Consider the following 54,842-nt stretch of genomic DNA (forward strand, 5'->3'; position numbering starts at 1 on the left):
AGCGCATCGGGGTGGAGAGGATGCGGTCGACGAAGATCGCGCCGCTTTCCTTGTCCACTTCGTACTTGACCGGCTCGGAGTCCTTCGGGATCTCGATGACGACGTTGATTTCGTCGGGCGGATTGCGCCCGGAATTGACCTGGTCGAGACCCATCTGCTGCTCCGTGATCAAGGGTGGAAATAGGGCGGTCNTTTTACGCTCTTGCCTGTTGCGCCGCACAAACCCCCTGGGTGTTCCCCCGAAACGCGCGAAGCCCCGGCCCTGCCGGGGCTTCTTTCCATGCGAAATCAGTGACTTGGCCCGTGCCGGCGACGGGCGCCCGCCGCCGGCAGGGACACCGGGCCTACAGCAGCGGCACCAGCAGCAGGGCCACGATGTTGATGATCTTGATCAACGGGTTGATGGCCGGGCCGGCGGTGTCCTTGTAGGGATCGCCGACGGTGTCGCCGGTGACCGCGGCCTTGTGCGCCTCCGAACCCTTGCCGCCGAAGTTGCCGTCCTCGATGTACTTCTTGGCGTTGTCCCAGGCGCCGCCGCCGGTGGTCATCGAGATGGCCACGAACAGGCCGGTGACGATCGTGCCGATCAGCAGGCCGCCCAGCGCCTTCGGCCCCAGCAGCAGGCCGACCACCACCGGCACCACCACCGGCAGCAGCGAGGGCAGGATCATTTCCTTGATCGCCGACTTCGTCAGCATGTCCACCGCGCGGTCGTACTGCGGCTTGCCGGTGCCCTGCATGATCCCGGCGATCTCGCGGAACTGGCGGCGCACTTCCTCCACCACCGAGCCGGCTGCGCGGCCCACCGCCGCCATCGCCATCGCGCCGAACAGGTAGGGGATCAGGCCGCCGATCAGCAGGCCGATGATCACGTAGTGGTCGGACAGGTCGAAGGCGAAGGTCTGGCCCGGGTTGCTGGCCTGCAGGTTGTGGGTGTAGTCGGCGAACAGGACCAGCGCGGCCAGCGCGGCCGAACCGATCGCGTAGCCCTTGGTCACCGCCTTGGTGGTGTTGCCGACCGCGTCCAGCGGGTCGGTGACGTTGCGCACCTCCGGCGGCAGTTCGCTCATCTCGGCGATGCCGCCGGCGTTGTCGGTGATCGGGCCGTAGGCATCCAGGGCCACGATCATGCCGGCCATCGACAGCATCGCGGTGGCGGCGATGGCGATGCCGTACAGGCCGGCCAGCGCGTGGGCGCCCCAGATCGCCGCGCAGACCGCGACCACCGGCAGCGCGGTCGACTTCATCGACACGCCGAGGCCGGCGATGATGTTGGTGCCGTGGCCGGTGGTGGACGCCTGCGCGACGTGGCGCACCGGGCCGTATTCGGTGCCGGTGTAGTACTCGGTGATCCACACGATCAGGCCGGTGAGCACCAGGCCGATCAGGGCACAGCCGTACAGCGCCGAGGCGCCGACCGGCGAGCTGCCCATCAGCGCGGTGGTGACCGGCCAGAACGCGATCGCCGCCAGCACGCCGGACACGATCACGCCCTTGTACAGGGCGCCCATGATCGAACCGCCTTCCTTCGTGCGCACGAAGAACGCGCCGATGATCGAGGCGACGATCGACACGCCGCCCAGCACCAGCGGATACAGCACCGCGTTGGCGCCCACCTGCTCGAGCATCAGCCCGCCCAGCAGCATGGTCGCGATCACCGTGACCGCGTAGGTCTCGAACAGGTCGGCGGCCATGCCGGCGCAGTCGCCGACGTTGTCGCCGACGTTGTCGGCGATCACCGCCGGGTTGCGCGGATCGTCCTCGGGGATGCCGGCCTCGACCTTGCCCACCAGGTCGGCGCCGACGTCGGCGCCCTTGGTGAAGATGCCGCCGCCCAGGCGCGCGAAGATCGAGATCAGCGAGGAGCCAAAGGCCAGGCCGACCAGCGCGTGCAGGTTGTCGGCCTGCTCCAGGCCCAGTTCCTGCAGCAGCCAGTAGTAGCCGGCCACGCCCAGCAGGCCCAGGCCGACCACCAGCATGCCGGTGATCGCGCCGCCGCGGAATGCCACGTCCATCGCCGGGCGCAGGCCACGGCGCGCGGCCTCGGCGGTGCGGACGTTGGCACGCACCGACACGTTCATGCCGATGTAACCGGCAACGCCGGACAGGATCGCGCCGATGGCGAAGCCGATCGCCGTGTACCAGTTGAGGAACACGCCGACCAGCACGAACAGCACCACGCCGGCGATGGCGATGGTCAGGTACTGGCGGTTGAGGTAGGCGCGCGCGCCTTCCTGGATGGCGGCGGCGATCTGCTGCATGCGTACGTTGCCCGCGGGCTGCGCGAGGATCCAGCGTGCGGACACGATGCCGTAGAGGATGGCGAGAACAGCGCAGAGCAGAGCCAGCGCCAGGCCGTATTGTTCCAGCATGAACCCCTCCCAAGGTTGGTGGATGCCGTCCAGCGAGGACGAACATGGGGCAACGCCGGGCGAGTCGTGAAGCACTGGAACGGACTCGAAACCGAGGCGCGTTACACCGTGTTCAACATCCCTGGATGTGGGGTCGAGTATGACCACGGCAGGGCGCCAAGGCCACATGCCGTTCATGCGGGGGGTGACAGGCTTTGCACTCCACCGGCCATCCACCGACCCGATGACCCCCGATCGGACCCTGTCCCGCCGTGCTCCACGCGCCGCCGCCCGCCCCGCGTCGCGCCCGGGCAACCGTGAACTGTTCCGCCAGGCCCTGCTGCTGGTGGTGCTCGCCACCGTCGCCGCGATCGCCTTCCCGCTGCGCGCGGCCGAGCCGCAGCCCCGCCGCGGCGAGCGCCCGCCAGGCACGCCGCAGGCGGTGGGCGCGCTGCATACCGTACGCAACATCCCCGAGGCCTGCACCCGCCTGGAAGGCGTGTTCACCGGCGACGCGTCAGCGCCGTACCGGCTGCAGCCGGTGCCGGTGGGCGGCACCTGCCAGGCGCGCGCACGCTGGGTCGAGCCGGCGCAGGCGCGGCCGGCCGAGGCGGCGGGCTGGGTATTCGAGGACCGGATCCGGGTCCCGGCCGCCGGCTGTCCTGCGCAGGAAGCGGTGGTCGAGGTCTGGCACAAGCCGGTCGAGCAGCCGCTGGCGCGCGATGGCCAGGGCCAGGTGCGGATCTACCTGCAGGATGCGCAGAAGCAGGCGGCCGCGGGGAAGATGCAGCCGTTGCCGGAGTTCACCGCGCGGATGGCGCTGGCCGGCAAGCCTTGCCGCTGACACGTGGCGCTGCCGGTAAACACGAGGGCCGCCGCCGGTTCCGGCGACGGCCCCTGCCATATCCAGCTGCTCAGCCTTCCCAGGCCGGCAGCTTCTTCTTCACCGCCACGTTCCTCAGGGTGACGTACTTCGGCAGGCCGTCGCGGCCCCAGGCCAGCGGCGCCTCGCCGCGCACCAGCGGTTCCAGGTAATCGCGCGCCTTGGCGGTGATGCCGAAGCCGTCCTTGCGGATGAAGTTGGCCGGCATGGTTTTCTCGTGGTTGGCGACCTTGTGCAGCGGCGCCGGCTCGATCTTCCAGCGGTACGGCGAGGACGAGGTGCGCACGATCACCGGCATCACCGCGTTCATGCCCTTGAGCGCGTACTGCACGGCGGCCTTGCCCACCGCCTGCGCCTGCTCCCAGTCGGTCTTGCTGGCGACGTGGCGGGCCGAGCGCTGCAGGTAGTCGGGCAGGGTCCAGTGGACCTTGTAGCCCAGCGCGTCCTTGACCTTGCCGGCCAGGTACGAGGACACGCCACCCAGCTGGGTGTGGCCGAAGGCGTCCTTGCCGCCGCCGGCGTCGGCGACGAACTTGCCGTCCTTGTCGCGGATGCCTTCGCTGGCCACGACCACGCACCAGCCGACCTTCTTCACCACCTTGTCGACCTGGGCCAGGAACGCGGCCTCGTCGTAGGCGCGCTCGGGGAACAGGATGACCTGCGGGGCGTCGTCCGGGCCCTGCCCGGCCAGGCCGGCGGCCGCGGCCAGCCAGCCGGCGTGGCGGCCCATGGCCTCGTAGACGAAGACCTTGGTCGAGGTCTCGGCCATCGCGGCCACGTCCAGCGCGGCCTCGCGCACGGACACGGCGGTGTACTTGGCGGCCGAGCCGAAGCCCGGGCAGGTGTCGGTCACGGCCAGGTCGTTGTCGATGGTCTTGGGCACGCCGATGCAGGTCAGCGGGTAGCCGAACTCCCTGGCCAGCTGCGAGACCTTCCAGGCGGTGTCGGCCGAGTCGTTGCCGCCGTTGTAGAGGAAGTACCACACGTCGTGGGCCTGCAGCACCTGCAGCAGGCGCTCGTACTTGGCGCGGTCGGCTTCCAGCGACTTGAGCTTGTAGCGGCACGAGCCGAAGGCGCCGCCCGGGGTCTGGGCGAGGGCGGCGATGGCCGCGGCGGATTCCTTCGAGGTGTCGACCAGTTCCTCGCGCAGGGCGCCGAGGATGCCGTTGCGGGCGGCCAGCACCTTCACGCCGCGGGCCCGGGCCTCGGTGATGACACCGCTGGCGGTGGCGTTGATGACAGCGGTGACTCCGCCGGACTGGGCATACAGGAGGGTGCCTTGCTGCTTGGCTCGAGCCATGGTTGGGAATCCTCGGGATGGGGCGGTTTCTTGGGACTGCGGTGCCGGATGCGGTAAGCTGCGCCGCGATGGTGCGGTGCAATGCGGTGCGCGCGGGCTGCAAAGTCTAGCGCCCCGGGCCGCCTCGGAACATTTCTCCAGGGAGCAATCGATGCGACTGGTACTACTCGGCCCGCCCGGTTCGGGCAAGGGAACGCAGGCGGCGCGCCTCAAGGAAATCCTTGGTGTCCCCCATATTTCGACCGGCGACCTGCTGCGTGCCGAAGTGGCGGCGGGCACTCCGCTGGGCCTGCAGGCCAAGGAAGTCATGGCGCGCGGCGACCTGGTGTCCGATGAGATCCTGCTGGGCATGCTCGAGTCGCGGCTGGGCCGCGAGGACGTGGGCGGCGGCTTCATCCTCGATGGCTATCCGCGCAACCTGGCCCAGGCCGATGCGCTGGACGGGCTGCTGGCCAAGATCGGCCAGCCGCTGGACGCGGTGGTGCAGCTGGACGTGGGCACCGACCTGCTGGTCGAGCGCATCGCCGGCCGCGCGCAGGCCGAAGGCCGCGCCGACGACAACCCGGAATCGGTGCGCAAGCGCCTGCAGGTCTACAACGATTCGACCGCGCCGGTGATCGGGTTCTACGAGAACCGCGGCACGCTGACCCGCATCGATGGCGTCGGCACCATGGACGAGATCACCGCCCGGATCCTGGCCGCGCTCAAGAAGGCCTGATCCAGCATCGAGCGCAAACGAAGCGCGCGCCGCCGCAAGGTGGCGCGCGCTTTTTCGTGGGCGCGGTGGAAGCGGTTGCAGGAGGGCTGACAACGGAAACGGCAACGGTAACGGTAATAGCCACAGCCACAGGCACAGGCACAGCAAAGGCAACGGCATCGGGGGGGGCGAGCTCCGGATGGGGCCGCCGCCCCAAGGGGGTATGGCGCATCGCGCGGTTCCGCGTCCTGCTCCAACGCGCGAACGCGGCACATCCATGTGCCGCTTGCGCCATACCCCCTTGGGACGACGTCCTCGGGTGCGTTGGGGCCATGGCTTCTATCGGCGTCGCGGAAAGCCCGTCATCCCGCAAGTCGCGCCGCCCGTAGAGTCGGGCTTGCCCGACTCCCCCGCCCTGATGTCCCAGCACACGCGAAAGGCAGCGGGGCAAGCCCCGCTCTACAGGGGCGTCCCCTTCCGGGACGGGAAGGAAACAGCGAACGAAGCCACGACCCGAAAGCGCCGAAAGACGCGGTAGCGCGGGGGTATGGGGCAAGCAGGCCATGGATGGCCTGCGTTCGCGCGTTGGAGCCAGGAACGGCGGAACCGCGCGATGCGCCATACCCCCGCGCTGCCGCGGCTCCGTCCGGAGCGCGCGAACCCACGCTGTTGCCGCTGCTCGACCGCCAGCACGCGACAGGTCACGACGCCCCCAAATCCCCACGCCCATGGGCGACAATCGGCGCATGAGCACCATCCATATCCTCGGTATCGCCGGCACCTTCATGGGGGGCGTGGCCGCGCTGGCACGCGAACTGGGTTACACCGTCGAAGGCAGCGACCAGGCGGTGTATCCGCCGATGTCCACCCAGCTGGAACGGCTGGGCATCCAGCTGCGGCAGGGCTACCTGCCGGAGCACATTTCCGCCGATGCGGAGGAAATCGTCGTCGGCAACGCCCTCTCGCGCGGCAATCCCGCGGTGGAGCAGGTGCTCGACGACGGCCGCCGCTACACCTCCGGCGCACAGTGGCTCGCCGAGAAGGTGCTGCCCGGGCGCACCACGCTCGCGGTGGCCGGCACCCACGGCAAGACCACCACCACCACGATCCTGGCGTTCCTGCTGGAGGCGGCCGGGCGCGACCCGGGCTTCCTGGTTGGCGGCGTCGCCGAGGATTTCGGTGCCTCGGCGCGGCTCGGTACAGGCCGCGAATTCGTCGTCGAGGCGGACGAATACGACACCGCCTTCTTCGACAAGCGCAGCAAGTTCGTCCACTACCGGCCGACGGTCGCCATCCTCAACAACCTCGAATACGACCACGCCGACATCTTCCCGGACCTGGCCGCGATCCAGCGCCAGTTCCACCATCTCGTGCGCACCGTGCCGCGCGCCGGCCGCCTGGTGGTGAATGGCGAGGACGCGCACCTGGCCGAAGTGCTGGCGATGGGCTGCTGGACGCCGGTGGAAACCTTCGGCCTGGACGATGGCGCTGCAGCGCTCCCGCGCGCCGATGGCGGCGCCGGTTTCGACTGGAGCGCGCGCCTGGTCGAGGCCGACGGCAGCGCCTTCGTGGTCCTGCATCGCGGCGAGGAAGCCGGCACCGTGCGCTGGCCGCTGGTCGGTCGCCACAACGTGATGAACGCGCTGGCCGCGCTGGCGGCGGCGCATGCGGTGGGCGTGGCCCCGTCGCAGGTCGCCGCGGCGCTGTCGCGCTTCCACAGCGTCAAGCGGCGCCTGGAAGTGCTCGGCAACGCCCGCGGCATCACCGTCTACGACGATTTCGCCCACCATCCCACGGCGATCCGGACCACGCTCGAAGGCCTGCGCGCGAAGGTCGGGACGGCGCGGATCGTGGTGGCGATGGAGCCGCGCAGCAATTCGATGCGGCTGGGCGCGCATGCCGACGCGCTGGCGCCGTCGCTCGACCCGGCCGACGCGGTGGTGTTCCTGCATCGTCCGGAACTGGCCTGGGATGCCGGCAAGGTGGTCGCGGCGGTGCGCGGCGAAGCGCGTACCGCGCCGGATACCGCGGCGCTGCTGGCCGCGCTGGGCGAGCTCGCGCGCGCCGGCGACCACGTGGTGTTCATGTCCAACGGCGGCTTCGACGGCGCGCCGCGCCGCTTCCTGGCGCAGCTGGCCGATGAAGGCTGATTGACGCAGGACTGAGTGGCGCGGGGTTACCCTGCGGCCACTGGTCCTGCCGGGTTGCCTGCGTGCCGTCCAACGAATCCCTGCTGCTGTTCCCGCTGCACACCGTGCTCCTGCCCGGCGCTCCGCTGGGCCTGCGCGTGTTCGAACGCCGCTACCTGGACCTGGTCGCCGAATGCGGCCGTGCCAGCAAGGGCTTCGGCATCTGCCTGATCCTCGAAGGCGAGGAAGTCGGCGCCCCGGCCAGGCCGGCCGCCTACGGCGTCGAGGCGGTGATCGAGGATTTCGGCAGCGACCGCAATGGCCTGCTGACCCTGCAGGTGCGTGGCCAGCGCCGTTTCCGCGTCTCCCGCACGCGCATCCGCGACAACGGCCTGCTGGTCGGCGACGTGGCCTGGTGCGACGACGCGGGCGAGACGCCGCTGCAGCCGCAGCACGCGGCGATGGCGACCCTGCTGCGCGAGCTGCTGGAGCGCGTCGGCGGCGCCCATCCCGACCTCGGGCATGCCGGCGCCAACCTGCGCCAGCTCGAGGACGCGTCCTGGGTCGGCTGGCGCCTGGCCGAGCTGTTGCCGCTCAGCGACGAACAGCGCCTGGCCCTGCTGCAGGAGGACGATCCGCACCGGCGCCTGGACCTGCTGCTGGGCTGGATGGACGAGGAAGAGCCGGACGACGCCTAGCGGGCGACGCCGTCGGTGCGCAGGCGCAGCACCGGCAGCTGCGATCCCGGGTGCGGGGCAACCGCATGCGGCAGGTCCTGCAGCGGCGCCAGCACCTGTTCGAACGCCGGATCCGTGCCCGGCTGCGGGCGCCAGGTCACGATCAGGCCCAGGTCGCGGCGGAAGTTCAGGGTCTGCGCCGTGCCCACCCACAGCGGCACGTCGCCGGGCTGCAGGCGCACCGCGCTGGGCCACAGCCGCAGTACGTGGCGCACGGTGGGATCCGGATCGTCGCGGACCATCAGCAGCGCTTCGGTATGCGCCTCGAGGGTGGCCGGGAGCACCGGCACTTCCGCGGGGTTGGCATCGGTGTCGAGCAGGCTGATCGCCTGTTCCCAGCGCGCCTGCGGCTGCACCCGCCAGCCGGCCGCCTCGAGGCGCGCCTGCAGCGGCGGCAGCGGACCGGCGACCTGCACGTCCAGCGGCCAGCGCAGTTCATCGTCGAACTCGTTGCGCCGCGCCGGTTGCAGCATCCACTCGTGGCTCCACCAGTCCTCCAGGTCCTGCACCACCGGCAGCGCCGGCGGCGGCTCGAACTTGGCCAGCTTGACCTCGATGTTGCGCGGCGCGTACCACAGCGCCGCCACCGCGAACACGCCGTAGAACACCGCCGCCACCGGTTTGACCCAGAACGAGCGGTTGAAGCGGCGGCGGTAGGCGATGCCCAGCACCAGCAGCCAGACGATGCCCAGCAGCATCCCGCCGACCACGTCGCTGAGCCAGTGCGCGCCCAGGTACAGGCGGGCGAAGCCGATCACGGTGACGGTGACGCCGGACACCAGGTACGGCCACACCCGGTCGCGGCCGGGCAGCTCGCGCGCGATCAGCACCGCGAAGAAGCCGAAGGCGATCGTCGACATGGTCACCGCGATCGACGGGAAGCCGAAGCCGCTGCTCGCGCCCGGCGGGCGCACCACGTCGACGGTGTTGCCCAGCAGCCAGGTCAGGGCCAGGCCGAAGGCCAGCGCCGCCAGCCAGTGCGCGGCGGCCATCCACAGCCGGCGCCAGGCGAAGTAGCCCAGCACCGCCGCGCAGGCCGGCAGCAGCACCGGCCAGTCGCCAAGCGAGGCCAGCGCCGCCATCGGGTAGTCGGCCAGCGGATTGCGCAGCGCCAGCATCGCCTCGTGCACGAACAGGTCCAGCGCCAGCGGCTCGCCGTGGCCGATCACCACCACCAGCAGGGCGAACCAGGCCCAGCCGATCGCCAGCAGCAGCACGGCCAGCAGCGCCAGCGAGGTCGATTCGCGGTGCGAGGGATCGAACACCGCGGCCGAGTGCCGTCCGATCACCGGGTGGCGGTGGGTCCAGTCCAGCGCGCGCTGCAGCAGCGAATCGGCGTGGCCGGCGAACCAGCGGTAGGTGTACAGCACCCAGGCCCAGGCCAGGCCCAGCACCGCGGCCAGCAGGCCGAGCACGATCACCAGGTGGCCGGCGACCGCGGCCACCGCGTCGTAGGCGCGGCCGAGGATCCAGCCCGGCGCCAGGAACAGCAGGCCCCACGACAGGCAGGCCACGCCGCTGGCGAAGGCGTAGCGGCGCAGCGGCATGCGCGCGATGCCGGCGATCGCCGGCACGAACGGCCGCACCGCGCCGACGTAGCGCGCGGCGAGGATCGCCTTGAACGCGTTGCGCCGGAACAGCACCTCGCCGCGGTCCAGCAGCTGCGGATAGCGCCGGAACGGCCATACCCCGTACAGCCGCCGGCCCCAGCGCCGGCCGATCCAGAAGCTCAGGCCGTCGCCGAGGAAGGCGCCCAGGGTCACGCAGGCCACCGCATACGGTCCGGAGATCTCGCCCATGCCGATCAGCACGCCCACCGCGATCAGCAGGGGCAGGGCGGGCACGATCGCGCCGAGCACGATCAGCGCATCGCAGAACGCGATCGCGAACACCACCAGCCCGGCCAGGACGGGGTGGCTCCCGATCCAGGCCAGTACGGCGTCCATCGAGGAGGAATTCATGGCGCGGGATTATAGGTGGCGGTACCCCGCGCCAGCCTTAAGGGGGTGGCGCCGGGCGCCGGGGGTGGCGGCTGGGCCGACCGGCGGCATCCGCGCGACAATGCCGGCCTCCCCTCGTCCGGAAGACCCGTTCCATGACCACCCTCGCCGGCAAAACCCTGTTCATCACCGGCGCCTCGCGCGGCATCGGCCTGGCCATCGCCCTGCGCGCGGCGCGCGACGGCGCCAACGTCGCCATCGCGGCCAAGTCCTCGGTGCCCAACCCGAAGCTGCCCGGCACCATCCACAGCGCCGCCGAGGCGGTGAACGCGGCCGGCGGCCAGGGCCTGGCGCTGAAGTGCGACATCCGCGAGGAGGAGCAGGTACAGGCGGCCGTGGCCGCCACCGTCGACGCCTTCGGCGGCATCGACATCCTGGTCAACAACGCCAGCGCGATCTGGCTGCGCGGCACCCTCGACACGCCGATGAAGCGCTTCGACCTGATGCAGCAGGTCAATGCGCGCGGCAGCTTCCTCTGCGCCCAGGCCTGCCTGCCGCACCTGCTGCAGGCGCCGAACCCGCACATCCTCACCCTGGCGCCGCCGCCGTCGCTGGATCCGAAGTGGTGGGGCCCGCACACCGGTTACACCCTGGCCAAGATGGGCATGAGTTTCGTCACCCTCGGCCTGGCCGCCGAGTTCGGTCCGCAGGGCGTGGCGGTGAACGCGCTGTGGCCGCGCACGCTGATCGCCACTGATGCGCTGAACATGATCCCCGGCGTCAGTGCCGCCAATGGCCGCCGCCCGGAGATCATGGCCGACGCCGCCCACGCCATCCTGGTACGCCGGGCCGCCGGCTTCAGCGGCCGCTTCCTGATCGACGACGAGGTGCTGGCCGAGGCTGGCGTCAGCGATTTCTCCGCCTACGCCGTCGATTCCACGCAGCCGCTGCTGCCCGACCTGTTCCTCTGAGCCACGACGGCCCGCGGCACGCCCGACGCGTGCCGCAGGCGGAGCCGGCTACTACAATGGCCGCCCCCACGCTGGAAAGATCCTGATGAAGTACCTGCACGCCATGCTCCGCGTCCACGACCTGGACGCCACCAGCCGCTTCTTCACCGAAGGCCTCGGCCTGAAGCAGACCCGCCGCAGTGACCACCCGGCCGGCCGTTTCACCCTGGTCTACTTCGGCGCCCCGGAAAACCCCGAGGCCGAGATCGAGCTGACGTACAACTGGCCGCCGGAAGACGGCTCGGCGCCGGAGAACTACGGCAGCGCCCGCAACTTCGGCCACCTGGCCTTCGAAGTGGACGACATCTACGCCACCTGCGCCCACCTGCAGTCGATGGGCATCACCATCAACCGTCCACCGCGCGACGGCTGGATGGCCTTCGTCCGCACCCCGGACCTGATCTCGATCGAACTGCTGCAGAAGGGCAAGCCCCTGCCGCCGCAGGAGCCGTGGGCATCGATGCCCAACACCGGCACCTGGTAAGACCCCCCAAGGTCCGGCGGGCAGGACGCGGGCTTCGCGCGCGGTTGCCGGCATAAGGCCGCCGGCCATCGTGAAGCGTCACGGTCGCGGCCCGCCGACGCGGAGTAGAGGAGGAGGCTCCGGCCACGGGCCGGAGCCGGGGCACGAGTGGCTGCCGCCTGCGCGCGGTGACGCCCTGGCGCACGTCCCGGCCCCGGCGCTCCGGCTTTGCTTGCGATGAAGCGCCACACGCCTGGGGCGTGCAGGCTTCAACCCGCCAGCGCCTGCTCCAGGTCCGCGACCAGGTCGTCCGCGTGCTCCAGCCCCACCGACAGCCGCAGCAGCCCGCCCGGCGTCGTCGACAGCGGTCCCTCGATCGAGGCCCGATGCTCCACCAGCGACTCCGTCGAGCCCAGCGACGTCGCATTGGTGAACAACCGCAGCCGCCCGGCCACCGCCAGCGCCGCCGCGCCGCCGCCGGCCACCTCCACCGACAGCATCCCGCCGAAGTCGCGCATCTGCCGCGCCGCCACCGCGTGCTGCGGATGGCTTTCCAGCCCCGGGTAATGCACCTTCTCCACCCGCTGGTGCCCGGCCAGGAACCGCGCCACCTGCATCGCGTTGCGGCAGTGCCAGGCCATCCGCGCCGGCAGCGTGCGCACCCCGCGCAGGATCATCCACGCCGCGAACGGCGACGCCGTCGAACCCGCCAGCAGCCGCAACCGGTGGCAGGCCGCCGCATGCTCGCCGTCGTCGGCGAAGCACAGCACCCCGCCCATCACGTCGCCGTGCCCACCCAGGTACTTGGTCGCCGAATGCAGCACGATGTCCGCGCCCAGTGCCAGCGGCTGCTGCAGCACCGGCGAGGCGAAGGTGCCGTCCACCAGCAGCCGCGCACCGGCCGCGTGGGCGATGTCCGCCAGCGCCGCGATGTCGGAGACCTTCAGCAGCGGATTGGACGGCGTCTCCGCCCACAGCAGCGCCGTCTCCGGGCGCAGCGCCGCGCGCACCGCGTCCAGGTCGGTGAAGTCCACGATTGTGCAGGTGAGGCCCCAGCGCCGGAACTGCTCCACCGCCAGGGTGCGGAACGAGAAATAGCTGTCGTCGCACAGCAGCACGTGGCTGCCCGGCGGCAGCGCCTGCAGCGCGGTGGCGCCGGCGGCCATGCCGGTGGGGAACAGCAGCGCCCGCGCCGCGCCGTCCAGCACGGCGAGCGCCCGTTCGGTGTCCTGCTGGGTCGGGTTGTCGTAGCGCTGGTACAGGAACCCCTGCGGCAGCCGGCCATCCGGGGAGTGCTCGAAGGTCGTCGCCAGCTGGATCGGCGGCGACAGCGCACCGCTGGACGGGTCGGGGGCGCTGCCGGCGCGGGCGGCGAGGGTCTCGATGCGGGGCATGGGGAATCCGGGAGAGGCGGAGGAAGGCGATGTTAGCGCCGCCACCGCGGCGCCCGGTGCCTGGCTTGGTGGTGCCGGCCATGGCGGGGGAGGGGATGCGGGCGGATAATGCCCGGGCCGGCAGCCGCCGGCGTCTTTCCCTGGATTCCACTGCTGACATGAACGCTTCCACGCTGCCCGCCGGCGAAACCGCCGCGCTGCTCGACCTCGGCCGCCAGTACTACCTGCCCGTCTACCGCCCGCGCGAGCTGGTGCTGGAGCGGGGCCAGGGCTCGCGACTGTGGGACAGCGAGGGCCGCGAGTACGTCGACTTCGCCGCCGGCATCGCCGTGTGCGGCCTGGGCCACAACGACCCGGACCTGCACGCCGCGCTGGTCGAGCAGGCCGGCAAGCTGTGGCACACCAGCAACGTCTTCTACAGCGAACCGCCGCTGCGCCTGGCCGAGGAACTGGTCTCCGCCAGCCGCTTCGCCAGGCGCGTGTTCCTGTGCAATTCCGGCGCCGAGGCCAACGAGGTGGCGATCAAGCTGGTGCGCAAGTGGGCCGCCTCGCAGGGCCGGCCGCCGGCGCAGCGGGTGATCGTCACCTTCCGCGGCAGTTTCCACGGCCGCACCCTGGCCGCGGTCACCGCCACCGCCCAGCCCAAGTACCAGGAAGGCTACGAGCCGCTGCCCGGCGGCTTCCGCTACGTCGATTTCAACGACATCGTGCAGCTGGAGACCGCCATGGCCGCCGGCGACGTGGCCGCGGTGATGCTCGAGCCGATCCAGGGCGAGGGCGGGGTGATGCCGGCCGCCTCCGGCTTCCTTCAGCAGGTGCGCGCGCTGTGCGACCGCCACAACGCACTGCTGGTGCTGGACGAGATCCAGGCCGGCATGGGCCGCAGCGGTACCCTGTTCGCGCACTGGCAGGACGGCGTGGCCCCGGACATCGTCACCCTGGCCAAGGCGCTGGGCGGCGGCTTCCCGATCGGCGCGATGCTGGCCGGCCCGAAGGTGGCCGAGGTCATGCAGTTCGGCGCCCACGGCACCACCTTCGGCGGCAACCCGCTGGCCGCGGCGGTGGCGCGGGTGGCGCTGCGCAAGCTGGCCTCGCCGCAGATCGCGGCCAACGTCAGCCGCCAGTCGCAGGCGCTGCGCGATGGGCTGATGGCGATCGGCAGCGAGACCGGCCTGTTCGCCCAGGTCCGCGGCCGCGGCCTGATGCTCGGCGCGGTGCTGGCGCCGCAGTACGCCGGCCGCGCCGGCGAAATCCTCGACTTCGCCGCGCGCGAGGGCCTGATGGTGCTGCAGGCCGGCCCGGACGTGCTGCGCCTGGTGCCGGCGCTGAACATCACCGACGCCGACGTGGCCGAGGGCCTGGCGCGCCTGCGCCGCGCCGTCGACGCCTTCCTCGCCCCGCGCTGAGCGGCGATGGCTTGCGTCTTCTGCCAGATCCTGGCCGGCGCATCGCCGGCCAGCCTGGTCTGGGAGGATGCGCAGGTGGGGGCGCTGATGGACCTGCGCCAGCAGGTGCCAGGGCACGTGCTGGTGATCCCGCGCCAGCACGCGGAAACCCTCTACGACCTTGGCGAGGACACCGCCGCGCATGCGATGCGGGTGGCCCACCGCGTCGCCCGCGCGATCCGCGACGCGCTGCAGCCGGCCGGGCTCAACCTGTGGCAGTCCAACGGCGTGGCCGCTGGCCAGGGAGTCCGGCATTTCCACCTGCACGTGCACCCGCGCCGGCATGGCGACGGGCTGGTGCGCTTCTATCCGCGCGGGCTGCCTGCGCCGCTGGCCTGCGGCCGGCTGGATGCGCTGGCGGAACAGCTGCGCGGGCATCTCGCGCGCGGCTGAGCGCCCGCGCCGCAGGTGCGCCGCGGCACCCGGCACCGCGCTTCAGAGCAGGCCGTAACGCTTGAAGACCTTGCGCAGGGTCTGCGCATCCCGCGCGGTTTCGGCGTGCAGTCCCGCTGCACGCGCGCCGCGGACATTGACGAACAGGTCGTCGACGAACAGCGCGTGCCGCGCCTCGGTGCCGCAATGCGCCAGCGCGGCGGCGAAGATTCCCGGATGCGGCTTGCGGGCCTGCAGCGCCGCGCTGCACAGCACCCGTCCGTGCAACCGCGGATGCAGCGTCGGCAGCACCTGGCGCACGACTTCCGGCAGCAGGCCGCCGTTGTTGCTGAGGATGCCCACGGCGACCTGGCCGTCGAGCTGGCGCACCAGTTCGACCACCTGCGGCTGCACCCGGCACGAGGCGACCCGCGCCTGGATCCACGGCGCTTCATCCAGCCGGCTGCCGAGCGCTTCGCCGATCCGGCGCAGGTAGCTGGCGGTATCGAGGCTGCCGGAGTCGTGCGCGGCTTCCAGGCCGGAAGCGAACACCGCCTCGGCCACCTGCGCCGCCTCGACGCCGCAGCTGCGCGCCAGGTGCAGCAGACGCGCGCCGTGCGAGTAGTGGACCAGCAGCCCGTCGAAGTCGAGCAGCAGCAGGCGGGGTCGCGGATGGTGCATGGGCCTACGCTAGCAGCCGCAGGCCGCGTTCGCGGCGCGCGCGGCGGACCGGGAAGCGTCGCCTTGCCGCGGGGCGGGCGCCTCATCGCCGGTGCCGCCCGCGCGGACGGCACCTGGCCTGGCTCAGCCGCGCGCGGCCTTGAACGCCTCGCGGGCGGCGGCGAGGGTGGCGTCGATCACCGCCCCGTCGTGGGCGCTGGAGACGAAGCCGGCCTCGTAGGCGCTCGGCGCCAGGAACACGCCGCGCTCGAGCATGGCGTGGAAGAAACGGTTGAACGCCGGGATGTCGCAGGCGGTGGCCTGGGCGTAGGTCTCGACCTTCTCGCTGGTGAAGAACAGGCCGAACATTGCGCCGACGCGGTTGGTGGTCACCGCCACGCCGGCCTCGCGCGCGGCCGCTTCCAGGCCTTCGCACAGGCGCGCGGTGGCGGCGCCCAGGCGTTCGTGGAAGCCCGGTTCCTGGATCAGCTGCAGCATGGCCAGGCCGGCGGCCATCGCTACCGGATTGCCGGACAGCGTGCCGGCCTGGTAGATCGGGCCGGCCGGGGCGATCTGCGCCATCAGCTCGCGGCGGCCACCATAGGCGCCCACCGGCATGCCGCCGCCGATGATCTTGCCGAAGGTGGTCAGGTCCGGGGTGATGCCGTAATGCGCCTGGGCGCCGCCCAAGGCGACGCGGAAGCCGGTCATCACCTCGTCGAAGATCAGCAGCGCGCCGTGCTTCGTACAAAGGTCGCGCAGGTGCTGCAGGTAGCCCTCGCGCGGCGGGATGCAATTCGCATTACCGACCACCGGCTCGATGATCACCGCGGCGATCTCGCCGCCGATCTCCTCGAACAGCTTCGTCGCGCCTTCGAAGTCGTTGTAGCTGAGGGTGGCGGTCAGCTCGCTCAGCCCGGCCGGCACGCCCGGCGAGGTCGGCACGCCCAGGGTCAGCATGCCGCTGCCGGCCTTGACCAGGAACGAGTCGCCGTGGCCGTGGTAGCAGCCCTCGAACTTGACGATGCGCTGGCGGCCGGTGGCGCCGCGCGCCAGGCGGATCGCCGACAGGGTGGCCTCGGTGCCGGAGTTGACCATGCGCACCATCTCGCAGGACGGCACCAGGCGGGTGATGGTCTCGGCAATGGCCACCTCAGCCTCGCACGGGGCGCCGTAGGACAGACCGTTGCCGATCGCCTGCTGCACCGCCTCGCGCACCGCCGGGTGGTTGTGGCCGACGATCATCGGGCCCCAGGAGCCGACGTAGTCGATGTAGCAGTTGCCGTCGACGTCGTACAGGTACGGGCCGTCGGCGCGCTGGACGAAGAACGGCTCGCCGCCGACCGACTTGAACGCGCGCACGGGCGAGTTCACGCCTCCGGGCAGCAGCTGCTGCGCGCGGGAGAACAGGGCGTGGGAGCGTTCGTGGTTCATCGGGGCAGGTCCTGCGTTTGCGGAAGCATGCCATTGTAGGAGCGGGGGCCGGCCGGGGCACGGGTGGCGCCCGGGACAGGTTGTCCGGGCCCGGCGCAGCCGCGGCCAGGCGCCTGCTTCAGTCGAAGCAGCGCTGGTAGGCGCGGACCGCGGCCAGCGGGTCGGGCGCCTCGAACACGCCGCCGATCACCGCCAGCAGGTCGGCGCCGGCTTCGACCAGGGCGCGGCCGTTGTCCGGGGTGATGCCGCCGATCGCCACGCGCGGCGCGCCCAGGGCGGCGGAATCGCGCAGCAGCCCAGGGGTGGCACGGCGGGTGACGACCTTGGTGGTGGTCGGGAAGAAGGCGCCGAAGGCGACGTAGCTGGCGCCATTGGCCACGGCGTCGCGGGCCAGCTGCAGGCTGTCGTAGCAGGAGGCGCCGAGGATGGCGGCGGGGCCCAGCGCGGCCCGGGCCGCGGCCAGGGCGCCGTCGTCCTCGCCGAGATGGGCGCCGGCGGTGCCGATCTCCGCGGCCAGGGCCGCGTCGTCGTTGACCAGCAGCGGGACGCCAGCCCTGGCGCACAGGGCCTGCAAGGCCGTGGCCTGCTCGCGCCGGAGGGCGGCATTGGCGGTCTTGTTGCGGTATTGCAGCCAGGTGACGCCCGCCTCGAGCAATGGCGCGACACGTGCGAGCAGGCGCGCGGTGTCGGCTTCGTCCGGGGTGATGAGGTACAGGCCGCGCGGGATGTTCTTCGGGGCAGGGTTCATGTCGGTTCCGTTTCGCCGGCTGTGGGACAATGGCGCCCCTACCGCAGGCCTGCATTATCCGATGAGCGACACCGATACCGCCCCCTACCGCAGCTGGATGTGCGTCGTCTGCGGCTTCATCTACCACGAGGCCGAGGGGCTGCCGGAAGAGGGCATCGCGCCGGGTACGCGCTGGGAGGACATCCCGGACACCTGGACCTGCCCGGATTGCGGGGCGACCCGGGAAGACTTCGAGATGGTGCAGATCGGCTGAGCCTGGCCTGCGATACCCCTCTCCCTGCGGGGCGAGGCGGCATGTTTGCGCCGGCGCGCATGCCGTCGAACGGCTGAGTCCTCTGGAAGTCGGCCTGCAGGTTTCTGTAGAGCGGGGCTTGCCCCGCTGCTCTTTGCGGGGCGTTGGGTGTCAGGCGTGGGAGTCGGGCAAGCCCGACTCTACGGGCGGCCGCAGCCTCCGACCCTCTCCCGGAGGCGAGGGCTATCAGGGCGCGACGTTCCTGTAGAGCGGGGCTTGCCCCGCTGCTCTTTGCGGGGCGTTGGGTGTCAGGCGTGGGAGTCGGGCAAGCCCGACTCTACGGGGCGGTTGCGACCCCCGACCCCTCTCCCGGTGGGCGAGGGCCATAAGGGCGCGACGCTTCCTGTAGAGCGGGGCCTGCCCCGCTGCTTTTCGCACGGCCCGGGGCAGCAGGCGTGGGAGTCGGGCGAGCCCGACTCTACGGGCGGCTGCGGCCCTCACCGCCGACACCTCTCCTGGTGGAGGGGGGGAAACAGCGGACTGCGCTCAGTGGACCACTGCTCGGGTGCCAGCGGCCTCGACCAGGCGTTCGCGGATCTGTTCGGCGTCCGGCGCTTCCGGGGCGAGGGCGAGATAGCGCGAGAGGTCCTGGCGGGCGCCGGGGAGGTAGTCCAGCTGCAGGTAGGCCAGGCCGCGGTCGCGGATGGCTTCGGGCTGGTCGGGGGCCAGCTTGAGGATGCGGTCGACGCTGCGCGCGGCGCGGTCCCACTGGCCCTGTTCGGCGTAGACGCCGTGCAGGTTGCGCAGGATGCGCACGAGGATGGCGCGGTTCGGCGCGGGGCTGAGGATCTGCAGCAGGACGGTGTCGTCCGGCGGTTCGCCCAGGTGGGGGCGGGCGCGTTCGCGCAGTTCCTCCACCGCCAGCGGGCGGCCGCCGTTGAACGGGTCCATCACCAGCAGGCCGCCGTCCACCGGCAGGCGCACCAGGAAGTGGCCGGGGAAGGAGACGCCATCCAGGGCGATGCCCAGGCGGCGGGCGACCTCCATCTGCACCATCGCCAGCGAGATCGGGTTGCCCAGGCGGCGGTCCAGCACCTGGTTGAGGTAGCTGTTGCGCGGGTCGTAGTACTCGTCGTGGTTGCCGCTGTAGCCGACTTCCTCGAACAGGTGGTGGTTGATCACCGCCATCTTCAGCGGCGCCGGTTCGATCGCGGCGACCTGGCCGCGCAGGTGGTCGGCATGGGCCTGGACCACGGCGTCGTAGGGGCGCGGGTCCAGGTCCGGGTACTCGTCGCGGGCGATCAGCAGGGCCGCCGGCAGCAGCGGCAGCGAGTCGTCGTCCAGCGTGGCGAGCGTGTTCCAGTCCGGCAGTGGCGTGCGTTCGTTCCCCATGCCGCAGAGACTGGGGCCGCCCCTGGCGACAATCAAGCCCCGGCGGGCGGGCGCCGGGGGCGCATGCGCGGGGTTTCTAGCGGGTCGGCGCGGGGATGCCGGGGCCGAACACCAGTTCGGCGCCGTCCTCCAGGCCCAGCTTCGCGGCCTGGCCGGCGTTGAGTTCGAGCACGTAGCGGGCCGGGCGGCGGCTCGGGTAGGGCGGGCAGCGGTCGCCCGCGGAGCATGGCGGCACGTCGCGCTGCTGCGAGACCAGCCGGCGCTGTTCGTCGAAGTAGAGGATGTCCAGCGGGATGCGGGTGTTCTTCATCCAGTACGCCTGCGGTTCCTGGCGGTCGTGGATGAAGAGCATGCCCTGGCCATCCGGCAGCACGTCGCGGAACATCAGGCCGCGTGCACGCTCGGCGTCGTCGTCGGCGACCTCCACCTGGAAGCGCTGGCCGGCCAGCTCCACCCACGGCGTGCTCGCGGCCGCGCAGCTGCTGAGCAGGAGCATCAGGGGCAGGACGATCAGGCGGAAGCGCATGGCGGTACCGGGTGGCTGGGACGACGGACGTGCACGTTCGGGCAAGGGCGGGCGGCGGTCAAGCCGCCCGGTGCCTCAGAGCACCTTCGGTGGTTCGCCGCCGACGATGACGATGTCGGCCGGGCGGCGCGCGAACAGGCCGACGCTGACCACGCCGGGGATCTGGTTGAGCTCGGTTTCCATCGCCACCGGGTCGGTGATCGACAGGTTGTGCACGTCCAGGATCCAGTTGCCGTTGTCGGTGACCACGCCGTCGCGCCACACCGGCTGGCCGCCGGTCAGGGCAAGGATGCGGCGGGCGACCAGGCTGCGCGCCATCGGGATCACTTCCACCGGCAGCGGGAACTTCCCGAGCACTGGCACCTGCTTGGCCGGGTCGATGATGCAGACGAAGGTCTCGCTGGCCTCGGCGATGATCTTCTCCCGGGTCAGCGCGCCGCCGCCGCCCTTGATCAGGCGCTTGTGCGGGTCGCACTCGTCGGCGCCGTCCACGTACAGCTTCAGCGGGCCGGCGGCGTTGGCGTCCAGCACCTCGATGCCCAGCGCCTTCAGCCGCGCGGTGCTCTGCTCGGAGCTGGACACCGCTCCGGCGATGCGGTCCTTGATCCGGCCCAGCGCTTCGATGAAGTAGGCCACGGTCGAACCGGTACCAACGCCGACGACCATGCCGTCCTCGACGTAATCGATGGCCTTTTCGCCGGCCAGGCGTTTGGGGTCAGACATGGGATTGGGGATTCGGGATTGGGGATTCGGGGGGATTGGTGATTGGTGATTCGAGTGGTGGGGTGGCTGTGCTTTTTCGAATCACCAATCACGAATCACTGCTTCTCAAGCGCTAGCAGGAGCTTCCACTGCGCCGCCGTGACCGGGAACACCGACAGGCGGTTGCCGCGGGCCACCAGCGGGAAGCCTTCGCCCAGTTCCTCGGCGTGGCGCTTGATCTCCTCCAGCGGGATCGTGCGGTCGAGCTTGCGCTCGAACTTCACGTCGACCAGGAACCAGCGCGGCTGCTCGCGGGTGGCCTTGGGGTCGTGGTAGTCCGACTTCGGATCGAACTGGGTTTCGTCGGGGTAGGCGTGGCTGGCCACGCTGGCGATGCCGACGATGCCGGGGACCTGGGTGTTGGAGTGGTAGAACAGCACGCCGTCGCCGATCTTCATGCCGTCGCGCATGAAGTTGCGCGCCTGGTAGTTGCGCACGCCGTTCCAGGGTTCCACGCCCACTCGCTGCAGGTCGTCGATGGAGAAGGCGTCCGGTTCGGACTTCATCAGCCAGTAGCGTTTGCGTGCGGTCATGCGGGGTCGGTGGTGCGGGCGGGGGCGCGGAGCAGGGTGGCCTGTTCGGTGCAGATCGCGTCGGGGACGACGTCCCAGTCGGCCGCCGCCAGCGCGGGTACCTGCTGGGTGGCGAAGCCGACGCCCACCAGCCAGGGCGGTGCGGCGCGGTCGCGACGGAACGCGAAGCTGCGATCGTACCAGCCGCCTCCCATGCCCAGCCGCTGGCCGCCCGCGTCGAAGCCCACCAGCGGCATCACCGCCAGCGACAGGGCCTCCGGCGGCAGGGCGGAAGACGGTTCGACATCGGGCTCGGGGATGCCGAAGCGGTTGGTCACCAGCGGGTCGCCGGAGCGCCAGGGCGCGAAGCGCAACCGGTCGCCATCGAGCACCGGCAGGCACCAGACCAGTCCCGGCGGCAGGCCCATCTGCAGGACGTGCAGGCCGATCTCGCCGTCCATTGCCCAGTAGCCGGAGACGTAGCCTTCGCGCGGCAGGAAGGGCAGGGCGAGGATGCGCCGGGCCAGCGCCTCGGCCGCGGCGATGCGCACGGCAGCGGGCAGGGCGCGGCGGCGTTCGCGCAGTTCGCGGCGCAGCGAGGCGCGGTCCTGGATCATCGGGTCGCGGCTGGGTGGCGGGAGGAGCGGCGCGCAGTGTCGCATACCGGCCACGTGCGCGCCCCGGAAAAGACAACGCCTCCCGCGGGGGAGGCGCTGCCTGGAAGAATGGTTCTCCACCATGCCGATGCGGCGAAACGACCTTGAACCCGAGGTTCAAGTGGGAACGGTCGGAAACCTTCGGGCTTCCCGCTCATGGCGGACATGCACACCCGGCGTCGTCGCATCCCCGGTGTCGTTTTTAAGGGACAAGGCGAATGTTTTGCCAGCTGTCGAACACGGCAGAGAACGCAGGTGGATTATAGCCGCCATCCATCCGCTGCCTAGTCTTTGCCGCGTGAGCGGCGAAGGAATCGGCAATGTCCGGTTCAGCGGCGCAAGACCCCGCCTATGGGCGGGCGCATTCAGGCGGAGGTGGCGCCGAGCAGCCCGTCGAGGCGGCGGTTCAGCGTTTCCAGCGTGAGGGCCAGTTCACGCTGCTGCGCGTCGCGCTCCTGGCGCAGCTGCTGCAGTTCGTGGGCCAGGTTCAACGCCGCCAGCACGGCGACGCGGTCCAGCGCGACCATGCGGTTGTTGCCGCGCACCTCGCGCATGCGTGCGTCGAGCAGGCGCGCCGCGCCAAGCAGGCTGTCGCGTTCGTCGGCATGGACGCCGACGGTGTACTCGCGGTCGAGGATGCGGACGCTGACCGGTTCGCTGGGGTTGCTCACGTGTGCTGCTCCAGCGATTTCAGTCGCGCGATCATCGCCTCCACCCGCGAACGCGCCTGCTCGTTCTTGTTGAGCAGCTGGGCGCGCTCGGCGAACAGCTGCTCCTGCTGCTGGCGCAGGCTGCGGTTCTCGTCGGCCAGCCGCTGGCAGCGTTCGGCCAGCGCCTCGACCCGCGCGGCGAGGGCGCGGAGCTGGGCAATGGCGTCGGTGGAGGCATCCATGGCGGCCACGATAGGCAGCGCCCGGCGCACCGGTCAAGCGGGCGCGCCGGCGTCCAGCGCCGGCACCGGCGTGGCCCCGGAGAGGAAGGCCTGGCACTGGTCGCGGTCCATCGCCATGGCGATGTAGTGGCCCTGGACCTCGTCGCAGCCGTGCTCGCGCAGGAACTGCAGCTGGCCGGCCGTTTCCACGCCCTCGGCGACCACGGTCAGGTCCAGCGAGTGGCCCATGGCGATCACCGTACTGGTGATGGCCTCGTCGTCCGGGTTGTGGGTCAGGTCGCCGACGAACTCCTGGTCGATCTTCAGCGTGGTCAGCGGCAGGCGCTTGAGGTAGGCCAGCGAGGAGTAGCCGGTGCCGAAGTCGTCCACCGCCACGCCGACGCCCAGGTTGCGGCAGGCGTGCAGCACGCTGGCGCTGCGGCCGACGTTGGCCATGATCGCGCTCTCGGTCAGCTCCAGTTCCAGCTGGCCGGAAGCGACCCCGGTCTCGGCCAGGATCCGCGCCAGGGTGCCGGGCAGGTCGCCGCGCAGCAGCTGGATCGCCGAGACATTGACCGACATGGTCATCGCCGGCAGCCCGGCCTCGCGCCAGTGGCGCAGGGTGGTGCAGGCCTCGCGCAGCACCCATTCGCCGATTTCCAGGATCAGCCCGGTGTCCTCGGCCAGCGGGATGAACTGCTCCGGCGGGATCACCCCGAACTCCGGGTTGTGCCAGCGCAGCAGGGCCTCGGCGCCGACCGGGCGTTCCCCGTGCAGCGACCAGCGCGGCTGGTAGACCAGGCGCAGCTCGCCGCGCTCGACCACCCGGCGCAGCAGGCCGGCGAGGGTGGCGCGGCGGCGGGTGGCCTCGTCCATCCGCGCCGAGTACAGCTGCCAGGTGCGACGGCCGGCGGCCTTGGCCTGGTACATCGCGGTGTCGGCGTGCTTGAGCAGTTCGGTCGGCACCTGGGCGTGGTCCGGGAACAGGCTGATGCCGATCGAGGGCGAGACGGTGATCTCGTGCTGCTCGTCCAGCGCCAGCGGCAGGGCGAAGGACTCGATCACCCGCTGCGCCACCTCGCCGGCGGCATCGGGCGAGGCCAGCCCCTCCAGCACCACGGTGAACTCGTCGCCGCCGAGGCGGGCCACCGTGTGCTGCGGGCCGACCGCGTGCTGCACGCGTTCGGCCGCCGCGCGCAGGACCCGGTCGCCGACGGCGTGGCCGAGCGAGTCGTTGACGTCCTTGAAGCGGTCCAGGTCCAGGAACAGCACCGCCACGTGCCCGCCCTCGCGGCGTGCCCGCACGATCGCCCGGGCCAGACGCTCGGACAGCAGCGAGCGGTTGGGCAGGCTGGTCAGCGCGTCGTAGTTGGCCAGGTAGCGCAGCTCCTGCTCGGCGCGCTTCTGCTCGGTGATGTCGCTGAGCACGACCACGTGGAAGCCGACCTCGCCGCCGGCATCGGCGATGACGTTGTGCTTGACGTGGCAGAGGATCTCCTCGCCGTCGCGGCGGGTCATCCACACGTTGCCCTGCCAGTGGCGGCGCTCCAGGTCCTGCTGCAGGCCGCCGTAGCGGCCCTGGCCGTGGTCGCTGTCGAGCATCGAGAACGGGCGGCCGAGCGCCTCGACGTCGCTGTAGCCGGTGATCTGGCTGAAGGCCGGGTTGACCGCGACGAAGTGCTGCTCGCGGTCGAGCACCGCCACCGCCTCGCTCATGCTGCGCAGCACCTCGCTGGCGATGCGGCGCTCGGCCTCGGCGTGGCGGCTGGAGGTGATGTCCAGGGCGGTACCGGCGAGCCGGCGCGGGCGGCCGCGCGCGTCGCGCTCGACCGTGCGGCCGTGGACCCGCATCCACACCCAGTTGCCGTTGCCTTCCGGGTCGACCCGGTGCTCGGAGGTGAACAGCGGTTCGTGGCCGCGCAGGTGCGCGCGCAGGCGCCGGCGCAGGAACAGGCGGTCGTGGGCGTGGACCCGCGGCAGTGGCACCATGCGGCTGGCCAGCACCAGGTCCTCGCCGGGCGCGTCGCCGCCTTCCTCGGCCTGCAGCAGGTGCAGCTCGCGGCGTTCCAGGTCGAAGTCCCAGAACTGTTCGCCGGATCCCCACAGCGCCACGGTCAGGTGGCCGGCGCGCGCGTGCAGCGCCTCGTAGCGGGCAAGGTGGCCGCTACGCCAGCGGAAGACGAGGAGCAGCACGGCGATCATGAGCGCCGCGGCCAGCGACATCAGCGCGGCGGTCACGGATGGCCGCTCCGGCGGGGTCCTGCCTTGCGGGTGCGCGCAACGACGTCGGACGGCATGGGCAGCGGCTGGATGGGCTGTCCGGTCGAGTGTACATGCACCGGGAACGCCTACAAGCGGCGGGGCGGTACACTTGGGAGCCCGCCCCCGCCGCGATTCCGCCCATGCCCGATCTGCCCGCACCCGCCGAGGTCGCCCGAGCCAGCCAGGCGCTGGGCCTGGCCGCCACCGCCCCGGAACTGCACGGCGCCCTGTGCGGCTGGCTGGCCGGTGGCGGCGAGGACAGTCCCGCCTGGGTAGGCAAGGTCATGGCCGACGCGGCGGTCCCGCCGGCGCCGGCCGGTGGCGCCCTGGAGCAGCTGCGCCAGGCCACCGTGGCCCAGATCGACGACGGCGAGTTCTCCTTCCAGCTGCTGCTGGGCGAGGACGAGCTGCCGCTGCGCGAGCGCGCGCAGGCCCTGTTCGACTGGTGCCGCAGCTTCCTCGGCGGCTTCGGCCTGGCCGCCGGCGCGCAGCCGCCGCTGTCGGAGGAGGGCAACGAGGCACTGAACGACCTCGGCCGCCTGGCCGCCGCCAGCGTGCTGGAGATCGACGAGGACGAGGAAGAGGACGAATCCGCCCTGTCCGAGCTGGAGGAGTTCGTCCGCGTCGCCGTGCTGCTGCTGCATGGCGACTGCGTGCTGGGACCCCGCCACCGCCGCACCCTCAACTGACCGCATGCTCCGCTCGATCACCGGCATCACCAGCGCCGAGTTCGCCCGCCGCCGCCGCCAGCTGATGCGCATGGCCGGCGAGGACGCCATCCTGGTCCTGCCCGCCGCGCCGGTGCGCGTGCGCAGCCACGACACCCACTACCCGTACCGCCAGGATTCCGATTTCTGGTACCTGTGCGGCTTCCCCGAACCGGAAGCGGTGCTGGTGCTGGTGCCCGGGCGCAAGCACGGCGAGGCGCTGCTGTTCTGCCGCGAGCGCGACCCGGAACGCGAGGGCTGGGACGGCCCGCGCTTCGGCCAGGAGGGCGCCGTATCGGTGTTCGGCATGGACGACGCCTACCCCATCGACGACCTCGACGAGATCCTGCCGGGCCTGCTCGAAGGCCGCAGCCGGGTCTACTACCACTTCGGCCGCGACGCGGAGTTCGACCTCAAGCTGATCGGCTGGGTCAACCGCGTGCGCGCGCAGGTGCGGCATGGCGCGCAGCCGCCGCACGAGTTCCTCGAGCTGGGCCACCTGCTGCACGAACAGCGCCTGTTCAAGTCGCGCGACGAGCTGCGGCTGATGGAGAAGGCCGCAGCGATCAGCGTGCGCGCCCACCAGGCGGCGATGCGCGCGGTCCGCCCGGGGATCGCCGAATACGAACTGCAGGCCGAGCTGGAGCGCGTGTTCCGCGCCGCCGACGCCTGGCCGGCCTACGGCAGCATCGTCGGGGCCGGCGCCAACGGCTGCGTGCTGCACTACGTGGCCAACAACGGCAAGGTCCGCGATGGCGACCTGGTCCTGATCGACGCCGGCGCCGAGTACCGCAACTACGCCGCCGACATCACCCGCACCTTCCCGGCCAACGGCCGCTTCACGAAGGAGCAGCGCGCGCTGCACGACCTGGTCGGCGCGGCGCAGGCCGCGGCGCTGGCGCAGGTCCGCCCGGGCGTGCCTTACGAGGCGATCCACGAGGCCGCGGTGCGGACGCTGACCGAAGGGCTGCTCGGCCTGGGCCTGCTCAAGGGCAGCCTGGAGAAGAACATCGCCGAGGGCCACTACCGGCGCTACTACCGGCACAAGAGCGGCCACTGGCTGGGCCTGGACGTGCACGACGTGGGCGACTACCGCATCGATGGCCAGTCGCGCCTGCTCGAGCCGGGGATGGTCCTGACCATCGAGCCGGGCCTGTACATCCCGCCAGACGACACCACCGTGGCGGCGAAATGGCGCGGCATCGGCATCCGCACCGAGGACGACGTGCTGGTCACCGGCGACGGCCATCGCGTGCTGACCGAAGGCCTGGCCCGCTCGGCCGACGAGATCGAAGCGTTCATGGCGCAGGCCTGAGCCGCGCGCTGCGCGGCCGGCCCTGTACCGGCTGCCAGGGGAGCCACCTCTGCCGTCGCCGTGCCCGCGCGGGGCCGGGCAGGCCGGTCATGGACGGGCGGGATGACGCTGGCCGCCCGCCCCCGGCGCCCGCAAGGACGACCGTGGCCAAAGTGGCGCATATCTTCCGCTGCAGTGCAATACGCCGAAGATCGAACGTCCAACCGGGCGCGCGCTCACGGCCGCGGTCCCCCGGCCCGCTAAAATGCGCTGTTTCCCCCGACTGCAGCAGCAATGAACGACAGGATCGCCCACGCGGGGCTCGCCGCGAAGCTCATGCCCGCCGAACAGGCCGCCACGCTGATCGAACCGGGCATGTCGGTGGGGATGAGCGGGTTCACCGGCGCCGGCTACCCTAAAGCGGTGCCGCTGGCCCTGGCCCACCGCATCGCCGCCGCCCAGGATCGTGGCGAGTCCTTCGCCCTGCGCATCCTCACCGGCGCCTCCACCGCGCCGGAACTCGACGGCGCCCTCGCGCGCGCCGGCGGCATCGACTTCCGCCTGCCGTACCAGTCCGACCCGGACCTGCGCGCGCGCATCAACGGCGGCCAGATCGAGTACATGGACATCCACCTGGGCCACGTCGCCCAGTACACCTGGTTCGGCTTCCTCGGCAAGATCGACGTGGCGGTGATCGAAGTCACCGCGATCCTGCCCGACGGCCGCCTGGTGCCCTCCACCTCGGTGGGCAACAACAAGACCTGGCTGGACCTGGCCGAGAAGGTGATCATCGAGGTCAACCACCGCCAGCCGATGGGCCTGGACGGGATGCACGACATCTACTACGGCACCGCGTTGCCGCCGGCGCGCAAGCCGATCCCGCTGACCTCCCCCGGTGACCGCATCGGCGAGCCGTACCTCAAGGTCGACCTGGACAAGGTCGTGGCCGTGGTCGAGACCGACGCACCGGACCGCATCGGCCGCTTCACCCCGCCGGACGAGACCTCCAGGCGCATCGCCGGCCACCTGGTGGAGTTCTTCCGCCACGAGATCCGCGCCGGGCGCCTGGGCGAGCACCTGCTGCCGCTGCAGTCGGGCGTGGGCAACATCGCCAATGCGGTGCTGGCTGGCCTGCACGAGGGCGGCTTCCGCGGCCTGACCGCGTTCACCGAGGTGATCCAGGACGGCATGCTGGAGCTGATCGGCAACGGCACGATCGACATGGCCTCGGCGACCTCGTTCTCGCTCAGCCCGGAGGGCGTGGAGGAGTTCGTCCGCAACATCGACCTGTACCGCAGGAAGATCGTGCTGCGCCCGCAGGAAATCTCCAACCACGCCGAACTGGTGCGCCGCCTCGGCTGCATCGCCATGAACGGGATGGTCGAGGCCGACCTGTACGGCAACGTCAATTCCACCCACGTGGCCGGCACCAGCATCATCAACGGCATCGGCGGTTCGGGCGACTTCGCCCGCAACGGCTTCATGTCCTGCTTCGTCACCCCGAGCACGGCCAAGAACGGCGCGATCTCGGCCTTCGTGCCGATGGTCAGCCACGTCGACCACACCGAGCACGACGTGGCGGTGCTGGTCAGCGAACAGGGCCTGGCGGACCTGCGCGGGCTGTCGCCGAAGCAGCGCGCCAGGCAGATCATCGCCAACTGCGCGCACCCGGACTACCGGCCGATGCTGCAGGACTACTTCGATCGCGCCCTGCGCGACAGCAAGGGCCGGCACACCCCGCACCTGCTGGCCGAGGCGCTGTCCTGGCACCAGCGCTATCTCGACACCGGCACCATGCGCGCATGAAGAAAGGGGAGCGGTAACGCTCCCCCTTCCTTTGTGGGGCGGGGCTTGCCCCGCTGTTTTCTCTTCCGGGTGCCCGGCCTGGCCAGGCGGGGGAGCGGGGCGAGCCCCGCTCTACGGGGACCGCGCTCAGCCGAGCGAAGCCAGCCACTCGTCGTCCGAGCCCTCGTTGACGCCTTCGAACAGCGGTGTGGAGAAGTAGCGCTCGCCGGTATCCGGCAGCACCGCCAGCAGCACCGAGCCTTCCGGCGCGTCGGCGGCGACCTTCAGCGCCGCCGCCACGGTGGCGCCGGCGGAGATGCCGACGAAGATGCCTTCCTCGGCGGCCAGGCGGCGCGCGGTGGCGATGGCCTCGTCGTCGGTGACGCCGAGGATCTGGTCGGCGACCTCGCGGTTGAGCACGGCCGGGACGAAGTCCGGGGTCCAGCCCTGCACCTTGTGCGGCTTCCACTCGCCGCCGGCGAGCAGCGAGGCGTTGGCCGGCTCGGCCGCGGTGATCTTCACTTCCGGACGCGCCACCCGCAGCACCTCGCCGACGCCGGTCAACGTGCCGCCGGTGCCCCAGCCGCTGACGAAGTGGTCGAGGCGGCGGCCGGCGAAGTCGCGCAGGATCTCGGCGGCGGTGGTCTGGCGGTGGTAGGCCGGGTTGGCCGGGTTCTCGAACTGGCGGGCCAGGAACCAGCCGTGCTTCTTCGCCAGCTCCTCGGCCTTGCGCACCATGCCGCTGCCGCGCTCGGCGGCCGGGGTCAGGATCACCTTGCCGCCGTAGGCGCGGATCAGCTTGCGGCGCTCGACCGAGAAGGTCTCGACCATGGTCGCCACGAACTTGTAGCCGCGCGCCGCGGCCACCGCGGCCAGGGCCACGCCGGTGTTGCCCGAGGTGGCCTCGACGATGGTGTCGCCGGGCTTGAGCAGGCCCTTGGCCTCGGCGTCGAGCACGATCGCCAGGGCCAGGCGGTCCTTGACCGAACCGGCGGGGTTGAACGCCTCGACCTTGGCGTACAGCTCCACGTGCGCGGGCGCGACGCGGTGCAGCTTGACGACCGGGGTGCGGCCGATGGTGTCGAGGATGCTGTCGTAGATGGCCATGGGATGTTTCCGTGTTCCGTGGAAGTCGGGGATGTGGAAGGCAGTACGGGGGTTTCAGGCGGCCCGGGCCAACGCCGGTTCAGCGGGCGGCGGGCCCAGTGGCAGCGCGCCGAACCAGTGCAGCTGCGCTGCCAGCGCCGCCACTTCGCCGAGGACCAGCAGCGCCGGCGAGGCGACCGCGTGGGCGCGGGCGGTGCCGGGCAGGTCGGCGAGGGTGCCGGTGATGACGCGCTGCTCCGGGCGCGAGCCGTTCTCGACCAGGGCGAACGGGGTGGCCGGGTCGCGGCCGGCGGCCAGCAGGCGTTCGCGCAGCCGCTCCAGGCCGGCCACGCCCATGTAGATGGCCAGGGTCTGGCGCTCGCGGGCCAGCTCCTCCCAGTCGAGGGTGTCGATCGAGTCGCGGCAGTGCGCGGTCAGCAGGCGCACCGACTGGGCGTGGTCGCGATGGGTCAGCGGGATCCCGGCGTAGGCGGCGCAGGCCAGCGCGGCGGTGATGCCCGGCACCACCCGGAACGGGATGCCGTGGGCGCGCAGGAACTCCAGTTCCTCGCCGCCGCGGCCGAACACGAACGGGTCGCCACCCTTGAGCCGGACCACGCGGCGGCCGGCGCGGGAGTGTTCCAGCATCAGCGCGTGGATCTGCTCCTGGGCCATGCCGTGGGCGCCGGCCGACTTGCCGGTCTCCACCCGCAGCGTCCCGGCGGGGACCAGCGCCAGCACGCCGGCGCCGACCAGGCGGTCGTGCAGGACCACCTCGGCCTGTTCCAGGGCGCGCACCGCGTGCAGGGTCAGCAGGCCGGGGTCGCCCGGCCCGGCGCCGACCAGGGCGACGCCGCCCGGAGGCAGGTCGAAGTCGGAGGGAGAGGCTGCAGTCAGGCTCACGGGAGGCGACCGGCGAGGGGATGCGGCGACCGTACGACGGCCTCATAACCGGCGGAAATAACTTGCCGCACATGGTTCATGCCTTCCGGTTATAAGATCGTGAGGGCATTCCCTCTTACATTCCGCTTCTGTCGCCCGCGCGTTGCACCGGACCCCACCCGATGACGCTGACCCAGCTGCGCTACCTCGTCGCAATCGCCGATGCCGGGCTCAACATCACCCTGGCCGCCGCCCGCGTGCACGCGACCCAGCCCGGCCTGTCCAAGCAGCTCAAGCAGCTGGAGGACGAGCTGGGCTTCCTGTTGTTCGTGCGCAAGGGCCGCAGCCTGGAGGCGATCACCCCGGCCGGCGCCGAAGTGCTGGAGCGCGCGCGCGTCATCCTCGCCGAAACCGCCAACATCCGCGCCTACGCCGCCAACCAGCGCCGCGAGAGCCACGGCCAGCTGACCATCACCACCACCCACACCCAGGCGCGCTTCGTGCTGCCGCCGGCGATCGCGCGGATCAAGCGCGACTTCCCGCAGGTGAGCGTGCACCTGCAGCAGTCCGCCGAGGGCGCGGCGCTGGACCTGCTCGGCAGCGGCGAGGCCGACATGGCCGTGGTCAGCACCGCCGGCGGCGAACCGCAGGGCGGGGTGGCGGTACCGCTGTACCGCTGGCGCCGGCTGGCGCTGGTGCCGCGCGGCCACGCGCTCGATCGCGCCGGCCGCGCGCCGGACATCCAGGAGCTGTCGCAGTACCCGCTGATCAGCTACGAATCCTCGGTGCGCCCGGAATCCTCGCTGCAGCGCGCCTTCACCGGCGTCGGCCTGGAACCGAACCTGGCCCTGACCGCGCTGGACGCCGACCTGATCAAGACCTACGTCCGCGCCGGCCTGGGCGTGGGCATCCTGGCGGAGATGGCGGTCAGCACCGGCGATACCGACCTGCGCGGCTGGCCGGCGCCGAAGGAGATCAGCGAATGCGTGTGCTGGGCGGTGCTGCCGCGCGAGCGCGTGCTGCGCGACTACGCGCTGGAGCTGGTCAACGTGCTCGCCCCGCAGATCGACAAGCGCGACCTGCGCCGCGTCCTGGATGGCAACCAGGAGCCTGACTGGCCCGAGCCGCCGAGCTGGGAATCGCTGACCCAGACCATCACCAGCTGAGCGGCACGCGGGGCCCGGCGCCGCTCAGGTTCCATCCCGGGCCTCGCCGTTGCCGCTGGGAGCGTTGCCGCCGTCCTTGCGTGGGGTCAGCGCGAGCGCCATGGCGATGCCTGTCGCGATCCCGGGGCCGGTGCCGAGGTCCAGGTTGTCCAGCGCAATGCCGGCCACCGCGCCCGACGCGACGCCTGCGGCGATGCCGAGCGCCAGCGCGCGGCTACTGCCTGCCGTCCGGTGCTGCTTCATCGCCCAGCTCCGGTGCCGCCGTGCGTGGTGCGGGTGTGCCGGCGCGACGGGTGGAGGAGGCGTCGCGCCGGCGTGACGGACATGAGCGCCGGCGCGCGCTGCCAGGAGTCATCCCGCCTTCGGGCAGGTCATCGATGCCCGCGCGTCGCCGTTGAACACCAGGTCGATCTGCGGCTTGCCGCTGGACTTGACCGAGAAGCGGCCGGTGGCGTTGGCCATCGGCCCGGTGAAGCGCATCCGCCCCTGCGCATCGAAGCTGTAGGTGCCCGCACTCTTGCCCACCGAGTAGCGGTTGCCCGCCTGCACCACCACGTCGGTGTAGGTGTAGTTGAGCTGGCCGTTGTCGAAGGTGTAGCAGGTGTACTTGCCGGCCGGGACGCTGGCCGGAGCCTTCGCGGTACTGCCGGTGGCGGTGGCCGCGGTGGTGGCCGGCGACGCTTTGCCGGCGGCGGCAGCGGGCTTCGAGGAAGTGGCCGGCGCGGCGGCCGTGGCGGGCTTCTGCGGGATGGGGGCGGCGTTCGCCGCCGGGCGCATGCGCTGCGCGCTGACCCATTCGTCCCAGTTGGAGCCGTAGCCGTCGTAGGACACCAGGCAGGTGCCCATCCGGTCGGGGCCGTCGAGGACCTTCGCCGGATACCAGGTACCGGCATAGAGCACGCTCACCGCCTTGCCCTTGCTGCACAGGCCGGCATCGGCCTGGCCCTTGTCCGCGGCGCTGGCGTGGAAGCCGGCCAGCAGCAGGCCCGCCGCTGCCGGAAGCAGATACTGACGCATCGTGTTTTCCCCCTGTAGGCGCCGCCGCCCGTCGAAGGAGGGCGCGGCTGCGGCCGATTATGCCAGCCGTGCAGGCCGGTGGCAGGGGGGAAGCCCCGATGGGGCGTCCGCCATCGCGGCGCCGCAGGCGGCGGCGCGGACGCGGCCTCAGATGTCCTCGTGGATCCCGCACTCGCGCTTGAGGCCGAAGAAGCGCGTGTCCTCGTCCTTCATGCCCGGCTCCCAGCGGGTGGTGGTGTGGAAATCGCCGATGGAGACGTAGCCCTCGTGCCACAGCGGGTGGTAGGGCAGGTCGTGCTTTTTCAGGTACTGCCACACGTCGCGGTCGTTCCAGTCGGCGATCGGGCTGACCTTCAGGCGGTTGCCGCGCCACTGCAGGATCGGCGTGTCGGCGCGGCTGGCCGACTGGCTGCGGCGCAGGCCGGTGAACCAGGTGCCGGCGCCCAGCTCCTCCAGGGCGCGGCGCATCGGTTCGACCTTGCGCAGCTGGTTGTAGTTGTCCAGGCCGACCACGCCCTGTTCCCACAGGCGGCCGTGGCGCGCTTCCATCCAGGCGCGGCTGACCAGCGGCCGGTAGACCTTGAGGTTGAGCTTGAGCCGGTCGGTGAGTTCGTCGGCGAAGCGGTAGGTCTCCGGGAACAGGTAGCCGGTATCGATCAGCACCACCGGGATGTCGGGCTTCTGCGCGGTGAGCATATGCAGCGCCACCGCCGCCTGCGCGCCGAAGCTGGAGGACAGCACGTGGGTCGCGGGCCCGTGCTGCAGCGCCCAGGCCACGCGGGCCTCGGCGTCCATCGCCTCGAGCTGGCGGTTGAGGACTTCCAGGTCCAGGGCCGGCGTGGAGGCGGCCTCGCTGTTGGCGGCTTCCTGGGGGGCGGCGGTCAGGCTCATGGAAGGCTCCGGACGCAATGCGAGGACGGTCAGGCGGCGACAGGCGCGGCGGCTTCGGCCGGCCCGACCTGGACGTGGGTGGGATACGGGGGCAGGGCGACGAGCCCGGCGCGGTGCAGGAAGTCGCCGAAGCGCTCGCCCTCGCAGCGCTCGGCGGCGTAGCGCGCCAGCAGGGGTTCCAGCGCCTCGAGGATCTCGGCCTCGGTGATGTTCTCGCGGTACAGCGTGTTGAGTCGCTGGCCGCGGTGGTCGGCGCCGAGCATCAGGTTGTAGCGGCCCGGTGCCTTGCCGACCAGGGCGATCTCGCCCAGGTAGGGACGCGAGCAGCCGTTGGGGCAGCCGGAAATGCGCAGCAGGATCGGCGCCTCGGCCAGGCCGTGCTTCTCCAGCAGCGGCTGCAGCTTCGCGCCGAAGTCCGGCAGGTAGCGCTCCGCCTCGGCCATGGCCAGGGCGCAGGTGGGCAGGGCGACGCAGGCCATCGCCGTGCGCTGCAGCGCGGTCGGTGCACGGTTCTCCAGGTCCAGGCCATGGTCGCGGACCAGCGCGTCGATGCGCTTGCGCTCGCCGGCCGGCACGTCGGCGATGACCAGGTTCTGGTTGGCGGTCACCCGGAAGTGGCCGCGGTGCACGTTGGCGATCTCGCGCAGTCCGGTGAGGTGCGGCGCGCCCGGGCGGTCGGCGATGCGGCCGGAGGGAATCGACAGGGTCAGGTGCCAGCGCCCGTCCTCGCCCTCGACCCAGCCGAACCGGTCGCCGTTGTGCTCGAAGTGGAACGGCCGCGCCGGCTCCAGGTGCACGCCGGCGAGCTGTTCCATGCGCGCGACGATGGCGTCCAGGCCATGGTCGTCGATGGTGTACTTGAAGCGCGCGTGCTTGCGCTCGACCCGGTCGCCGAGGTCGCGCTGCACCAGCAGCGCCGCGCGGGCGATGTCGATCGCGTGGCCTGGCGTGACGAAACCGATCACGTTGCCCAGCCGCGGGTAGGTCTTCGGGTCGCCGTGGCTCGCGCCCATGCCGCCGCCGATGGTGACGTTGAAGCCGGCCAGGCCGCCGGCGCCGTCGTCGATCGCGACCAGGCCGAAGTCGTTGGCGAACACGTCGACGTCGTTCAGCGGCGGCACCGCCACCGCCATCTTGAACTTGCGCGGCAGGTAGGCGGTGCCGTAGACCGGGTCCTCCTCGGCGCCGCTGTCGGCCAGCTTTTCCTCGTCCAGCCAGATCTCGAAGTAGGCGCGGGTCTTGGGCAGGAATTCCAGCGAGAGGCGGCGCGCCCAGTCGTGCACCTGCGCGTGCAGGCTGGACAGCAGCGGGTTGCTGCAGCCGAGCACGTTGCGGTTGACGTCGCCGCAGGCGGAGATGGTGTCCAGCGCGGCGGCGTGGATGGCCTGCATGGTCGCCTTCAGCTCGCGCTTGATCACGCCATGGAACTGGAAGGTCTGGCGGGTGGTGATGCGCAGCGAGTGGTTGGCGAAGCTGGTGGCGATCGCATCCAGCTTCAGCCACTGCTCCGGGCTGAACACGCCGCCGGGCGCGCGGATCCGGATCATGAACTGGTGCGCCGGCTCCAGCTTCTGCCGGCGGCGCTCGTCGCGGATGTCGCGGTCGTCCTGCTGGTAGGTACCGTGGAACTTGACCAGGCGCTGGTCCTCGAACGACAGCGAGCCGGTCACCGGGTCGGCCAGCCCTTCCAGCAGCGTGCCCCGCAGGCCGCGGCTGCCGGTCTTGATGTCTTCTACGGAGGGATGGCTCATGGGGGCGGGATTCGGGATTCGGGATTCGGGATTCGGGATTCGGGATTCGGGATTCGGGATGAGCGGACGTGCCTCTGCTGAAAGCCGCGATCGCAGACCTGGGTCAGTAGACGTCGCGGGCGTAGCGGCCTTCGGCCTGCAGCGTGGTGAGGTACTCGGCGGCCGCGTCGCGGTCGCCGCCGTTGTGCGCGGCCACGATGTCCAGCAGCGCCGCGTGCACGTCCTTGCCCATGGCGATGGCGCCGCAGACGTACAGGTGCGCGCCGCCCTGCAGCCAGTCGTAGACCTCCGCGCTGCGTTCCCTCAGGCGGTCCTGCACGTAGACCTTGCGCGGCTGGTCGCGGGAGAAGGCCAGGTCGAGGCGATGCAGTTCCTTCCGCTGCAGGGCCTCCTGCCACTCGACCTGGTAGAGGAAGCCGGTGTTGAAGTGCTGGGCGCCGAAGAACAGCCAGTTGCGGCCGCTGGCGCCGGTCTCGGCGCGCTCCTGGACGAAGCCGCGGAACGGCGCCACGCCGGTGCCGGGACCGACCATGATGATGTCGCGGCTGGCATCGGCGGGGACGCGGAAGCGCTCGTTGGGCTCGATGTACACCGGCAGCTGCGCGCCTTCCTCCAGCGCCGCCAGGAACGCGCTGGCCGCGCCGGCGTGGTCGTGGCCGTGTGCCTGGTAGCGCAGCACGTCGACGGTGAGGTGCGCCTCCTCGCCCACGCGCTTGCGGCTGGAGGCGATCGAGTACAGCCGCTGGGCCTGCGGACGCAGCGCCGCGACCAGCGCCTGGTGGTCCCAATCCGCCGGCCAGCGGCGCAGCACGTCGACCAGCTGGTGGTCCGCGAGCAGCGCCGCCAGGCCGGCAGGCTGGGTGGGGTCGAGCAGCTGCGTCAGCGACGCGGCGCCGGAGCGTTCGGCATGCGCGGCCAGGAACGGACGCGACAGCCGGGTCAGCTCGCGGCGGGTGGCCAGCCACTCGAGCAGGGGCAGAGTCTCCTCGCCCAGCGTGACAGGGGCGTTACCGTCCAGGCGCGCCGCCTCCAGCACCGCATCGACCAGCGCCGGCGGGTTGCGGTGGCGGATGCCCAGTGCGTCGCCGGGTTCGTAGGCCAGCCCGGAGCCTTCCAGCGACAGCTCCAGGTGGCGCACGTCCTTGCCGTCGTCGCGGTACTGGCGGAAGCCGGTGCCGTGGAACTCGCGGCCGCTGATCCGCTGGTTGGCCAGCACCTCGGCCGGGAACGGCCGCTCGTGCGACCAGGCCGAGGTGGCCGGGCGCAGCGGGGTGACCGTGGCCAGGTGCGCTGCCGGCGCGGCCGGGGCGGCGGGCTTCAGCAGCTCGCGCGCCTGGGCCAGGGCCCGTTCGCGCCAGGGCGCGGCGACGGTGTCGATGTCCAGGTCGGCGAAGGCCGGTTCGGCCAGGCGCTGCGCGCCCAGATCGGCCAGGCGCGCGTCCAGCTTGCGGGCGATGCCGCAGAAGTCGGCGTAGCTGGTATCGCCCAGGCCGAGCACGGCGAACTTCAGTTCCGGCAGCTTCGGCGCGCGCCTGCCCAGCAGGAACTCGGTGAAGCCGACCGCGTCGTCCGGCGGGTCGCCCTCGCCCTGGGTGCTGATCACCAGGTACAGCAGGCGTTCGCCGGCCAGCTCGCGGGTGGGGTAGGCGTCGGTGCGGACCAGGCGCACGCCCAGGCCGGCGGCCTCGGCGGCCTGGGCCAGCTTCTCGGCCTCGCGGCGGGCGTTGCCGGTCTGGCTGCCGTAGAGCACGGTCAGGCGCTGGCCGGGCGCGGTGGCGGCCGGGGCGCCGCCGCCGGGCAGCACGGCCAGCTGCGGCGCGCCCAGGTTCTGCGCCAGCCCGGCGGTGTAGCCGGACAGCCACCACAGCGAGGGCGCGTCGAGGCCGTCGACCAGCCGCGCCAGCAGGACCTTGCGGTCCTCGTTGAGCGGGCTCGGCGGCAGTGCGGGAGACGCGGCGGACATGGCGGTGGCCTGGCACGACGTCGGAACGACGGATGACCGATGTTAGGAACCCGCAAAGCGCCGCTGAAACGGCTTGTGGTTATTGGCTTATGCTCTGCGCTTATTTCGCTGCCGCGGACCGCAGCCCGAATACTCGCCGTCCCGGATCCGGTGCGTCGTCCACCCTGCGGGGGCGTACGGGGTCCGCCCCGGGGAGCCGGCATGCCCCGTCCGCCCCGATCGAAGCCCCCGAATGAGCCTCGCCCACCGCCTGTCCCACCTCGACCGCCTGGAAGCGGAAAGCATCCACATCCTCCGCGAGGTGGCGGCAGAGTTCCGCAACCCGGTACTGCTGTACTCGGTGGGCAAGGACAGCTCGGTGCTGCTGCACCTGCTGCTGAAGGCCTTCGCCCCGGCGCCGCCGCCGATCCCGCTGCTGCACGTGGACACGCGCTGGAAGTTCCGCGAGATGATCGCCTTCCGCGACCGCCGCGCCGCCGAGACCGGCGTGGAGCTGCGCGTGCACGTCAATCCCGACGGCATCGCCCAGGACATCGGTCCGTTCAGCCACGGCGCCACCGTGCACACCGACGTGATGAAGACCCAGGGCCTGAAGCAGGCGCTGGACCAGTGGCAGTTCGACGCGGCCATCGGCGGCGCGCGCCGCGATGAGGAGAAGTCGCGCGCCAAGGAGCGCGTGTTCTCGTTCCGCAACGAGCACCACCGCTGGGATCCCAAGCGCCAGCGCCCGGAGCTGTGGAGCCTGTACAACGCCCGCATCCGCAAGGGCGAAAGCGTGCGCGTGTTCCCGCTGTCCAACTGGACCGAGCTGGACGTGTGGCTGTACATCTACCGCGAGGACATCCCGGTGGTGCCGCTGTACTTCGCCGCCGAAAGGCCCGTGGTCGAGCGCGACGGCGCGCTGATCATGGTCGACGACGAACGCATGCCGCTGGCCCCGGGCGAGGTGCCGCAGCTGCGCAAGGTCCGCTTCCGCACCCTCGGCTGCTACCCGCTGACCGGGGCGATCGAGTCGGAGGCCGACTCGCTGGAGAAGATCATCGCCGAGATGCTGGTGACCACCAGCTCCGAGCGCCAGGGCCGGGTGATCGACCACGATCCTTCCGCGTCGATGGAGAAGAAGAAGCTGGAAGGGTATTTTTGATGAACAGCCGGGATTCGGGATTCGTGATTGGTGATTCGAAAGAGCGGGCGCCCGCTGTTGCTTCTGCGAATCACCAATCACCAATCACCAATCACGACGCTGGTAGCGCAGTAGGCGCCTATCTGCGCCAGCACGAATCCAAGCCGCTGCTGCGCTTCATCACCTGCGGCAGCGTCGACGACGGCAAGAGCACCCTGATCGGGCGCCTGCTGTACGAGAGCAAGCGCCTGTTCGACGACCAGCTGGCCGCGCTGGAGAAGGACAGCCGCAAGCACGGCACCCAGGGCGAGCGCATCGACTACGCGCTGCTGCTCGACGGCCTGGCCGCCGAGCGCGAGCAGGGCATCACCATCGACGTGGCCTACCGCTACTTCGACACCGACCGGCGCAAGTTCATCGTCGCCGACTGCCCCGGCCACGAACAGTACACCCGCAACATGGCCACCGGCGCCTCCACCGCCGACCTGGCCGTGGTCCTGGTCGATGCGCGCAAGGGCCTGCTGCCGCAGACCCGCCGGCACAGCTACATCGTCTCGCTGCTGGGCATCCGCCACGTGGTGCTGGCGGTGAACAAGATGGACCTGGTCGGCTACGACCAGACGGTGTTCCACGGCATCGCCGAAGGCTATCGCGAACTGGCCGCGCAGCTGGGCATTCCGCACGTGCAGGCGATCCCGCTGTCGGCGCTGGAAGGCGACAACCTGCTCGGGCGCTCCGCGAACACGCCATGGTACGAGGGCCCGGCGCTGCTGCCGCACCTGGAGACGGTGGAGCTGGACGACGGCCAGGCCGCCAGCGGCCTGCGCCTGCCGGTGCAGTGGGTGAACCGCCCGCACCAGGACTTCCGCGGCTTCGCCGGCACCATCGCCGCCGGCGAGGCGAGGCCGGGCGACGCCATCGTGGTCCTGCCCTCGGCGCGGCGCTCGACCATCGCCCAGGTGCTCGGCCCGGATGGCCCGCTGGACGTGGCCGGCGCCGGCCAGGCCGTGACCCTGACCCTCAGCGACGAGATCGACGTCAGCCGCGGCGACGTGATCGCCGCCGCCGGCGACCCGCCGGCGGTGGCCGACCAGTTCGCCGCGCACCTGCTGTGGATGGGCGAGGCGCCGCTGCTGCCGGGCCGGCCGTACTGGCTGAAGATCGGCACCCGCACCGTCGCCGCCAGCGTCAGCGAGATCAAGCACCGGGTCGACGTGAACACCCAGGAGCACCTGGCCGCCAAGCGCCTGGAGCTCAACGAGGTCGGCTACTGCAACCTCAGCCTGGAGGCGCCGGTCGCCTTCGCCCCGTACGCGGAGAACCGCACGCTGGGCGGCTTCATCCTGATCGACCGGCAGAACAACGACACCGTCGCCGCCGGCACCCTCGACTTCGCCCTGCGCCGGGCCGAGAACGTGCACTGGCAGCACATCGACGTGGACAAGGCCGCGCGCGCGCGGATCAAGGGCCAGCAGCCGAAGGTGCTGTGGTTCACCGGCCTGTCCGGCGCCGGCAAGTCGACCATCGCCAACCTGGTCGACAGGCGCCTGCACGCGCTCGGCTACCACACCTTCGTGCTGGACGGCGACAACGTGCGCCACGGCCTCAACCGCGACCTGGGCTTCACCGACGAGGACCGGGTGGAGAACATCCGCCGCGTCGCCGAGGTGGCGAAGCTGATGACCGACGCCGGGCTGATCGTGCTGGTCAGCTTCATCTCGCCGTTCAGGGCCGAGCGGCGGATGGCGCGCGAGCGCTTCGAGGCGGGCGAGTTCATCGAGGTGTTCGTCGACGTGCCGCTGGAGGTGGCCGAGGCGCGCGACGTGAAGGGCCTGTACCGCAAGGCCCGCGCCGGCCTGATCCCGAACTTCACCGGCATCGACTCGCCGTACGAGGCGCCGGAACGCCCGGAAGTGCACCTGGACGCCACCGCGCCCACCGAGGCGCTGGTCGCGCAGGTGCTCGACGCGCTGGACCTGGACTGGAGCGCCGGCGGCACGTCCTGGATCTAGGGGCGGAGGCGGGCGTCGTGCCCGCATAGGCCATTGGTCATGTACGCCGGAAGGTGTACACGAACGTTGACGGCATGCCGCTAAACTCGGCCTGTTCCGCCACGGATCCACGCATGCCAATCGCCCTGCTGTTTCGCGCCCTGCTGCTCGGCGCGCTCGTCCTCGTGTTGTCCGCCTGCGGGCGTGGAGATGGCGGTGGGGGCCGCGGCCCGGCACCGGTGCCGGTGACCATCCTGGAAGTGCAGCCGGTGCGCTGGACCGACGAGCTCAAGGCGCTGGGCACGGCGCAGGCGCGCGAGTCGGTGACCATCACCGCCAGCGTCACCCAGGCCATCGCCTCGGTGGAGTTCGACAGCGGCCAGTACGTGGAGAAGGGCCAGCCGCTGGTGACCCTGGTGCAGGGCCAGCAGGCCGCCGGCGTGGCCGAAGCCGAAGCGCAGCTGCGCAACGAGGAGCAGCTGTACGAGCGCAGCCGCCAGCTCGCCGAGCGCCAGCTGGTCTCGCGGGCCGAACTGGAGACGCGCCGCGCCGCCCTGGAAGCGGCTCGCGCCCGCGTCGCCACCCAGCGTGCCAGCGTCGCCGACCGGGTGATCCGCACCCCGTTCGCCGGGGTCCTGGGCCTGCGCCTGGTCAGTGCCGGTTCGCTGGTCACGCCCGGCACGCCGATCACCACCCTCGACGACGTCTCGCTGATCAAGCTCGATTTCACCGTGCCCGAGGCGCAGCTGCCGCAGCTGCAGGTCGGGCAGCGGGTCACCGCGCGCAGCAACGCCTGGCCGGGCGAGGCCTTCACCGGGACGATCGCCTCGATCGACTCGCGGGTGGACGCGGTCTCGCGCGCGGTCACCGTGCGCGCCGAGATCCCCAACCCGGACGGCCGCCTGCGCCCGGGCATGCTGCTGGAGGTGGGCGTGGAGCGCGCCGCGCGCGCCGCGCTGGCGATCCCGGAACTGGCCGTGCAGCAGAACGGCAGCCGCTCCAGCGTGTTCGTGGTCGCCGAGGACGGCGCCAGCGTGCGCGAGGTGCCGGTGCAGCTGGGCTCGCGCCGTTTCGGCGAGGTCGAGGTCGCCTCCGGCCTCAAGGCCGGCGACCGCATCGTGGTCGAAGGCACCGTGAGGCTGCGCGACGGCGCCCGCATCCGCGAGGTCAAGCCCGGTGCGGACGGCGACGCCGCCGACCCTGCGGGCAATGCGCCCGGCAAGACGGAAGGCTGAGCCATGCTGCTGTCCGATGTCTCGATCAAGCGGCCCGTCTTCGCGACGGTGATGTCGCTGATCCTGATCGTGCTGGGCGTGGTCTCGTTCACCCGCCTGCCGCTGCGCGAGCTTCCCGACGTCGACCCGCCGGTGGTCTCGGTCGACACGACCTATACCGGCGCCTCGGCGGCGGTGGTCGAGAGCCGCATCACCCAGGTGCTGGAGGACGCGATCAGCGGCATCGAGGGCGTGGACCTGATCACCGCCAGCAGCCGCAACGGCCGCTCGGACATCAACATCGAGTTCACCCTGGCCCGCGACATCGAGGGCGCGGCCAACGACGTGCGCGACGCGATCAGCCGCGTCGCCAACCGCCTGCCGGAGGACGTCGACCCGCCGCGCGTGTCCAAGCAGGACAGCGACTCCTCGCCGATCATGTTCCTCAACCTCAGCGACGCGCGGCTCAACGCGCAGCAGCTGACCGACTACGCCGACCGCAACCTGGTCGACCAGTTCTCCTCGATCGACGGCGTGTCCTCGGTGTTCATCGGCGGCGGCCAGCGCTACGCGATCCGGGTGTGGCTGGACGCGTCCGCGCTGGCCGCGCGCGGCCTCACCGCCGAGGACGTGCGCACCGCGCTGCGCCGCGAGAACCTTGAACTGCCCGGTGGCAGCATCGAGTCACGCGACCGCGAGTTCGCCCTGCGGGTGATGCGCGGCTACCGTACGCCGGAGAGCTTCGAGTCCCTGGTCGTGGGCAAGGGCGGCGACGGCCACGTCATCACCCTCGGCGAGGTCGCCCGGGTGGAACTGGCCTCGGAGGAGCGCCGCGCCTTCTACCACGGCAACGGCGTGCCGCAGGTCGGCCTGGCCATCGTCGCCACCTCCACCGCCAACTCGCTGGAAGTCGGGCGCAACGTGCGCGCACTGGCGGAGAAGGTCTCGCAGACGCTGCCGGAGGGCATGCAGCTGACCGTGGCCTACGACTCCACCGTGTTCACCGACGCGGCGGTGGAAGAGGTCTACAAGACCCTCGTCGAGGCCATCGTGCTGGTGCTGCTGGTGGTGTTCGTGTTCCTCGGCAGCGTGCGCGCGGCGCTGATCCCGGCGGTGACCGTGCCGGTGTGCGTGACCGCCGCCTTCCTGGCGCTGTACGCGGCCGGCTTCTCGATCAACCAGCTGACCCTGCTGTCGCTGGTGCTGTCGATCGGCCTGGTGGTGGACGACGCCATCGTGGTCCTGGAGAACTGCCAGCGCCGCGTCGACCTGGGCGAACCGCCGCTGCTGGCGGCGCGCCGCGGCACCACCCAGGTCGCGTTCGCGGTGATCGCCACCACCCTGGTGCTGATCGCTGTGTTCCTGCCGATCGCCTTCATGCAAGGCAACACCGGTCGCCTGTTCCGCGAACTGGCGGTGGCGGTGGCCGGCGCGGTGGCCATCTCCGGCTTCGTCGCGCTGACCCTGACGCCGATGATGTGCTCGATCCTGCTGCGCCCGCACACCCGCCGCGCCGGCTTCAACAACTGGGTCAACGACCGCCTCGACGGGCTGACCCGCCGCTACCGCGGGCTGGTGGCGAAGGTGGTCGGGCGCGGCTGGCTGCTGGCGGCGTTGATGCTGGCGACCTTCGCCGCCAGCAGCGTGCTGTTCAAGCTGGTGCCCTCGGAGCTGGCACCGGCCGAGGACCGCGGCGACTTCAACGTCACCGTCACCGGTCCGGAAGGTGCGGGCTTCGACTACCTGGTCACGCAGATGACCGAGATCGAGAAGCGGTTGCTGGCGTATTCCGGCGAGGACGGCCCGGTCGCGCGCGTGATCATCCGCGTGCCCGGCGGGTTCGGCGGCCAGGGCGCCAACATGAACACCGGCCGCGCCACCATCTTCCTCAAGCCGTGGGACCAGCGCGACGTCACCACCCAGCAGGTCATGCAGGACGTGCTGGGCCGGCTGTCCGACATCCCTGGCGTGCGGGTGACCGCGGAGATGCGCCAGGGCCTGGTGCGCGGCTTCGGCCGGCCGGTGCAGTTCGTGCTGCGTGGCCCGACCTACGAGACCCTGGCGCAGTGGCGCGACCGCATGCTGCTGCGGATGGAAGAGAATCGCAACCTGGTCAACATCGACTCCGACTACAAGGAGACGGTGCCGCAGATCCGGGTGGAGATCGACAAGGCGCGCGCTGCCGACCTGGGCGTGCCGGTGGAGGCGATCGGCAGCACCTTGCAGACCATGCTCGGTTCGCTGCGCGCCGGCACCTGGGAGATGGACGGCGAGGAGTACTACGTGATCATGCAGGCGCCGCTGGAGAACCGGCGCAGCCTGGACGACATCGCCGGCCTGTACGTGCGCTCGACCACCAGCGGCCAGCTGGTGCCGCTGTCGAATCTTGTGACGATGACCGAGCACGCCGAGGCCAGCGCCCTGTCGCGCTTCAACCGCATGCGCGCGGTCACCCTCAGCGCCGGCCTGGCGCCGGGCTACACCGTCGGCGAGGCGCTTGAATACCTGCGTACCATCGCCGCCGAGGAGCTGCCGCCGGAGGCGCAGTTCGACTACCGCGGCGAATCGCGCGAGTTCATGCGCTCCAGCGGCGCGGTGTTCTTCACCTTCGGCATGGCCCTGCTGGTGGTGTTCCTGGTGCTGGCGGCGCAGTTCGAGAGCTTCCTGCACCCGCTGGTGATCATGCTGACCGTGCCGCTGGCGATGCTCGGTGCGCTGCTGGGCCTGGCGATCTGGGGCGTGAGCCTCAACCTGTACAGCCAGATCGGCATCGTCATGCTGGTCGGCCTGGCGGCGAAGAACGGCATCCTGATCGTGGAGTTCGCCAACCAGCTGCGCGACGAGGGCCGGGCGGTGGCCGAGGCCATCGTCGAGGCCGCGGCGGTGCGCCTGCGCCCGATCCTGATGACCTCGGTGGCGATGATCTGCGGCGCGATCCCGCTGATGCTGTCCAGCGGCGCCGGCGCGGCCAGCCGCGAATCGATCGGCGTGGTGATCGTGTTCGGCGTGGCCTTCTCGACCCTGCTGTCGCTGTTCGTGGTGCCGGCGTTCTATGCGCTGCTGGCGCCGTACACGCGTTCGCCCGAGGCGGTGGCCCAGGAGCTGGAGAAGCTCGAGGCCGAGGTGCCGCCGGTGGGGGGCCATGGCTGAGCGGCCGGCCGCGACCGGGGCGGCCGGATACCGTGCCGGCACCGGCTTCGATCCGGGGTTCCGCCTGGCGGGCGACGGTTTCGTGCTGCGGCCGTGGCGGCACGACGACCTGGAGGCGCTGCTGCGCCATGCCGACGATCCGGCGGTGGCGCGCGGGCTCAGCGACCGCTTTCCGAGCCCGTACACGCGCGCCGACGGCGAGGCCTTCCTGGCCGGCAAGGTGGTCGACTTCGCCGGACCGCTGCTGGCGATCGAGGCCGCTGGCGAGGCCTGTGGCGGGATAGGCATGCGACCAGGCCGCGATGCCCGTCCCGGCGTGGCCGAACTGGGTTACTGGCTGGGCCGCGCGCACTGGGGCCGCGGGCTCATGACCCGGGTGGTCGCGTGCTACCTCGACTGGCTGGTGCCGGCGCTGGGGTTGCACCGGGTCGAGGCGGTGGTGCTGGACTCCAACCCGGCCTCGGCGCGGGTGCTGGAGAAGAACGGCTTCCGCCAGCAGGGCGTGCGCCGCGCCGCCCTGCGGCGGGCCGAAGGCATGCACGACCTCGGGCTGTTCGTCCGCGACCGGGCGGGCTGAGCTCCCCCCCGGGCGCCTCGCGCGGCGGTTCCGTCGACGGCCGGCCGTTCCCCCGCCGGCCGGCGTGGGCCATGATGCGGCGTCCCAACGCCTCGGGGTGGTCCCATGGGGAAGGTGGAACACGCGTCGCGCATGGAGTCGCTGGATGCCCTGCGCGGGTTCGCCCTGTTCGGGATCTTCATCGTGCACATGCCCGAGCTGTTCGAGCTGTACTGGGCGAAGCCGGCCACCGATCCGCTGCAGCTGGCGGTGCACGACACCGTCTGGCTGCTGTTCGCGGGCAAGGCCTTCGCCCTGCTGGCGCTGTGCTTCGGGGTCAGCTTCTTCATCATCATGGACCGCGCGGCGCGCCGCGGCATCGACTTCACCGGCCGCTTCGTCTGGCGCCTGGCGCTGCTGGGCCTGCTGCACGGCGTCTGGTACCGCGGCGACGTGCTCGAGGTGCTGGCGGTGATGGGCCTGTTCCTGCTGCCGTTCCACCTCGTCCGTTCCAACCGGGTGCTGCTCGTGGTGGCGGCGTTCTTCCTCCTGCAGCCGCTGATGCTGGTGCGCATCGTCGCCGGCCTGCGCGGCGCGGACTGGCCAACCAGCCGCTGCAGTACTGGAGCGCGACCATCCCGGAGGTCTACCTGCACGGCGGCTTCGCGGAGACCGTGCGCATGAACCTGGCCGACGGCCATGGCTTCAAGTGGCTCTTCATGTACGAGTCCGGGCGGCTGAGCCAGATCCTCGGGCTGTCGCTGGTGGGCATGGTGCTCGGGCGGATCGGCTTCTTCGAACGGCCGGCGCGGTTCGCCACCGCGCGCTGGGTGGGCCTGGCGGTGGCGCTGGCCGTGGCGGTGGCGCTGTACTTCGGCCGCGACGCGCTGGTCGCGCGGGTGCCCGGCAGCGAGGCGATGCCGATGCCGCGGGCGATGGCCAATGCGCTGCTGGGCAGCCTGTTGGACCTGGCGGTGATGGCGGCCTCGATGCTCGCCTTCCTGATCGCCTACCACGGGGCGTCCGGGCCCGCCCTGCGCATGCTGGCCCGGCCGGGCGCATGACCCTGACTCTGTACGTGGCGCAGTCGCTGGTGTTCGTGCCGGTGTTCTACGGCTACGGCCTGGGCCTGTGGGCCAGCATGACCCAGGTCCAGGCGGTGCTGCTGGGGCTGGCCGGCTTCGCCGCGCAGCTGCTGTTCGCCCACCTGTGGTTCCGGCGCTTCTACTACGGACCGCTGGAATGGCTGTGGCGGGCAGGCACCTGGCTGACCTGGAAAGTGCCGATGGTCAGGCCGGCCACGCCGCGCGGCGCCGCCGAAGCGGGCTGAGGGCGTACCGGTCGCGCCGGGTGGCTGCGTTCGGGCGCCACTTGCGGTTATCTTGCGTGGCTACGCGCGCAGGCTCCCTGCGCGCTTCCCGTTCCTGACCCGCCTTCCGGCGACCGGAGATCCTTCATCGTGGAAGCCTTTCTCAACTGGCTCAACAGCATCATCTGGAGCAACGCGCTGATCGCGCTGTGCCTGGGCGCCGGCCTGTGGTTCACCTTCCGCACCCGCGCCATGCAGCTGCGCGGGTTCGCGGAGATGTGCCGCCTGACCGTGACCGGACAGAAGTCCGAGGCCGGCGTGTCCTCGTTCCAGGCGCTGGCCATCTCGATGGCCGGGCGCATGGGCATCGGCAACATCGCCGGCGTGGCCACAGCGATTGCCTATGGCGGCCCGGGCGCGGTGTTCTGGATGTGGGTGATGGGCTTCCTCGGCGCCTCGACCTCGTACATCGAGTGCACCCTGGCGCAGATCTACAAGGAGAAGGACGCCGAGGGGCGCTACCGCGGCGGCCCTGCGTACTACATCGAGAAGGCGATGGGCCTGAAGTGGTACGCGGTGGTCTTCGCCGTCGCCACCGTGGTCGCCACCGGCCTGCTGCTGCCGGGCGTGCAGGCCAACGCCATCGCCGACAGCGCCAGCGGCGTGCTGTGCAGCGGCGACGGCGCCCTGTGCGGCAGCCTCGGCGGCGCCGGCATGCTCAAGCTGTGGATCGGCCTGGCCGTGGCCGTGCTGCTGGGCCTGATCATCTTCGGCGGCATCAAGCGCATCGCCGCGTTCGCCGAGCTGGTGGTGCCGTTCATGGCGCTGGCCTTCATCCTGATGGCGATCACCGTGATGGCGCTCAACCTGGACAAGGTGCCGGCGATGTTCGCCGACATCTTCACCAGCGCCTTCGGCGCGCACGCCGCGTTCGGCGCGATCCTCGGCCAGGCCATCGCCTGGGGCGTCAAGCGCGGCGTCTACGCCAACGAGGCCGGCCAGGGCACCGGCCCGCATGCGGCGGCCGCGGCCGAGGTCTCGCACCCGGCCAAGCAGGGCTACGTGCAGGCCTTCGCGATCTACTTCGACACCATGCTGGTGTGCACCTCGACCGCGTTCCTGCTGCTGTCCACCGGCATGTACAACACCTTCCGGGTGATCAAGGAAGCGGGCGCGGAAAAGCTCGAGGCGGTGTTCACCGGCGTGCCCGGCGTACTGCCCTCCGAGGGCGCGCAGTTCACCCAGGCGGCGGTGGAATCGGTGCTGCCGGGCTGGGGCGCCGGCTTCGTGGCGCTGGCGCTGTTCTTCTTCGCCTTCACCACGATCATGGCCTACTACTACATGGCCGAGACCAACCTCACCTACCTGGCCGGCGTGCGCAAGACCCACCCGCTGGCCACCTTCCTGCTGCGCATCGGCATCATCGGCATGGTCGTGTTCGGCGCGTACCACAACGCGGCCACCGCCTGGACCCTGGGCGATATCGGCGTCGGCGTGATGGCATGGCTGAACATCATCGCCATCCTGATCCTGCAGAAGCCGGCGCTGCTGGCGCTGCGCGACTACGAGCGCCAGAAGAAGCTGGGCCTGGACCCGGTGTTCGATCCGGATGCCGTGGGGGTGCGCAACGCCGACTTCTGGAAGAGCCGCACCTGACATGACTGGACCCTGGGACCGTGGACCGCGTCCGCCACGCCCACCGGGCGGCGCGCCGCGGTCGCGGCCGACGCCTGCCGGCCCGCGCGCACCGCGCCGGGCCACGCCGGAACAGGCGGCCGCCGGTTCCGGCGGCCAGGCGCCGCGGCCCGCGCGTCGCGAGGAGTTGCGCCTGTACGGGCTCAACGCGGTGGAGGCGGTGTTCCGCCGCCGCCCGGAGGCGATCCGCAAGGTCTACCTGGCCGAGGCGCGCATCCCGGTGCTGAAGCCGTTGCTGGCCTGGTGCGTGAAGCACCGGGTCGGCTACAGGGTGGTCGCCGACGAGGATCTGGAAAGGCTGGCGGCCAGCGCGCACCACGAGGGCGTGGTCGCCGACGTGCAGCGCACAACGCCGCTGCCGCTGCAGGACTGGCTGGCCTCGCTGGCGCCGGGCGCGCCGGCGCTGGCGCTGTGGCTGGACGGCGTCGGCAATCCGCACAACTTCGGCGCGATCCTGCGCTCGGCCGCGCATTTCGGCGCGGCGGTGCTGCTGCCGCCGGCGTCGGAACTGGCCCTGTCCGGTGCCGCCGCGCGCGTGGCCGAAGGCGGCGCCGAAGCGGTGCCGCTGGTGCGCCTGCCGCAGACCGGCGCCGCGCTCGAGGCGCTGCGCGCCGCGGGCTTCCAGCTGGCGGCCACCGTCGTACGCGGGGGCGACAGCCTGTTCGCGGCGGAACTGCCGCCACGGCTGGTCTACGTGATGGGCGCCGAAGGCGAGGGCATGGACCCGGCGCTGGCCGCGGCCTGCGACCGGCGCCTGTCGATCCCCGGCACCGGCGCGGTGGAGAGCCTCAACGTGGCCGCCGCCACCGCGGTGTTCCTCGCCCGCTGGGCGGCGCGCGGCTGAGGCCGCACGCTCCTCGGCGAATGCCCGCGGCATCCACCGCGGCGATGCGTGGCGACGGCGGCACCAGGTGCAGCACCGCGCCGCCGCCGTTGGCCAGTTCGAGGCTGAGCCTGCGCCGGTCGGCATCGAGGCGTTCCTCCACGCGCCGTACGTCGGTCGGCAGCGCGCCGTCCAGCCACAGCGTGGCCTGCCAGTCCGCGGCGGGCAGGAAGTCCAGGTCCAGTTCCAGCGTGCGCGGCCGGTCGGTCATCGCGCCGATGTACCAGTCGCGGCCGCTGCGCCGCGCCACCACGATGTAGCGGCCGATCTCGCCGGCCAGCACCCGGGTCTCGTCCCAGCGGGCCGGCACCAGGCGCAGGAATTCCGCCCCGGGCGCGAGTCCGCCGCTGCCGTCGAGGTAGGCGTCGGGGCTGTCGGCGACCATCTGCAGGCCGCTTTCGTAGACCATGTACATCGCCAGCTGGTGGGCGCGCGTGCCCATCACCCGGGGCGCGTCGAACACCACCTGGAAGCGTTCCGGCGCCACGTTGCGGAACCCGCCCGGCGTGTAGTCCATCGGCCCCAGCAGCATGCGGGTGAACGGCAGGGTGAGGTTGTGCCCGGGGGTGATGCGCCGGCTCCACTTGTTGTACTCGGCGCCGAGCACCGCTTCGCTGGTGAGCAGGTTGGGCCAGGTGCGCTCGAGGCCGGTGGGCCGGTACATGCCGTGCAGGTCGAGCATCAGCCGGTGCTGCGCCGCGCTGCGCGCCATGCGGTGGATGAAGTCGACCATCTCCTGGTCGTCGCGTTCCATGAAGTCGACCTTGACCCCGTGCACGCCGAGTTCGCGGTAGCGCGCGAACACCGCGTCCATGCGCGGCTCCAGCGCCTTCCAGTGGTTCCACAGCCAGATGCCGACGCCGCGCTGGCGCGCGTAGACGATCACCGCCGCCAGGTCCAGCGCCGGCACCGCGCGGGTGATGTCGGCCTCCGGGTGGTAGCGGCCGTCGCCGCTGCTGCCCACGTACCAGCCGTCGTCGATGAGCATGTAGTCCAGGCCCAGCGCGGCGGCGTGGTCGATGTAGCGCCTGATCGTCGCCGTGTTCATGCCGGCGCCGGGCAGGTCGGGCGCGCGGCTGGCCGACCACCAGTCCCACGCGGCCTTGCCCGGGCGGATCCACGCGGTGTCCTGCAGCGGCGTGGGCGGGTTGAGGCTGGCGATGAGGCTGGATTCGACCAGCACGCCGGGGCTGTCGCCGATCATCAGCACGCGCCACGGCGTCAGGTGGCCGTTCGCCGCGACTTCCGCGCGCGGCAGGCGCACGGCGATGCCGGGCGCATCGAGGCGCGGCGACAGCTTCGCTTCCACGCCGAGGCGGCCGTCGCCGCGGCCGGCCAGGTACAGCGCGGCGTAGCGGTCCAGGTCGGCCTCGGCGATGGCGAAGGCGGTGCTGCCTTCGCCGCTGGCGCAGACCAGGGGCAGTTCGATGAGGTGGTGGGCGCGCAGGCGCGAGGCGTCGATGGGGTCGTACTCGCCCTCGTGGCTGGTGCCGAAGCGGCCGAGGTTGAGCGCGTGGCAGGCGTAGTCGCGCGGGAAGATGAAACCGGTGAGGTCCTGCTGCACGACCAGGTCGCCCTCGGCGGGCCGCGGCAGGCGGTAGCGCAGGGCGACGCCGTCGTCGTAGGCGCGCAGCACCAGGCCGAGGACGCGGCCCTGTCCGTCGGCCAGGTCCACCTCCAGCTGGTTGTAGTGGTCGCGCGCCTGGCGGGTCTTGCCGGCGACCAGTTCGTAGCGGGAGTCGGTCTGCGAGCGGCGCGCGGCGGTGGCCTTCGTCCCGGGGCCGGGCCGGTCGATGCCGTCCATCCGCACGCCCAGCGGCGAGGGCGCGATCAGCGCCCGGCCATCGCGCTCGACCGCCCACGCGGGGGAGCCGTCGACGTCCGTCGCCAGGATGACCACGGTGCGGCCGTCGGGCGATTCCAGCCGCAGCGGTGGCGGCGCGGACGCGGAGGCCGGCGCGCAGGCCAGGCCGAGCAGCAGGGCGACGGCGGTACGCGGCAGGCGCGGCATCGGAAGCTCCCTTCCCGGAGGAGGACAGGAGCGTACCCGCCATCGTGGACGGTGTCTGGAATAGCTCGCCGGCGCATCCGGCATAGGCTCAACGCGCAAGCGCGGGGTGCGTCGCCGCGCGGGCGACGCGTTGCGTGGAGCCGGCCGGCATGCCCGCCGGCTCCTCGGTGTCGCGGATTACTTCGCCGGTGCCGCTTCCTTCACCTGGCTGCCGAAGTCACCTTCCGCTTCCGCGGCGAGGAAGGCGAACACGGCGTAGGCGGCGACGTTCTGCGCCAGCGCCGCCGGGTCGATCTTGTCGAGGGTGTCATCGGCGGTGTGGTGCAGGTCGAAGTAGTCGCTGCCGTCCTGGGCCAGCCAGGCCCAGGTCACGCCCTTGGCCGCCAGCGGGATGATATCCGGGCCCGGGCCGCCCTTGTCCGGGGCGTACTCGATGCCCAGCGGCGCCAGCGCCTGGGCGATCTGCGCGGTGGCCGCGCGCGCGTGTTCCGGCGCGCCGGTGTTGAAGGCGTAGATGCGGCCGGCGCCGAAGTCGCTCTCGGCGGCCAGCTGGTGGAGGTTGGCCTCGGCCGCATGCGCGGCGGCGTAGGCCTTGCCGCCGTGCAGGCCCTGTTCCTCGTTGGCGTAGGCCACTACGCGGATGCTGCGCGCCGGGCGCTGCGGCAGGCCGGCGATCAGCTTCGCCGCGGCCATGGTGATGCCGATGCCGGCGGCGTCGTCGACCGCGCCGGTGCCCAGGTCCCAGGAGTCGAGGTGGCCGCTGATCAGCACCACTTCCTCCGGGCGGCGGCTGCCGGTGATCTCGCCGATCACGTTCTGCGAGGTATAGGTGCCGTCCCAGCCGGCGTCGATGGCCAGGCGCAGCTTCACCGGCCCGCGCGCGACCAGGCGCGCCAGCTGCTCGGCGTCGGGAATGCTCAGCGCCGCCGAGGGCACCGGGGTCAGGCCGTCGTCGAAGCGGGTGATGCCGGTGTGCGGCACGCGGTGGCTGTCGGTGCCGGCCGAACGCATCAGGAAGCCGGCGGCGCCCTTGCGGATCGCCAGCGACGGGCCCTTGGACCGCACCGCGCTGCCCGGGCCGTAGCCGCTGCCGTCGCGCGCGGCGGTCATGCGGTAGTCGACGAAGGCGATCTTGCCGGCCAGCGAACCTTCCGGCGCGGCCTCCAGCGCGGCCAGGTCGGCGAAGCGCACGACCTCGCCTTCGACGGTGCCGCCCGGGCTGCCGCCCAGCGCGGTGATCGCCAGCGGCTGCGCATGCTTGCCGAGCACGGTCAGGCTCTCGCTGCGGCGCTCCCACTTCGGGAAGGTCACCGGCTCGGTCCACACGCGGTCGAAGCCCAGTTCGCGGAACTTGGCCTGCGCCCAGGCCACGGCGCGCGCATCGGCCTCGCTGCCGGCCAGGCGCGGCCCGACCTCGGTGGTCAGCGATTCGGTGACCTTCCAGGCGGTGTCGTCGGCCAGCGCACGCTCGCGCAGCTGCGCGGCCTGCTGCAGGGCGTGGTCCGGGATGCGGGTTTCGGCGGCGCTGGCCACGAGTGGGACCAGCAGGGCGGCGAGCAGTGCAAGGCGCATGCGAACAGGGCTCCGGAAAGGAAGTCCCCGAGCCTAGCAGAGCCGCCTGGCGCGCTCCCGTGCGCATGGTCACGGGAGCACACCAACGGGCGTATCAGCGCGGCTGCTGCAGCGAGTCGCGGATCTGGCGCAGCAGCACCACTTCCTCGCTCGGCTCGGCCGGCGCGGCGGGCGCTTCCTCCTGCTTCTTGCGGGCCAGCCGGTTGACGCCCTTGACCAGCAGGAAGATGGCGAAGGCCACGATCAGGAACTGGATGACGGTGTTGAGGAACACGCCGTAGCCGACCACCACCGCCGGGATCTCGCTGCCGTCGGCGGCCACGCGCGCCGGCGACAGGGTCCAGGCCAAGTCGGAGAAATCCACGTTCCCGATCAGCCAGCCCAGCGGCGGCATGATGATGTTGTCCACCAGCGAAGTGACGATCTTGCCGAACGCCGCGCCGATCACCACGCCGACGGCCAGGTCGATCACGTTGCCGCGCATCGCGAATTCCTTGAACTCGCTGATCATGCCCATCTTGTCCTCCTTGTGTTCCGGCGTGCCGGCGGCACGCATGCACAGCGTAACCCGTGGCCGTGCCCGGCGATCAGCCTTCGACGTGGCCGCGCAGGGTGGCGATGCCTTCCAGTCGTGCCTCGAAACGGTCGCCCGGCTGCAGGGCGGCCACGCCGGCCGGGGTGCCCATGAACACCAGGTCGCCGGCGCGCAGGGCGTACAGCTTCGACAGCTCGTGCAGGATCTCCGGCACGTCCCAGATCAGGTCCGACAGCGGCGCGCGCTGGCGCGGCTGGCCGTTGACCTGCAGTTCCAGTACCCGCGCGCCCAGCTCGCCGGCCTCGGTGGCCGGCACCAGTTCGGCGACCGGCGCGGAATGGTCGAAACCCTTGGCCGTGTCCCAGGGCAGGCCCTTGGCCTTGGCCGCGGCCTGCAGGTCGCGGCGGGTGAGGTCCAGGCCGACGGTGTAGCCGAACACCAGCGCCTGCGCCTGCTCCACCGGCAGCACGCCGGCCGGCGCGTCGCGGCCGATCGCCACGACCAGCTCGACCTCGTGGTGCAGGTCGGCGGTGGCCGGCGGGTAGGGCACCGCCTCGCCGGTGACGACGGCGTCGGCCGGCTTCATGAAGAACACCGGGGTGCCGCGTTCGGCCTTCGAGGCCGGCGCGGTGGCGCCCATCTCGCGCGCGTGCTCGGCGAAGTTGCGGCCCACGCAGTAGATGCGGTGCACCGGGAAGCGCCCGCCGCCACGTACCGCGAGGCGCGGCACCGGCGGGGCGGGGATCACATCGTTCATGGCGGCGCCCATGTGGAAGGGGCGCACAGTCTACGCGCCGGCGGCGCGGCTTTCGCGCCTCAGCGCGGGGTCGGCAGTTGCGGCTTCCGCACCACGTGGTACTCGGCCTCGAAGGTCTGGCGCGCGGCGGCGGGCGTGCGCGGCGTGCGCCGCGCCAGCAGGCGCCAGGCCATGCCGACGGCCAGCATCGCTGCGCCGACGAACACGCCGAAGAACACCAGCACCGCCAGCAGGACCAGTCCCACCAGGCCGAACAGCACGCGCAGCAGCGGCGTGCGCGGCTTGCGGGGGGCGAACAGGGAGTTCAGCTGGAACGCGTCGAAGCGGAACGAACGGGCGTGCATCGGTACATGTGCCAGAATTGCAACCAGTGCGCAGGGTAGCCGCGCCTGCCGACAGGGTTGTGATGGGATCGTTAAACGCTGAACCACTGCTCAGTTTCGAGGGCCTGGCCGATGGCGCCCTGGTCGAGGTCGAGGCCGTGCTCGATGGCGATTCCGAGTCGCTGGTCGTGCATCGCCAGGGCGACGCGGTGCGCGCCTGGCTCAACGTCTGCCCGCACGCCGGACGGCGCCTGGACTGGGCCCCGGGCCAGTTCCTGAAGTCGCGCGAAGGGCTGCTGGTGTGCGCCGCGCACGGCGCCAGCTTCGAGCTGGAAGGCGGCCAGTGCGTGGCCGGGCCGTGCCGCGGCGACGCGCTGCGCGCGGTGGCGGTGGAAGTGCGCGACG

General features: G+C 71.6%; 50 protein-coding genes, 1 other RNA gene and 2 pseudogenes (1 of these 53 running past the window's edge). 24 read left to right on the forward strand and 29 right to left on the reverse strand.

What is annotated here, in order from left to right:
* Together PSEJ35_RS17005 and PSEJ35_RS0111160 are read right to left on the reverse strand one after the other, a co-directional pair.
* Positions 1-154 (reverse strand): inorganic diphosphatase (locus PSEJ35_RS17005; RefSeq protein ID WP_198014183.1); only part of this gene is annotated, 154 nt, incomplete at its 3' end.
* Positions 155-344: 190 nt separating this feature from the next.
* Positions 345-2,372, reverse strand: coding sequence for a sodium-translocating pyrophosphatase (locus PSEJ35_RS0111160; protein ID WP_028917867.1), 2,028 nt, complete (start codon positions 2,370-2,372; stop codon positions 345-347).
* A 223-nt stretch (positions 2,373-2,595) separates the two neighbouring features.
* On the opposite strand from PSEJ35_RS0111160, the gene PSEJ35_RS0111165 reads away from it, so the two are divergent.
* Positions 2,596-3,195: a hypothetical protein gene (locus PSEJ35_RS0111165; protein ID WP_232207643.1), complete on the forward strand. Its 600-nt coding sequence runs from the start codon at positions 2,596-2,598 to the stop codon at positions 3,193-3,195.
* A gap of 70 nt (positions 3,196-3,265) precedes the next feature.
* Here PSEJ35_RS0111165 and PSEJ35_RS0111170 read toward each other — a convergent pair whose 3' ends face one another.
* A complete protein-coding gene (locus tag PSEJ35_RS0111170) occupies positions 3,266-4,534 on the reverse strand; it encodes a 6-phosphofructokinase (RefSeq protein WP_028917869.1) in 1,269 nt (422 codons plus the stop codon).
* A 151-nt stretch (positions 4,535-4,685) separates the two neighbouring features.
* On the opposite strand from PSEJ35_RS0111170, the gene PSEJ35_RS0111175 reads away from it, so the two are divergent.
* From PSEJ35_RS0111175 to PSEJ35_RS0111185, 3 genes are all read left to right on the forward strand, one after another.
* Entirely contained in the window at positions 4,686-5,252 is a 567-nt protein-coding gene (locus tag PSEJ35_RS0111175) for an adenylate kinase (RefSeq protein WP_028917870.1), read from the forward strand.
* A gap of 725 nt (positions 5,253-5,977) precedes the next feature.
* Positions 5,978-7,381, forward strand: a complete 1,404-nt coding sequence (gene mpl, locus PSEJ35_RS0111180) for a UDP-N-acetylmuramate:L-alanyl-gamma-D-glutamyl-meso-diaminopimelate ligase (protein ID WP_037083131.1) — start codon at positions 5,978-5,980, stop codon at positions 7,379-7,381.
* Positions 7,382-7,443: 62 nt separating this feature from the next.
* Positions 7,444-8,058 carry an LON peptidase substrate-binding domain-containing protein gene (locus tag PSEJ35_RS0111185; RefSeq protein WP_028917872.1) on the forward strand — a complete coding sequence of 205 codons (615 nt, stop codon included), beginning with the start codon at positions 7,444-7,446 and terminating at the stop codon, positions 8,056-8,058.
* Here the strand turns inward: PSEJ35_RS0111185 and PSEJ35_RS0111190 are convergent.
* On the reverse strand, positions 8,055-10,058 hold the full coding sequence (locus PSEJ35_RS0111190) for a bifunctional DedA family/phosphatase PAP2 family protein (protein WP_028917873.1): 2,004 nt from the start codon (positions 10,056-10,058) through the stop codon (positions 8,055-8,057). The genes PSEJ35_RS0111185 and PSEJ35_RS0111190 overlap by 4 nt on opposite strands.
* 134 nt (positions 10,059-10,192) lie before the next feature.
* Between PSEJ35_RS0111190 and PSEJ35_RS0111195 the strand changes: the two genes are divergently transcribed.
* Together PSEJ35_RS0111195 and PSEJ35_RS0111200 are read left to right on the forward strand one after the other, a co-directional pair.
* The gene (locus tag PSEJ35_RS0111195; RefSeq protein WP_028917874.1) at positions 10,193-11,008 is read left to right on the forward strand and encodes an NAD(P)-dependent oxidoreductase; all 816 of its coding nucleotides are present in this window, start codon (positions 10,193-10,195) and stop codon (positions 11,006-11,008) included.
* 85 nt (positions 11,009-11,093) lie between these two features.
* Positions 11,094-11,531 (forward strand): VOC family protein, encoded by a 438-nt coding sequence (locus PSEJ35_RS0111200; protein ID WP_028917875.1) that lies wholly within the window; start codon positions 11,094-11,096, stop codon positions 11,529-11,531.
* A 248-nt stretch (positions 11,532-11,779) separates the two neighbouring features.
* Here PSEJ35_RS0111200 and PSEJ35_RS0111205 read toward each other — a convergent pair whose 3' ends face one another.
* The gene (locus tag PSEJ35_RS0111205) at positions 11,780-12,904 is read right to left on the reverse strand and encodes an aminotransferase class I/II-fold pyridoxal phosphate-dependent enzyme (protein WP_028917876.1); all 1,125 of its coding nucleotides are present in this window, start codon (positions 12,902-12,904) and stop codon (positions 11,780-11,782) included.
* 158 nt (positions 12,905-13,062) lie between these two features.
* Here PSEJ35_RS0111205 and PSEJ35_RS0111210 point away from each other — a divergent pair, with 158 nt between their 5' ends.
* The gene (locus PSEJ35_RS0111210) at positions 13,063-14,310 is read left to right on the forward strand and encodes an acetylornithine transaminase (protein WP_028917877.1); all 1,248 of its coding nucleotides are present in this window, start codon (positions 13,063-13,065) and stop codon (positions 14,308-14,310) included.
* Positions 14,311-14,316: 6 nt separating this feature from the next.
* Entirely contained in the window at positions 14,317-14,742 is a 426-nt protein-coding gene (locus PSEJ35_RS0111215) for an HIT domain-containing protein (RefSeq protein WP_028917878.1), read from the forward strand.
* A 42-nt stretch (positions 14,743-14,784) separates the two neighbouring features.
* Here the strand turns inward: PSEJ35_RS0111215 and PSEJ35_RS0111220 are convergent, their stop codons facing one another.
* The 3 genes from PSEJ35_RS0111220 to thiE all read right to left on the reverse strand — a co-directional run bounded on the left by PSEJ35_RS0111220 (position 14,785) and on the right by thiE (position 17,563).
* Positions 14,785-15,402, reverse strand: a complete 618-nt coding sequence (locus PSEJ35_RS0111220; RefSeq protein ID WP_028917879.1) for an HAD-IA family hydrolase — start codon at positions 15,400-15,402, stop codon at positions 14,785-14,787.
* A gap of 123 nt (positions 15,403-15,525) precedes the next feature.
* Positions 15,526-16,815, reverse strand: coding sequence for a glutamate-1-semialdehyde 2,1-aminomutase (hemL, locus tag PSEJ35_RS0111225; RefSeq protein WP_028917880.1), 1,290 nt, complete (start codon positions 16,813-16,815; stop codon positions 15,526-15,528).
* A gap of 118 nt (positions 16,816-16,933) precedes the next feature.
* Positions 16,934-17,563 carry a thiamine phosphate synthase gene (thiE, locus tag PSEJ35_RS0111230; protein WP_028917881.1) on the reverse strand — a complete coding sequence of 210 codons (630 nt, stop codon included), beginning with the start codon at positions 17,561-17,563 and terminating at the stop codon, positions 16,934-16,936.
* Positions 17,564-17,624: 61 nt separating this feature from the next.
* Here thiE and PSEJ35_RS0111235 point away from each other — a divergent pair, with 61 nt between their 5' ends.
* Positions 17,625-17,816, forward strand: coding sequence for a rubredoxin (locus PSEJ35_RS0111235; RefSeq protein WP_037083135.1), 192 nt, complete (start codon positions 17,625-17,627; stop codon positions 17,814-17,816).
* 525 nt (positions 17,817-18,341) lie between these two features.
* On the opposite strand, the gene PSEJ35_RS0111240 is transcribed toward PSEJ35_RS0111235, so the two are convergent.
* From PSEJ35_RS0111240 to PSEJ35_RS16085, 9 genes are all read right to left on the reverse strand, one after another.
* Positions 18,342-19,187, reverse strand: coding sequence for a SirB1 family protein (locus PSEJ35_RS0111240; protein ID WP_028917883.1), 846 nt, complete (start codon positions 19,185-19,187; stop codon positions 18,342-18,344).
* 76 nt (positions 19,188-19,263) lie between these two features.
* A complete protein-coding gene (locus PSEJ35_RS0111245; protein WP_028917884.1) occupies positions 19,264-19,713 on the reverse strand; it encodes a DUF192 domain-containing protein in 450 nt (149 codons plus the stop codon).
* 75 nt (positions 19,714-19,788) lie between these two features.
* Positions 19,789-20,436 (reverse strand): ribose-5-phosphate isomerase RpiA, encoded by a 648-nt coding sequence (rpiA, locus tag PSEJ35_RS0111250; RefSeq protein ID WP_028917885.1) that lies wholly within the window; start codon positions 20,434-20,436, stop codon positions 19,789-19,791.
* A 95-nt stretch (positions 20,437-20,531) separates the two neighbouring features.
* Entirely contained in the window at positions 20,532-21,008 is a 477-nt protein-coding gene (locus PSEJ35_RS0111255; RefSeq protein WP_028917886.1) for an EVE domain-containing protein, read from the reverse strand.
* Positions 21,005-21,604 (reverse strand): 5-formyltetrahydrofolate cyclo-ligase, encoded by a 600-nt coding sequence (locus PSEJ35_RS0111260; protein ID WP_028917887.1) that lies wholly within the window; start codon positions 21,602-21,604, stop codon positions 21,005-21,007. The genes PSEJ35_RS0111255 and PSEJ35_RS0111260 overlap by 4 nt, the downstream gene beginning before the upstream one ends.
* A gap of 109 nt (positions 21,605-21,713) precedes the next feature.
* Positions 21,714-21,895, reverse strand: a non-coding RNA gene (gene ssrS, locus PSEJ35_RS17010) — 6S RNA.
* A gap of 113 nt (positions 21,896-22,008) precedes the next feature.
* Positions 22,009-22,314, reverse strand: coding sequence for a cell division protein ZapA (locus PSEJ35_RS0111265; protein WP_028917888.1), 306 nt, complete (start codon positions 22,312-22,314; stop codon positions 22,009-22,011).
* Complete coding sequence (locus PSEJ35_RS0111270) at positions 22,311-22,535, reverse strand: TIGR02449 family protein (RefSeq protein WP_028917889.1); 225 nt, start codon at positions 22,533-22,535, stop codon at positions 22,311-22,313. The genes PSEJ35_RS0111265 and PSEJ35_RS0111270 overlap by 4 nt, the downstream gene beginning before the upstream one ends.
* 33 nt (positions 22,536-22,568) lie before the next feature.
* A complete protein-coding gene (locus PSEJ35_RS16085; RefSeq protein ID WP_232207644.1) occupies positions 22,569-24,752 on the reverse strand; it encodes an EAL domain-containing protein in 2,184 nt (727 codons plus the stop codon).
* Between the two features lie 164 nt (positions 24,753-24,916).
* On the opposite strand from PSEJ35_RS16085, the gene PSEJ35_RS0111280 reads away from it, so the two are divergent.
* The 3 genes from PSEJ35_RS0111280 (at position 24,917) to PSEJ35_RS0111290 (ending at position 28,583) form a co-directional block, all read left to right on the forward strand.
* Positions 24,917-25,465, forward strand: a complete 549-nt coding sequence (locus PSEJ35_RS0111280; RefSeq protein ID WP_037083158.1) for a UPF0149 family protein — start codon at positions 24,917-24,919, stop codon at positions 25,463-25,465.
* A gap of 4 nt (positions 25,466-25,469) precedes the next feature.
* Positions 25,470-26,798 (forward strand): aminopeptidase P N-terminal domain-containing protein, encoded by a 1,329-nt coding sequence (locus PSEJ35_RS0111285; protein ID WP_028917890.1) that lies wholly within the window; start codon positions 25,470-25,472, stop codon positions 26,796-26,798.
* A 273-nt stretch (positions 26,799-27,071) separates the two neighbouring features.
* Positions 27,072-28,583: an acetyl-CoA hydrolase/transferase family protein gene (locus PSEJ35_RS0111290; protein ID WP_028917891.1), complete on the forward strand. Its 1,512-nt coding sequence runs from the start codon at positions 27,072-27,074 to the stop codon at positions 28,581-28,583.
* A gap of 126 nt (positions 28,584-28,709) precedes the next feature.
* On the opposite strand, the gene cysK is transcribed toward PSEJ35_RS0111290, so the two are convergent.
* Together cysK and cobA are read right to left on the reverse strand one after the other, a co-directional pair.
* Positions 28,710-29,669, reverse strand: coding sequence for a cysteine synthase A (gene cysK / locus PSEJ35_RS0111295; protein ID WP_028917892.1), 960 nt, complete (start codon positions 29,667-29,669; stop codon positions 28,710-28,712).
* Positions 29,670-29,723: 54 nt separating this feature from the next.
* Positions 29,724-30,515: pseudogene (cobA, locus tag PSEJ35_RS0111300) on the reverse strand (uroporphyrinogen-III C-methyltransferase); the annotation flags it as partial.
* Between the two features lie 197 nt (positions 30,516-30,712).
* Between cobA and PSEJ35_RS0111305 the strand changes: the two are divergent.
* Entirely contained in the window at positions 30,713-31,696 is a 984-nt protein-coding gene (locus PSEJ35_RS0111305; protein WP_028917894.1) for a LysR family transcriptional regulator, read from the forward strand.
* A 24-nt stretch (positions 31,697-31,720) separates the two neighbouring features.
* Here the strand turns inward: PSEJ35_RS0111305 and PSEJ35_RS16090 are convergent, their stop codons facing one another.
* From PSEJ35_RS16090 to PSEJ35_RS0111330, 5 genes are all read right to left on the reverse strand, one after another.
* Complete coding sequence (locus PSEJ35_RS16090) at positions 31,721-31,939, reverse strand: hypothetical protein (protein WP_037083138.1); 219 nt, start codon at positions 31,937-31,939, stop codon at positions 31,721-31,723.
* A 108-nt stretch (positions 31,940-32,047) separates the two neighbouring features.
* Positions 32,048-32,713, reverse strand: a complete 666-nt coding sequence (locus tag PSEJ35_RS16095; protein WP_037083140.1) for an agenet domain-containing protein — start codon at positions 32,711-32,713, stop codon at positions 32,048-32,050.
* Positions 32,714-32,860: 147 nt separating this feature from the next.
* On the reverse strand, positions 32,861-33,598 hold the full coding sequence (locus PSEJ35_RS0111320; RefSeq protein WP_028917895.1) for a phosphoadenylyl-sulfate reductase: 738 nt from the start codon (positions 33,596-33,598) through the stop codon (positions 32,861-32,863).
* A 35-nt stretch (positions 33,599-33,633) separates the two neighbouring features.
* Complete coding sequence (gene cysI, locus PSEJ35_RS0111325; protein WP_028917896.1) at positions 33,634-35,355, reverse strand: assimilatory sulfite reductase (NADPH) hemoprotein subunit; 1,722 nt, start codon at positions 35,353-35,355, stop codon at positions 33,634-33,636.
* 103 nt (positions 35,356-35,458) lie between these two features.
* The gene (locus tag PSEJ35_RS0111330) at positions 35,459-37,318 is read right to left on the reverse strand and encodes an assimilatory sulfite reductase (NADPH) flavoprotein subunit (RefSeq protein ID WP_028917897.1); all 1,860 of its coding nucleotides are present in this window, start codon (positions 37,316-37,318) and stop codon (positions 35,459-35,461) included.
* Between the two features lie 232 nt (positions 37,319-37,550).
* Here PSEJ35_RS0111330 and cysD point away from each other — a divergent pair, with 232 nt between their 5' ends.
* The 10 genes from cysD (at position 37,551) to PSEJ35_RS0111370 (ending at position 49,200) form a co-directional block, all read left to right on the forward strand.
* Positions 37,551-38,462, forward strand: a complete 912-nt coding sequence (gene cysD, locus PSEJ35_RS0111335) for a sulfate adenylyltransferase subunit CysD (RefSeq protein WP_028917898.1) — start codon at positions 37,551-37,553, stop codon at positions 38,460-38,462.
* Entirely contained in the window at positions 38,462-40,453 is a 1,992-nt protein-coding gene (gene cysN, locus PSEJ35_RS0111340; protein ID WP_028917899.1) for a sulfate adenylyltransferase subunit CysN, read from the forward strand. Before cysD ends, cysN begins: the two co-directional genes overlap by 1 nt.
* 113 nt (positions 40,454-40,566) lie before the next feature.
* On the forward strand, positions 40,567-41,667 hold the full coding sequence (locus PSEJ35_RS16100) for an efflux RND transporter periplasmic adaptor subunit (protein WP_037083142.1): 1,101 nt from the start codon (positions 40,567-40,569) through the stop codon (positions 41,665-41,667).
* 3 nt (positions 41,668-41,670) lie between these two features.
* Positions 41,671-44,796: an efflux RND transporter permease subunit gene (locus tag PSEJ35_RS0111350; protein WP_028917900.1), complete on the forward strand. Its 3,126-nt coding sequence runs from the start codon at positions 41,671-41,673 to the stop codon at positions 44,794-44,796.
* Positions 44,789-45,373 carry a GNAT family N-acetyltransferase gene (locus PSEJ35_RS0111355; protein ID WP_037083144.1) on the forward strand — a complete coding sequence of 195 codons (585 nt, stop codon included), beginning with the start codon at positions 44,789-44,791 and terminating at the stop codon, positions 45,371-45,373. Before PSEJ35_RS0111350 ends, PSEJ35_RS0111355 begins: the two co-directional genes overlap by 8 nt.
* A gap of 105 nt (positions 45,374-45,478) precedes the next feature.
* On the forward strand, positions 45,479-46,036 hold the full coding sequence (locus PSEJ35_RS17650; RefSeq protein WP_232207645.1) for a hypothetical protein: 558 nt from the start codon (positions 45,479-45,481) through the stop codon (positions 46,034-46,036).
* Complete coding sequence (locus PSEJ35_RS17655) at positions 46,033-46,416, forward strand: hypothetical protein (protein ID WP_232207646.1); 384 nt, start codon at positions 46,033-46,035, stop codon at positions 46,414-46,416. The genes PSEJ35_RS17650 and PSEJ35_RS17655 overlap by 4 nt, the downstream gene beginning before the upstream one ends.
* Positions 46,413-46,682: a DUF418 domain-containing protein gene (locus PSEJ35_RS17660; RefSeq protein WP_232207647.1), complete on the forward strand. Its 270-nt coding sequence runs from the start codon at positions 46,413-46,415 to the stop codon at positions 46,680-46,682. Before PSEJ35_RS17655 ends, PSEJ35_RS17660 begins: the two co-directional genes overlap by 4 nt.
* A gap of 129 nt (positions 46,683-46,811) precedes the next feature.
* Positions 46,812-48,317, forward strand: a complete 1,506-nt coding sequence (locus tag PSEJ35_RS0111365) for an alanine/glycine:cation symporter family protein (RefSeq protein WP_028917902.1) — start codon at positions 46,812-46,814, stop codon at positions 48,315-48,317.
* A gap of 1 nt (position 48,318) precedes the next feature.
* Positions 48,319-49,200: a TrmH family RNA methyltransferase gene (locus PSEJ35_RS0111370; protein WP_084635528.1), complete on the forward strand. Its 882-nt coding sequence runs from the start codon at positions 48,319-48,321 to the stop codon at positions 49,198-49,200.
* A gap of 64 nt (positions 49,201-49,264) precedes the next feature.
* Here PSEJ35_RS0111370 and PSEJ35_RS16110 read toward each other — a convergent pair.
* The 5 genes and pseudogenes from PSEJ35_RS16110 to PSEJ35_RS0111395 all read right to left on the reverse strand — a co-directional run.
* Positions 49,265-51,250, reverse strand: a pseudogene (locus PSEJ35_RS16110) (glycoside hydrolase family 97 protein); the annotation flags it as partial.
* A gap of 177 nt (positions 51,251-51,427) precedes the next feature.
* Positions 51,428-52,822: a M28 family peptidase gene (locus tag PSEJ35_RS0111380; RefSeq protein ID WP_028917904.1), complete on the reverse strand. Its 1,395-nt coding sequence runs from the start codon at positions 52,820-52,822 to the stop codon at positions 51,428-51,430.
* Positions 52,823-52,916: 94 nt separating this feature from the next.
* On the reverse strand, positions 52,917-53,339 hold the full coding sequence (gene mscL / locus PSEJ35_RS0111385) for a large-conductance mechanosensitive channel protein MscL (protein WP_028917905.1): 423 nt from the start codon (positions 53,337-53,339) through the stop codon (positions 52,917-52,919).
* Positions 53,340-53,409: 70 nt separating this feature from the next.
* Positions 53,410-54,114, reverse strand: a complete 705-nt coding sequence (locus PSEJ35_RS0111390) for a fumarylacetoacetate hydrolase family protein (RefSeq protein ID WP_028917906.1) — start codon at positions 54,112-54,114, stop codon at positions 53,410-53,412.
* 59 nt (positions 54,115-54,173) lie between these two features.
* Positions 54,174-54,458, reverse strand: a complete 285-nt coding sequence (locus PSEJ35_RS0111395; protein WP_028917907.1) for a hypothetical protein — start codon at positions 54,456-54,458, stop codon at positions 54,174-54,176.
* Between the two features lie 62 nt (positions 54,459-54,520).
* Here PSEJ35_RS0111395 and PSEJ35_RS0111400 point away from each other — a divergent pair, with 62 nt between their 5' ends.
* Positions 54,521-54,842, forward strand: the 5' portion of a protein-coding gene (locus PSEJ35_RS0111400; protein WP_028917908.1) for a Rieske (2Fe-2S) protein. Its footprint extends 41 nt past the window's final position; 322 of the gene's 363 nt are visible here — the first part of the coding sequence; the start codon lies at positions 54,521-54,523; the stop codon falls past the right edge of the window.

Origin of the sequence: Pseudoxanthomonas sp. J35, assembly GCF_000513995.1 — a bacterium.
In the GTDB taxonomy this organism is placed as follows: Bacteria; Pseudomonadota; Gammaproteobacteria; order Xanthomonadales; family Xanthomonadaceae; genus Pseudoxanthomonas.

Excerpts from the sequence above, each read along its gene's own strand:
- PSEJ35_RS0111380 (WP_028917904.1), bottom strand. The coding sequence starts at position 52,822 with ATGCGCCTTGCACTGCTCGCCGCCCTGCTGGTCCCACTCGTGGCCAGC.
- PSEJ35_RS0111305 (WP_028917894.1), top strand. The coding sequence starts at position 30,713 with ATGACGCTGACCCAGCTGCGCTACCTCGTCGCAATCGCCGATGCCGGG.
- PSEJ35_RS0111170 (WP_028917869.1), bottom strand. The coding sequence starts at position 4,534 with ATGGCTCGAGCCAAGCAGCAAGGCACCCTCCTGTATGCCCAGTCCGGC.
- hemL (WP_028917880.1), bottom strand. The coding sequence starts at position 16,815 with ATGAACCACGAACGCTCCCACGCCCTGTTCTCCCGCGCGCAGCAGCTG.
- PSEJ35_RS16100 (WP_037083142.1), top strand. The coding sequence starts at position 40,567 with ATGCCAATCGCCCTGCTGTTTCGCGCCCTGCTGCTCGGCGCGCTCGTC.
- PSEJ35_RS0111395 (WP_028917907.1), bottom strand. The coding sequence starts at position 54,458 with ATGCACGCCCGTTCGTTCCGCTTCGACGCGTTCCAGCTGAACTCCCTG.
- cysD (WP_028917898.1), top strand. The coding sequence starts at position 37,551 with ATGAGCCTCGCCCACCGCCTGTCCCACCTCGACCGCCTGGAAGCGGAA.
- PSEJ35_RS0111255 (WP_028917886.1), bottom strand. The coding sequence starts at position 21,008 with ATGACCGCACGCAAACGCTACTGGCTGATGAAGTCCGAACCGGACGCC.
- PSEJ35_RS17660 (WP_232207647.1), top strand. The coding sequence starts at position 46,413 with ATGACCCTGACTCTGTACGTGGCGCAGTCGCTGGTGTTCGTGCCGGTG.
- cysN (WP_028917899.1), top strand. The coding sequence starts at position 38,462 with ATGAACAGCCGGGATTCGGGATTCGTGATTGGTGATTCGAAAGAGCGG.
- mpl (WP_037083131.1), top strand. The coding sequence starts at position 5,978 with ATGAGCACCATCCATATCCTCGGTATCGCCGGCACCTTCATGGGGGGC.
- PSEJ35_RS0111260 (WP_028917887.1), bottom strand. The coding sequence starts at position 21,604 with ATGATCCAGGACCGCGCCTCGCTGCGCCGCGAACTGCGCGAACGCCGC.
- PSEJ35_RS0111350 (WP_028917900.1), top strand. The coding sequence starts at position 41,671 with ATGCTGCTGTCCGATGTCTCGATCAAGCGGCCCGTCTTCGCGACGGTG.
- PSEJ35_RS0111370 (WP_084635528.1), top strand. The coding sequence starts at position 48,319 with ATGACTGGACCCTGGGACCGTGGACCGCGTCCGCCACGCCCACCGGGC.
- PSEJ35_RS16090 (WP_037083138.1), bottom strand. The coding sequence starts at position 31,939 with ATGAAGCAGCACCGGACGGCAGGCAGTAGCCGCGCGCTGGCGCTCGGC.
- PSEJ35_RS17650 (WP_232207645.1), top strand. The coding sequence starts at position 45,479 with ATGGGGAAGGTGGAACACGCGTCGCGCATGGAGTCGCTGGATGCCCTG.
- PSEJ35_RS0111210 (WP_028917877.1), top strand. The coding sequence starts at position 13,063 with ATGAACGCTTCCACGCTGCCCGCCGGCGAAACCGCCGCGCTGCTCGAC.
- PSEJ35_RS0111355 (WP_037083144.1), top strand. The coding sequence starts at position 44,789 with ATGGCTGAGCGGCCGGCCGCGACCGGGGCGGCCGGATACCGTGCCGGC.
- PSEJ35_RS0111235 (WP_037083135.1), top strand. The coding sequence starts at position 17,625 with ATGAGCGACACCGATACCGCCCCCTACCGCAGCTGGATGTGCGTCGTC.
- PSEJ35_RS0111165 (WP_232207643.1), top strand. The coding sequence starts at position 2,596 with ATGACCCCCGATCGGACCCTGTCCCGCCGTGCTCCACGCGCCGCCGCC.
- cysI (WP_028917896.1), bottom strand. The coding sequence starts at position 35,355 with ATGAGCCATCCCTCCGTAGAAGACATCAAGACCGGCAGCCGCGGCCTG.
- mscL (WP_028917905.1), bottom strand. The coding sequence starts at position 53,339 with ATGGGCATGATCAGCGAGTTCAAGGAATTCGCGATGCGCGGCAACGTG.
- PSEJ35_RS0111160 (WP_028917867.1), bottom strand. The coding sequence starts at position 2,372 with ATGCTGGAACAATACGGCCTGGCGCTGGCTCTGCTCTGCGCTGTTCTC.
- PSEJ35_RS0111390 (WP_028917906.1), bottom strand. The coding sequence starts at position 54,114 with ATGAACGATGTGATCCCCGCCCCGCCGGTGCCGCGCCTCGCGGTACGT.
- PSEJ35_RS0111205 (WP_028917876.1), bottom strand. The coding sequence starts at position 12,904 with ATGCCCCGCATCGAGACCCTCGCCGCCCGCGCCGGCAGCGCCCCCGAC.
- PSEJ35_RS0111245 (WP_028917884.1), bottom strand. The coding sequence starts at position 19,713 with ATGCGCTTCCGCCTGATCGTCCTGCCCCTGATGCTCCTGCTCAGCAGC.
- PSEJ35_RS0111215 (WP_028917878.1), top strand. The coding sequence starts at position 14,317 with ATGGCTTGCGTCTTCTGCCAGATCCTGGCCGGCGCATCGCCGGCCAGC.
- PSEJ35_RS0111330 (WP_028917897.1), bottom strand. The coding sequence starts at position 37,318 with ATGTCCGCCGCGTCTCCCGCACTGCCGCCGAGCCCGCTCAACGAGGAC.
- PSEJ35_RS0111240 (WP_028917883.1), bottom strand. The coding sequence starts at position 19,187 with ATGGGGAACGAACGCACGCCACTGCCGGACTGGAACACGCTCGCCACG.
- PSEJ35_RS0111220 (WP_028917879.1), bottom strand. The coding sequence starts at position 15,402 with ATGCACCATCCGCGACCCCGCCTGCTGCTGCTCGACTTCGACGGGCTG.
- rpiA (WP_028917885.1), bottom strand. The coding sequence starts at position 20,436 with ATGTCTGACCCCAAACGCCTGGCCGGCGAAAAGGCCATCGATTACGTC.
- cysK (WP_028917892.1), bottom strand. The coding sequence starts at position 29,669 with ATGGCCATCTACGACAGCATCCTCGACACCATCGGCCGCACCCCGGTC.
- PSEJ35_RS0111200 (WP_028917875.1), top strand. The coding sequence starts at position 11,094 with ATGAAGTACCTGCACGCCATGCTCCGCGTCCACGACCTGGACGCCACC.
- PSEJ35_RS0111280 (WP_037083158.1), top strand. The coding sequence starts at position 24,917 with ATGCCCGATCTGCCCGCACCCGCCGAGGTCGCCCGAGCCAGCCAGGCG.
- thiE (WP_028917881.1), bottom strand. The coding sequence starts at position 17,563 with ATGAACCCTGCCCCGAAGAACATCCCGCGCGGCCTGTACCTCATCACC.
- PSEJ35_RS0111195 (WP_028917874.1), top strand. The coding sequence starts at position 10,193 with ATGACCACCCTCGCCGGCAAAACCCTGTTCATCACCGGCGCCTCGCGC.
- PSEJ35_RS0111190 (WP_028917873.1), bottom strand. The coding sequence starts at position 10,058 with ATGAATTCCTCCTCGATGGACGCCGTACTGGCCTGGATCGGGAGCCAC.
- PSEJ35_RS16095 (WP_037083140.1), bottom strand. The coding sequence starts at position 32,713 with ATGCGTCAGTATCTGCTTCCGGCAGCGGCGGGCCTGCTGCTGGCCGGC.
- PSEJ35_RS0111270 (WP_028917889.1), bottom strand. The coding sequence starts at position 22,535 with ATGGATGCCTCCACCGACGCCATTGCCCAGCTCCGCGCCCTCGCCGCG.
- PSEJ35_RS17655 (WP_232207646.1), top strand. The coding sequence starts at position 46,033 with ATGAACCTGGCCGACGGCCATGGCTTCAAGTGGCTCTTCATGTACGAG.
- PSEJ35_RS0111290 (WP_028917891.1), top strand. The coding sequence starts at position 27,072 with ATGAACGACAGGATCGCCCACGCGGGGCTCGCCGCGAAGCTCATGCCC.
- PSEJ35_RS0111285 (WP_028917890.1), top strand. The coding sequence starts at position 25,470 with ATGCTCCGCTCGATCACCGGCATCACCAGCGCCGAGTTCGCCCGCCGC.
- PSEJ35_RS0111175 (WP_028917870.1), top strand. The coding sequence starts at position 4,686 with ATGCGACTGGTACTACTCGGCCCGCCCGGTTCGGGCAAGGGAACGCAG.